This is a genomic window from Brevibacillus formosus (genome assembly GCF_003013405.1).
In the GTDB taxonomy this organism is placed as follows: Bacteria; Bacillota; Bacilli; order Brevibacillales; family Brevibacillaceae; genus Brevibacillus; species Brevibacillus formosus.
The window spans coordinates 56519-113345 of sequence record NZ_PXZL01000012.1 but is presented as its reverse complement, the minus strand read 5'-3'; the positions used below and the strand labels follow the sequence as shown (position 1 = coordinate 113345).

General features: G+C 46.7%; 63 protein-coding genes and 1 pseudogene (2 of these 64 cut by a window edge). 16 read left to right on the top strand and 48 right to left on the bottom strand.

The genetic code is table 11. From position 1 onward, the window contains the following. The 6 genes from C7R91_RS12105 to C7R91_RS12080 all read right to left on the bottom strand — a co-directional run. A protein-coding gene (locus C7R91_RS12105) for a response regulator (protein ID WP_047070487.1) crosses the window boundary here: on the bottom strand, nt 1-660 show its 5' portion. The gene continues 258 nt to the left of window position 1, outside the view; only the first 660 of its 918 coding nucleotides appear in the window; the start codon lies at nt 658-660; the stop codon falls past the left edge of the window. 3 nt (nt 661-663) lie between these two features. Beyond that, a complete protein-coding gene (locus C7R91_RS12100) occupies nt 664-1932 on the bottom strand; it encodes a sensor histidine kinase (RefSeq protein WP_047071245.1) in 1269 nt (422 codons plus the stop codon). A 76-nt stretch (nt 1933-2008) separates the two neighbouring features. Next, the gene (locus C7R91_RS12095) at nt 2009-2659 is read right to left on the bottom strand and encodes an amino acid ABC transporter permease (protein ID WP_047070486.1); all 651 of its coding nucleotides are present in this window, start codon (nt 2657-2659) and stop codon (nt 2009-2011) included. A gap of 15 nt (nt 2660-2674) precedes the next feature. Beyond that, on the bottom strand, nt 2675-3328 hold the full coding sequence (locus tag C7R91_RS12090) for an amino acid ABC transporter permease (protein ID WP_047070485.1): 654 nt from the start codon (nt 3326-3328) through the stop codon (nt 2675-2677). A 95-nt stretch (nt 3329-3423) separates the two neighbouring features. Next, entirely contained in the window at nt 3424-4275 is an 852-nt protein-coding gene (locus C7R91_RS12085; protein WP_047070484.1) for a transporter substrate-binding domain-containing protein, read from the bottom strand. A gap of 33 nt (nt 4276-4308) precedes the next feature. Beyond that, nucleotides 4309-5037: an amino acid ABC transporter ATP-binding protein gene (locus C7R91_RS12080; RefSeq protein ID WP_047070483.1), complete on the bottom strand. Its 729-nt coding sequence runs from the start codon at nt 5035-5037 to the stop codon at nt 4309-4311. Between the two features lie 188 nt (nt 5038-5225). Here C7R91_RS12080 and C7R91_RS12075 point away from each other — a divergent pair, with 188 nt between their 5' ends. Together C7R91_RS12075 and C7R91_RS12070 are read left to right on the top strand one after the other, a co-directional pair. Further along, nucleotides 5226-5804 carry a sigma-70 family RNA polymerase sigma factor gene (locus tag C7R91_RS12075; RefSeq protein WP_047070482.1) on the top strand — a complete coding sequence of 193 codons (579 nt, stop codon included), beginning with the start codon at nt 5226-5228 and terminating at the stop codon, nt 5802-5804. Beyond that, nucleotides 5794-6780, top strand: a complete 987-nt coding sequence (locus tag C7R91_RS12070) for a histone H3 family protein (RefSeq protein WP_047070481.1) — start codon at nt 5794-5796, stop codon at nt 6778-6780. Before C7R91_RS12075 ends, C7R91_RS12070 begins: the two co-directional genes overlap by 11 nt. A 72-nt stretch (nt 6781-6852) precedes the next feature. Here C7R91_RS12070 and C7R91_RS12065 read toward each other — a convergent pair whose 3' ends face one another. Further along, on the bottom strand, nt 6853-7707 hold the full coding sequence (locus C7R91_RS12065) for a manganese catalase family protein (protein WP_047070480.1): 855 nt from the start codon (nt 7705-7707) through the stop codon (nt 6853-6855). A gap of 178 nt (nt 7708-7885) precedes the next feature. Between C7R91_RS12065 and C7R91_RS12060 the strand changes: the two genes are divergently transcribed. The 3 genes from C7R91_RS12060 to C7R91_RS12050 all read left to right on the top strand — a co-directional run bounded on the left by C7R91_RS12060 (nt 7886) and on the right by C7R91_RS12050 (nt 9373). Then, nucleotides 7886-8242, top strand: a complete 357-nt coding sequence (locus tag C7R91_RS12060) for a DUF2512 family protein (RefSeq protein ID WP_047070479.1) — start codon at nt 7886-7888, stop codon at nt 8240-8242. Nucleotides 8243-8364: 122 nt separating this feature from the next. Next, nucleotides 8365-8883 carry a DUF3231 family protein gene (locus tag C7R91_RS12055; protein ID WP_047070478.1) on the top strand — a complete coding sequence of 173 codons (519 nt, stop codon included), beginning with the start codon at nt 8365-8367 and terminating at the stop codon, nt 8881-8883. A gap of 73 nt (nt 8884-8956) precedes the next feature. Further along, the gene (locus C7R91_RS12050) at nt 8957-9373 is read left to right on the top strand and encodes a DUF2243 domain-containing protein (protein ID WP_236697884.1); all 417 of its coding nucleotides are present in this window, start codon (nt 8957-8959) and stop codon (nt 9371-9373) included. A gap of 18 nt (nt 9374-9391) precedes the next feature. On the opposite strand, the gene C7R91_RS12045 is transcribed toward C7R91_RS12050, so the two are convergent. From C7R91_RS12045 to C7R91_RS11990, 12 genes are all read right to left on the bottom strand, one after another. After that, on the bottom strand, nt 9392-10318 hold the full coding sequence (locus C7R91_RS12045) for an ADP-ribosylglycohydrolase family protein (protein ID WP_047070476.1): 927 nt from the start codon (nt 10316-10318) through the stop codon (nt 9392-9394). Between the two features lie 37 nt (nt 10319-10355). Then, nucleotides 10356-10553, bottom strand: coding sequence for a hypothetical protein (locus C7R91_RS12040; RefSeq protein ID WP_236697883.1), 198 nt, complete (start codon nt 10551-10553; stop codon nt 10356-10358). Nucleotides 10554-10648: 95 nt separating this feature from the next. After that, nucleotides 10649-10939, bottom strand: a complete 291-nt coding sequence (locus C7R91_RS12035) for a DUF3817 domain-containing protein (protein ID WP_047070474.1) — start codon at nt 10937-10939, stop codon at nt 10649-10651. 96 nt (nt 10940-11035) lie between these two features. Beyond that, nucleotides 11036-11563 (bottom strand): PadR family transcriptional regulator, encoded by a 528-nt coding sequence (locus C7R91_RS12030; RefSeq protein ID WP_047070473.1) that lies wholly within the window; start codon nt 11561-11563, stop codon nt 11036-11038. 12 nt (nt 11564-11575) lie between these two features. Then, complete coding sequence (locus C7R91_RS12025) at nt 11576-13093, bottom strand: MDR family MFS transporter (protein ID WP_047070472.1); 1518 nt, start codon at nt 13091-13093, stop codon at nt 11576-11578. Nucleotides 13094-13204: 111 nt separating this feature from the next. Further along, nucleotides 13205-13867, bottom strand: a complete 663-nt coding sequence (locus C7R91_RS12020) for a hypothetical protein (protein ID WP_047070471.1) — start codon at nt 13865-13867, stop codon at nt 13205-13207. Nucleotides 13868-14032: 165 nt separating this feature from the next. Continuing rightward, entirely contained in the window at nt 14033-14851 is an 819-nt protein-coding gene (gene bla, locus C7R91_RS12015) for a subclass B1 metallo-beta-lactamase (RefSeq protein WP_047071243.1), read from the bottom strand. A gap of 43 nt (nt 14852-14894) precedes the next feature. Continuing rightward, entirely contained in the window at nt 14895-15578 is a 684-nt protein-coding gene (locus C7R91_RS12010; protein WP_047070470.1) for an FHA domain-containing protein, read from the bottom strand. Nucleotides 15579-15605: 27 nt separating this feature from the next. Then, nucleotides 15606-16520 (bottom strand): BBI family class A beta-lactamase, encoded by a 915-nt coding sequence (gene blaBBI / locus C7R91_RS12005; RefSeq protein WP_047070469.1) that lies wholly within the window; start codon nt 16518-16520, stop codon nt 15606-15608. Between the two features lie 233 nt (nt 16521-16753). Continuing rightward, nucleotides 16754-17152 carry a penicillinase repressor BlaI gene (gene blaI, locus C7R91_RS12000; protein ID WP_083995096.1) on the bottom strand — a complete coding sequence of 133 codons (399 nt, stop codon included), beginning with the start codon at nt 17150-17152 and terminating at the stop codon, nt 16754-16756. Nucleotides 17153-17195: 43 nt separating this feature from the next. Next, complete coding sequence (locus C7R91_RS11995) at nt 17196-18965, bottom strand: BlaR1 family beta-lactam sensor/signal transducer (protein WP_047070468.1); 1770 nt, start codon at nt 18963-18965, stop codon at nt 17196-17198. Between the two features lie 227 nt (nt 18966-19192). Next, entirely contained in the window at nt 19193-19762 is a 570-nt protein-coding gene (locus C7R91_RS11990; RefSeq protein WP_047070467.1) for an FAD-dependent oxidoreductase, read from the bottom strand. A 225-nt stretch (nt 19763-19987) separates the two neighbouring features. On the opposite strand from C7R91_RS11990, the gene C7R91_RS11985 reads away from it, so the two are divergent. Both C7R91_RS11985 and C7R91_RS11980 read left to right on the top strand, forming a co-directional pair. After that, complete coding sequence (locus C7R91_RS11985) at nt 19988-20866, top strand: YpjP family protein (protein WP_047070466.1); 879 nt, start codon at nt 19988-19990, stop codon at nt 20864-20866. 49 nt (nt 20867-20915) lie between these two features. Further along, nucleotides 20916-21449, top strand: coding sequence for a hypothetical protein (locus tag C7R91_RS11980; RefSeq protein WP_047070465.1), 534 nt, complete (start codon nt 20916-20918; stop codon nt 21447-21449). 57 nt (nt 21450-21506) lie between these two features. Here C7R91_RS11980 and C7R91_RS11975 read toward each other — a convergent pair whose 3' ends face one another. The 16 genes and pseudogenes from C7R91_RS11975 to brfA all read right to left on the bottom strand — a co-directional run bounded on the left by C7R91_RS11975 (nt 21507) and on the right by brfA (nt 33672). After that, nucleotides 21507-22037 (bottom strand): GNAT family N-acetyltransferase, encoded by a 531-nt coding sequence (locus C7R91_RS11975; protein WP_047070464.1) that lies wholly within the window; start codon nt 22035-22037, stop codon nt 21507-21509. A gap of 405 nt (nt 22038-22442) precedes the next feature. Then, nucleotides 22443-22760: a cytochrome o ubiquinol oxidase subunit IV gene (gene cyoD / locus C7R91_RS11970; RefSeq protein ID WP_047070463.1), complete on the bottom strand. Its 318-nt coding sequence runs from the start codon at nt 22758-22760 to the stop codon at nt 22443-22445. Nucleotide 22761: 1 nt separating this feature from the next. Then, the gene (cyoC, locus tag C7R91_RS11965) at nt 22762-23364 is read right to left on the bottom strand and encodes a cytochrome o ubiquinol oxidase subunit III (protein WP_047070462.1); all 603 of its coding nucleotides are present in this window, start codon (nt 23362-23364) and stop codon (nt 22762-22764) included. Between the two features lie 2 nt (nt 23365-23366). Continuing rightward, nucleotides 23367-25337: a cbb3-type cytochrome c oxidase subunit I gene (locus tag C7R91_RS11960; RefSeq protein ID WP_047070461.1), complete on the bottom strand. Its 1971-nt coding sequence runs from the start codon at nt 25335-25337 to the stop codon at nt 23367-23369. A 23-nt stretch (nt 25338-25360) separates the two neighbouring features. After that, nucleotides 25361-26347: a cytochrome aa3 quinol oxidase subunit II gene (qoxA, locus tag C7R91_RS11955; protein ID WP_047070460.1), complete on the bottom strand. Its 987-nt coding sequence runs from the start codon at nt 26345-26347 to the stop codon at nt 25361-25363. Between the two features lie 542 nt (nt 26348-26889). Beyond that, on the bottom strand, nt 26890-27102 hold the full coding sequence (locus tag C7R91_RS11950) for a hypothetical protein (RefSeq protein WP_047070459.1): 213 nt from the start codon (nt 27100-27102) through the stop codon (nt 26890-26892). A 477-nt stretch (nt 27103-27579) separates the two neighbouring features. Next, entirely contained in the window at nt 27580-28545 is a 966-nt protein-coding gene (locus C7R91_RS11940; RefSeq protein WP_047070457.1) for an EamA family transporter, read from the bottom strand. A 19-nt stretch (nt 28546-28564) separates the two neighbouring features. Beyond that, entirely contained in the window at nt 28565-29017 is a 453-nt protein-coding gene (locus C7R91_RS11935; RefSeq protein ID WP_047070456.1) for an Lrp/AsnC family transcriptional regulator, read from the bottom strand. Between the two features lie 146 nt (nt 29018-29163). Further along, complete coding sequence (locus C7R91_RS11930; protein ID WP_047070455.1) at nt 29164-29385, bottom strand: hypothetical protein; 222 nt, start codon at nt 29383-29385, stop codon at nt 29164-29166. A gap of 145 nt (nt 29386-29530) precedes the next feature. Beyond that, nucleotides 29531-29686 (bottom strand): annotated as a pseudogene (locus C7R91_RS29680) (tripartite tricarboxylate transporter substrate binding protein); the annotation flags it as partial. Between the two features lie 156 nt (nt 29687-29842). Next, nucleotides 29843-30910 (bottom strand): AbrB family transcriptional regulator, encoded by a 1068-nt coding sequence (locus C7R91_RS11920; RefSeq protein ID WP_047070454.1) that lies wholly within the window; start codon nt 30908-30910, stop codon nt 29843-29845. 182 nt (nt 30911-31092) lie between these two features. Next, entirely contained in the window at nt 31093-31965 is an 873-nt protein-coding gene (locus tag C7R91_RS11915) for a LysR family transcriptional regulator (protein ID WP_047070453.1), read from the bottom strand. 2 nt (nt 31966-31967) lie between these two features. Further along, the gene (locus tag C7R91_RS11910; RefSeq protein WP_047070452.1) at nt 31968-32669 is read right to left on the bottom strand and encodes a TerC family protein; all 702 of its coding nucleotides are present in this window, start codon (nt 32667-32669) and stop codon (nt 31968-31970) included. Nucleotides 32670-32771: 102 nt separating this feature from the next. After that, nucleotides 32772-33068: a hypothetical protein gene (locus tag C7R91_RS11905; protein ID WP_007722285.1), complete on the bottom strand. Its 297-nt coding sequence runs from the start codon at nt 33066-33068 to the stop codon at nt 32772-32774. 12 nt (nt 33069-33080) lie between these two features. Further along, nucleotides 33081-33410 (bottom strand): hypothetical protein, encoded by a 330-nt coding sequence (locus C7R91_RS11900; RefSeq protein ID WP_047070451.1) that lies wholly within the window; start codon nt 33408-33410, stop codon nt 33081-33083. A 40-nt stretch (nt 33411-33450) separates the two neighbouring features. Then, entirely contained in the window at nt 33451-33672 is a 222-nt protein-coding gene (gene brfA / locus C7R91_RS11895; RefSeq protein WP_047070450.1) for a ribosome rescue factor BrfA, read from the bottom strand. Between the two features lie 167 nt (nt 33673-33839). Here brfA and C7R91_RS11890 point away from each other — a divergent pair, with 167 nt between their 5' ends. Then, on the top strand, nt 33840-34109 hold the full coding sequence (locus tag C7R91_RS11890) for a hypothetical protein (protein ID WP_047070449.1): 270 nt from the start codon (nt 33840-33842) through the stop codon (nt 34107-34109). Nucleotides 34110-34171: 62 nt separating this feature from the next. Here C7R91_RS11890 and C7R91_RS11885 read toward each other — a convergent pair whose 3' ends face one another. From C7R91_RS11885 to C7R91_RS11870, 4 genes are all read right to left on the bottom strand, one after another. Then, the gene (locus tag C7R91_RS11885) at nt 34172-34513 is read right to left on the bottom strand and encodes a GRAM domain-containing protein (protein WP_047070448.1); all 342 of its coding nucleotides are present in this window, start codon (nt 34511-34513) and stop codon (nt 34172-34174) included. A gap of 139 nt (nt 34514-34652) precedes the next feature. Further along, the gene (locus C7R91_RS11880; RefSeq protein ID WP_047070447.1) at nt 34653-35189 is read right to left on the bottom strand and encodes a GNAT family N-acetyltransferase; all 537 of its coding nucleotides are present in this window, start codon (nt 35187-35189) and stop codon (nt 34653-34655) included. A gap of 116 nt (nt 35190-35305) precedes the next feature. Further along, entirely contained in the window at nt 35306-37285 is a 1980-nt protein-coding gene (locus C7R91_RS11875) for a methyl-accepting chemotaxis protein (RefSeq protein ID WP_047070446.1), read from the bottom strand. A gap of 242 nt (nt 37286-37527) precedes the next feature. Then, nucleotides 37528-38460 (bottom strand): 3-hydroxyacyl-CoA dehydrogenase family protein, encoded by a 933-nt coding sequence (locus tag C7R91_RS11870; protein WP_047070445.1) that lies wholly within the window; start codon nt 38458-38460, stop codon nt 37528-37530. Nucleotides 38461-38662: 202 nt separating this feature from the next. On the opposite strand from C7R91_RS11870, the gene C7R91_RS11865 reads away from it, so the two are divergent. After that, nucleotides 38663-39364 (top strand): SDR family oxidoreductase, encoded by a 702-nt coding sequence (locus C7R91_RS11865; RefSeq protein WP_047070444.1) that lies wholly within the window; start codon nt 38663-38665, stop codon nt 39362-39364. 28 nt (nt 39365-39392) lie between these two features. After that, nucleotides 39393-40160 (top strand): SDR family NAD(P)-dependent oxidoreductase, encoded by a 768-nt coding sequence (locus tag C7R91_RS11860; protein ID WP_047070443.1) that lies wholly within the window; start codon nt 39393-39395, stop codon nt 40158-40160. A 64-nt stretch (nt 40161-40224) separates the two neighbouring features. On the opposite strand, the gene C7R91_RS11855 is transcribed toward C7R91_RS11860, so the two are convergent. Beyond that, complete coding sequence (locus tag C7R91_RS11855; protein ID WP_047070442.1) at nt 40225-41646, bottom strand: SpoVR family protein; 1422 nt, start codon at nt 41644-41646, stop codon at nt 40225-40227. A gap of 136 nt (nt 41647-41782) precedes the next feature. Next, nucleotides 41783-41965, bottom strand: coding sequence for a hypothetical protein (locus C7R91_RS11850; protein WP_047070441.1), 183 nt, complete (start codon nt 41963-41965; stop codon nt 41783-41785). Nucleotides 41966-42240: 275 nt separating this feature from the next. Between C7R91_RS11850 and C7R91_RS11845 the strand changes: the two genes are divergently transcribed. The 6 genes from C7R91_RS11845 (at nt 42241) to helD (ending at nt 48425) form a co-directional block, all read left to right on the top strand. Next, the gene (locus C7R91_RS11845; RefSeq protein WP_047070440.1) at nt 42241-42615 is read left to right on the top strand and encodes a DUF423 domain-containing protein; all 375 of its coding nucleotides are present in this window, start codon (nt 42241-42243) and stop codon (nt 42613-42615) included. Between the two features lie 134 nt (nt 42616-42749). After that, nucleotides 42750-43319: an RNA polymerase sigma factor gene (locus tag C7R91_RS11840; RefSeq protein WP_047070439.1), complete on the top strand. Its 570-nt coding sequence runs from the start codon at nt 42750-42752 to the stop codon at nt 43317-43319. Beyond that, nucleotides 43288-44418 (top strand): DUF4179 domain-containing protein, encoded by a 1131-nt coding sequence (locus C7R91_RS11835; protein WP_047070438.1) that lies wholly within the window; start codon nt 43288-43290, stop codon nt 44416-44418. Before C7R91_RS11840 ends, C7R91_RS11835 begins: the two co-directional genes overlap by 32 nt. A gap of 12 nt (nt 44419-44430) precedes the next feature. Continuing rightward, a complete protein-coding gene (locus C7R91_RS11830) occupies nt 44431-45066 on the top strand; it encodes a hypothetical protein (RefSeq protein ID WP_047070437.1) in 636 nt (211 codons plus the stop codon). 121 nt (nt 45067-45187) lie between these two features. Further along, entirely contained in the window at nt 45188-45811 is a 624-nt protein-coding gene (locus tag C7R91_RS11825) for a DUF6143 family protein (RefSeq protein ID WP_047070436.1), read from the top strand. 253 nt (nt 45812-46064) lie between these two features. Continuing rightward, nucleotides 46065-48425: an RNA polymerase recycling motor HelD gene (gene helD, locus C7R91_RS11820; RefSeq protein WP_047070435.1), complete on the top strand. Its 2361-nt coding sequence runs from the start codon at nt 46065-46067 to the stop codon at nt 48423-48425. A 47-nt stretch (nt 48426-48472) separates the two neighbouring features. Here the strand turns inward: helD and C7R91_RS11815 are convergent, their stop codons facing one another. From C7R91_RS11815 to C7R91_RS11785, 7 genes are all read right to left on the bottom strand, one after another. Beyond that, on the bottom strand, nt 48473-48811 hold the full coding sequence (locus C7R91_RS11815; protein WP_047070434.1) for a DoxX family protein: 339 nt from the start codon (nt 48809-48811) through the stop codon (nt 48473-48475). A gap of 53 nt (nt 48812-48864) precedes the next feature. Continuing rightward, nucleotides 48865-50037, bottom strand: coding sequence for a bis-aminopropyl spermidine synthase family protein (locus tag C7R91_RS11810; protein WP_047070433.1), 1173 nt, complete (start codon nt 50035-50037; stop codon nt 48865-48867). Between the two features lie 371 nt (nt 50038-50408). Next, entirely contained in the window at nt 50409-51647 is a 1239-nt protein-coding gene (locus C7R91_RS11805; protein WP_047070432.1) for an MDR family MFS transporter, read from the bottom strand. 51 nt (nt 51648-51698) lie between these two features. Next, nucleotides 51699-52619 (bottom strand): ArsR/SmtB family transcription factor, encoded by a 921-nt coding sequence (locus C7R91_RS11800; protein ID WP_047070431.1) that lies wholly within the window; start codon nt 52617-52619, stop codon nt 51699-51701. 235 nt (nt 52620-52854) lie between these two features. Continuing rightward, nucleotides 52855-53817, bottom strand: coding sequence for a metal-dependent hydrolase (locus C7R91_RS11795; RefSeq protein ID WP_047070430.1), 963 nt, complete (start codon nt 53815-53817; stop codon nt 52855-52857). 181 nt (nt 53818-53998) lie between these two features. Then, a complete protein-coding gene (locus tag C7R91_RS11790; protein WP_047070429.1) occupies nt 53999-55789 on the bottom strand; it encodes a M3 family oligoendopeptidase in 1791 nt (596 codons plus the stop codon). 124 nt (nt 55790-55913) lie between these two features. Continuing rightward, nucleotides 55914-56827: the 3' portion of an MBL fold metallo-hydrolase gene (locus C7R91_RS11785; RefSeq protein WP_047070428.1), read on the bottom strand. The gene runs 28 nt beyond the window's last position; the window shows 914 of its 942 coding nt (coding positions 29-942); its start codon lies off the right edge, out of view — the gene reads right to left on this strand; the stop codon is at nt 55914-55916.

The following is a 56827-nucleotide window of genomic DNA, read 5'->3' as shown; positions in this document are numbered from 1 at the left end:
CTCATCCAAGCTGGCATGCACCTTCAGCAGAATTTGTGTGTACAGTTCCTTGAGCTGCAATTCGTGCAGCTTGTCTCCTTGTCGCTCATCCTGTACGAGCCATTCCATGATCAATAGCAGATCGGGAGCACCGGCTTCACTCGCGATCCCTAGCTGCAACAGCAGTTTTCTTGCTTTTTGTGCCAGGATATCCTGATCGGACGACTGACTTTTCAAGCCGCTGGTATTCGGTTCTTTTGCTTTGACATCCAGGATTTGCAATGATTTGCGGATGGTTTGCAGAGAGGCTTCCAGCGACAAGTAGTCCGAGACTCGCTTCAGCACAGCCATGACTTCCAAGCGGTTGATCGGCTTTTGAATAAAGGTATCAATTCCTTGCAAATAAGCCTCTCCGATCATTTCCTTGTTTTCCACCTGTGACACCATAATGAAGCGGCCCGCGAAGCCATCTGCCTGCAACTTTTTGATCGTTTGGATGCCATCGAGCCCCGGCATCAACAAGTCGATCAAAATGACATCGACCCCGTACAGTTGATCAATCGATACGTGACTGCCGTCGCTGGCTTGTCCTACAATTTCGCCCAACCCGCTGTCTTGGATAATCCGTTCAAGCATGCGACGCACTACTGCATCGTCTTCAATTAAAAAGAAACGTATCATCGCTTACACTCCCTCCTTTCCGAGCAATTGGTCGGTCGGAATTTGCACTTCTAAATGCGTCATTTGCTTCTGATCAGGCAAAATACGCAAGCTTCCTTGCAGGCTTTGGACAATTCCGCGGGCATGCGTCAGTCCAATTCCGGTAGATGCATTTCCCTGTTCATCGTATTTCGTCGTATACCCGGGCTGAAACACCCATTCCTGCTCTTCCAGCGGGATTCCCGGACCACTGTCAAGTACACTGAACACCAGATGGCGATCAATCAGCTTCACATTCAGCTCAATCCGTCCCGACGCGGGAATCGCCTCTACTGCATTGGCTACCAGATTGTTTAACACGGAGAGCAACGCATAAATTTGGCTTGTGGACAGGTTGACGTTACAGCTCCACTCGATTCGTATATCTTTTCCCAACATCTCTGCGTATTTCTGATTTGCCCGAGCAACCAACTCACACAGCTCTTTGATCGGAAGCTGTGGTGCTAGTCCCTCCTGATTGATCAGCTTGGAAATGCCCGCCAGCATCCGCTGCGAATCTTTTTTCACTTCATGCACATTCTCGGCAATTGTCAAGGCTGTCGGGGATTCCGCATGATCCGAGGTGAGCAGACGCCTGTAGAGCTGGTAGCTCTCTCGCGTGATTTCCTCCAGATGCGTCATCGATTTGCGCAAGTAGAAGGCTTCTTCATACAGCTCCGTATTGATCATCCGCAGACGCTCCAATTCCTGCTGACGCACCTCTCCCACTGCCCGCAACTGCCTGATCGAAAAGCTGTTGTACAAGCCGACAGCAAAAAAGCTGCGCAAGACCCCAAAGAAGAGAAGCATTAAAAAGCTTTGCCAGGTGATCGGCGGAAAATCAGTGAAATACTGCCGTACTTGGATCTCTACCACATTGGAGACGAAATCAATGGATGCACCTATCAGCCCTAACCATAGAGGGAACTCGCGATAGCTACGCGCACGGAGCAAATAAAACAGGACGGTAAAGCTGAAATAGTAAAAGGCGGAGGGAAGGTGCGCAGCCACACTCTCCATGTACGGACGGTACGCAAAAAAGACATCCATTCCGACGCGAAAACCGAAGATAAACGTCCCTGTAAAAAAACCCGTCAACAATACAGGTACAGACGAAAACCACAGCAACCCGAAAAAGAAAGCAGCGATGCCCAAGGAAAAACGAAAAGACCCTCCTACGGGGTTTACCTTCATTTCTCCAAAAAAAGCAGTTGCCAGCATGATAATAAACAGGATCAAAAGGCGTTCTCGCATAGCTGCTCCTTTCATACGGAAAAAGATCTCCTATTCTTATTTTACTAAGAATCGGAGATCTGCAAAGATAGAACGATTAAGCGTGCTTGTTTTCCAGTCGCTTGGAGACGACTGACAACGCGTAGTTGACAACAAAGTACATCACCGCAATCATCAAGAAGGTTGGGATAACGTAGTTGACATTGCGTCCGTTGATGATTTGCGCATGGTTCATCAGCTCTGGCAAAGCGATTACGACGGCCAGCGACGTATCCTTCAAGAGTGAAATGAATTGGCTCACAATCGGCGGAACCATTCTTCTGAGAGCCTGTGGCAGGACAACATGCCACAGTGTCTGGACATAATTCAGACCAGAAGAGCGTGCAGCTTCAATCTGTCCTTTTTCAACCGAGTTTAAACCGCTTCGTACGATTTCCGACAACATCGCTGCTTCGAAAATAACCAACGCCAGAACAGCGGCCCAAAACTTGTCCAGCTTGATTCCCACTTCCGGGAGAGCAAAATACGTAAAGAAAATAATCAACAAGAGCGGCAAATTACGAATCAGCTCTACGATTGTCCCGAGAACTTGCGAGACTCCGGGAATTTTTGCGTAACGCAAAACCCCTACGATAATCGCAATAGTAAAGCTAAAGACAATTGACAAGAAAGCGACCTGCAAGGTGACCCAAAAGCCTTCGAGCAGGAATGTCAAATGACTGGGCGCATAAGCTCCGATAAAGTCCATGATGTCCCGTCCTCCTTAGCGGCTTCCAGCCAAGCGTCGCTCCAAATAGCTAACGAACGCGCTCAACGGAAGGGTCAGAATCAGATAGAAAACAGCTACAAAAATGTACACATCAAAGGTAACAAACGTATCAGCGGAAATCAGGTCTCCAAAGTACATCAGGTCAAGACCTGCAATCACGCCTAAAACAGACGAGTTTTTCACAAGATTGATAAACTGGTTGCCCATCGGCGGGATTACGACCTTGATCGCTTGCGGCAAAATGATATAACGCATCGTTTGTCCGTACGTCAATCCCGAGGAACGAGCGGCTTCTGTCTGTCCTTTTGGAATCGCCAAAATACCTGCGCGGATCGTCTCTGCAATAAATGCTGCCGTATACACTGTCAAACCAAGCGTACCTGCAATAAAAGGCTCCAGCACGATACCAATGGCCGGCAGACCCACAAAAAAGAGGAACACGACGAGAATCAACGGGATATTACGCACAAACTCGACGTAAGCCGTAGCGATCCACTTGAGTGGTCGAATCGGAGAAATCCGAAAGATCGCAAAGAGCGTCCCTAATACAAAGCTCCCGACGAGAGCAAGCAGGCTCGCCTGCAAGGTGTTCCAAAAGCCTTCGAGATACATATCCATGTGATCAAACAAGATAGAAAAATCGATCATCTCTTATGCGATCCTCCTTGTGTGCAAACTTCTATTAGGAATATAAGGGAATGAGCGGCAGAGTAACCGCTCATTCTTTATGGAGTAGAACCGCATTATTTTTTAGGTTTTGTTCCGATCCATTTTTCATAAATCTTGTCGTATTCACCGTTTTCTTTCATTTCTTTCAGCAGATCGTTCACGGTTTTCACGAATTCAGCGTCACCCTTGCTGATTGCAATACCGTATGGCTCTTCAGTGAAGGTCTCTTCTGTTACACGGTAGTTCGGATCTTGCTTCGCCATGCCGTACAGGAGAGCGTTATCAGTTGTCAGCGCGTCACCTTGACCAGCTTTGAGTGCTGTGAAGGCTTCCGCGTAGTTTTCGAATTCAAGTACTTCTACATCAGGAGCACTCGCTCTGATGTTTTTCGCAGAAGTAGAACCTTTTGCGGTCACGATTTTCATGCCTTTTTGCATGTCTTTCAGACTGTTGATTGAGCTGTCCTTTTTCACCAAGAAAGATTGACCTGCCAAGAAGTACACGTCAGAGAAGTCTACTTCTTTTTTACGGTCTTCCGTAATAGTCATCGTTGCGATGATCGCGTCAATTTCTCCGTTTTTCAGCATCGGGATACGCGTTTTGGAGGTTACTTCCTTCAGTTCGATTTTGTTTTCATCCCCGAGTACTTTCTTTGCAATCGCTTTCGCAATATCGATATCGAAGCCTTCTACATTTCCGGTTGCCGGGTCTTTCAAACCGAACAAGTTCAGGTCGTACTTAACGCCGACTACGAATTTGTCTCTTTCTTTGATTTTTGCCAATGTGCCTGTACCTGCTGCAGCTGGTGTACCTTTTGCGCCGCCTTCTGTTGTACTACCACCACCACAGCCTGCCAACGCAGTTGCGCTCAGCATCAGAACGAGACCCATACCTGCTACTTTTTTCCACAGCTTGTTTGCTTTCATCTGAATACCCCTTTTCTCTCTCGTTTTCTTTTTTTAGTGATTCAAAATCCGACTTAAGAACAAACGCGCACGCTCTTCACGCGGACTTGCGAAAAACTCCTCTGGTGTAGAATCTTCGAGAATCGTGCCCTGATCCATAAACACGATGCGATCTGCCACTTCGCGGGCAAAGCCCATTTCGTGCGTTACGACCACCATCGTCATGCCTTCCTTCGCCAGCTTCTTCATGACATCGAGCACTTCGCCGATTGTCTCGGGGTCCAGTGCAGAGGTCGGTTCGTCAAACAGCATGATTTTTGGTCGCATGGCCAATCCGCGGGCGATCGCTACGCGTTGCTGTTGACCGCCAGATAATTGCGTTGGGAGCATTTCTGCCTTTTCCGGAATCCCTACCTTTTCCAAATAGTAGAGAGCGGTTTCTTCGGCTTCCTTCTGCGATACTCCCAGTACCTTGGTAGGTGCCAGCGTAATGTTTTGCAATACGGTCTTGTGCGGGTATAGATTGAAGTGCTGGAACACCATGCCGATGTCCCGACGCAGCTTGTTGATATCGGTGTTTTTATCGTTCACTTTCACCCCGTCTACCACCAGTTCTCCGCTTGTAACCGTTTCCAATCTGTTGATGCAACGAACCATCGTGCTTTTACCCGATCCTGACGGGCCAATGACCACGACGACTTCTCCCTGGTTGATATGCAGGTTGATGTTCTTGAGGACATGAAAGCTTCCATAATGTTTATTTACTTGATGAAAACTGATCAACCTTAAATCCCCCCTTGCTCTATGTCTTATTTTGTATACTAATGTCGAACTACTCAAAACTACTGAAAAAGACAAAGAAAAGTTTTTCTGTTTACAATTTTCTAATAACACGCAATAAAAAAACAAAGTGAACCTACCAGTCGAATGGGAGCCAATATATCATGTAAGACCTGAATGGAGGCCGGCCTATGAAAGAGGAAAACCTAAAGCCTTGGCTCATCCGGATGCGCCAAGGAGAGGAAGAAGCTTTTCAAGAAGTCTATCGAGCAACTCGCACGTACGCCTACAACCTGATCTATTTTCTGGCGCCGCACAAACAGGATGCAGACGACATGATGAGTGAAGTGTACGTAGAGTTGATTCGAAGCATCGACAGGTACGATTTGGACCAGCCCTTTATCCCATGGTTCAACGGATTGATTGTGCGGCAGGTTCGCAACTGGAATCGAAGCATTTGGCGAAGATTCCGCCTGCTGGAGCGGGTAAAGGAAAAAGGCTACGAAGCACCTGTTGCAGGTATGGAGGATAAGCTGGGGGCGATCAGTGATGAGCTGGAGGTCATTCCCGCCGTAGAGAAATTATCCTTCAAGCTCAAGGAAATCGTCGTACTGCGCTACTATCAGAACTGTTCCTTGGAGGAAATTGCCGCGATTCTTCAAATCCCGCTCGGAACGGTGAAATCGAGACATCACTTGGCGATGAAAAAGTTGAGAGAGCATTTTGAGCATCGAATCAATCGTGAGGAGGCATCTTTTCATGTTCATTGAAAAAAAGCTGAGAAATGAGTATGAGTGGGCAGCGCGAAGGGTCCACATTGATCCTGCACTGGACAGCAAAATCGAACGAATAGCCAAACAGGAGTTGGCTGGCAAGCGGCGTTTGCACAAAGGGATGCGCTTTCGTCCAAAGCTGGTACATGTTGCAGCAGCGTTCGCCCTCACCACTGGTTTTGGTTATGCTACGCACAGCTTGTTGTACAAAATTGATGAAGGCTCTGTCCGTATGGAAGTTCAAGCACGCAAGGATTTTACATTGACGCAAATAACCCCTAAAGAAATACGGCTGGAATTGGAAAACGTAGAAAACAAACTGGCAACAGGCGAAACGGCCCTCGTCTATTTCGCAGCGCTTGCAAAAGAGAAGCACCCTCTCTTTCAACAAAACCCTATGATCGGCATAGAAAAGCCGGATGTCGTGAAAGATTGGAAAGCATGGACTGCCGTCCTCAGTGAAGAAGCTTCTCTCTCACATGCTTTGCCACACCAGCTTCCTGATAGCTTTTCATTCCTTGAAGGCAAACAAGGCACCCCCTATGGTGTCATGATGGGTCAAGAAGGACAGCAGTGGCTGCATGAGCTTCAAGAAGAAAGCAAGGCAACAGGTAAAAATGTCGTGTGGAAAGTCGTTCCACAAGCGGCTTCTCCTATCGAAGCGTATACCAGTCTGTATGAGAACGAGCAAAAAGAGCGCATCTTTGTTACGGTAGAGAAATTCCCGAAAGAACAGCTAGATGTACAACTGAGCACACCAGAAACAACGAAATACGACGAAGTAACCGTCAGCGGAAAAAAAGCGCATTACACGAAAAACGACCAGTTCTTGTTTAGTGAATCCGGTCAGTATCAAGAGCTGTCTTGGTTGGATCAAGCTGGAGAGCAACCGATTATGTATCGTGTAGCTACCGATTCGCCAACGGTTTCCAAAGAAATGCTGCTCCAGGCTGCAAAAGCAAGCCAGCAGTAACAATAGGAAAAAAGATAAAAAAAACCAGTTCAACGCTCTTTACGCGATGACTGGTTTTTCCCATTTAACCTATTACGCATTCAGATCATACAGTCCTGGACTGTGCTCATTTGGCTGTTCCGGCATAATAGGAACCGGGAAGCCCTCAGGCGGCGGAACTACTTCCAGACTGCCGCCATTTCTACTCGGCGACTGTCCGTTGAAGATTTCTCCAATACGAGTGTTGTCCAATCGGAAATTGAACTGAGCGTTGTGGAAGCCCATTTCTACATACTTGCGGCACTCAGGATACTTGTTGATGTCGTAGTTGGGGATAGGGAACAGCTTGCCCCAGTTCACGCCTAATGTCTCCAGTGCCTTTGCGAAGGCGTTTTGATGGGCGTTATCCCGAACAATTAGGAAAGCAAGCGTTTCACGGAATGTTTTGTTCGAGCTCATTTCGTAAATTCGTGACTTTTGCAGAACACCCGTAGATTCCAGCACGAGGTTGTCGAGAAGATCACTTATCAAATTGCCATGATTATACACATAATTCCCCATCCATGGATTTCCTGCTGCATCGACAGGTAAGGAGCTTTGCGCACCCACGATGAAATGGTGAGGGTTTGCGTGCTTGACTGCCTCATCAAGCGGTGCTCCGTCAACCCCAGCATTTCCGGGAACCTCTTCACCACTCCCCGTCAGCAATTGATTGATCGTGTGCTGTACGAGCTCCACATGCGCTATTTCTTCCAAAAAAACACCCCGAAGCAAATCACGATACGGTATGGCATTCCCACGGAAATTGTTAGCCTGGAAAAAATATTGCATCATGGTGCGCATTTCTCCAAAACGACCACCCAAAATCTCCTGGATGACTTTAGCTGCCGCCGGGTCTGGTTTATCTGGAACAATCATATTAATCAAATCTTCCTTGTAAAAGTACAAAATGCATGACCTCCCACCAAAGTAGATGAATGCTACGTCTTAGTTTGGATGATGACAATCTACTTTAACCGGAAAAAGCAAGAAAACGGCACTTGAATAAACCCGACTACTTTGTAAAACAGTAAGAACCATATGATGAAGGACTATTTTTTCACACTGTCGCTAAAGGAGAATAAAAATGACTCGATTTTTAATTAAGATGGCTGTTAACGGGATTATTGTTGTCGCTTCTTTATGGTGGTTTGCAAATGCATCCTGGACATCCTCAATTTTAGCGGCACTCGGTTTGACCGTCATCGCATATCTGATTGGCGATCAATTGATATTACGAGCTACCAATAATGTTACGGCCACGATTGCAGATGCGGTGATCGCTGCTATTTACTTATGGGCAGTTGCCAGATGGCTGGATTGGCCATTAAGTTTTGGCGAGTTAATCATTACGGTAGCTCTTTTAGGTGTGGCAGAACTTGCGTACCATCGCTTTTTGGGTATATACGATCATAATCGTATCCAGAAAGAACCCGGAAAATAATTCTCCTCTTCCTTTGAGCGGATATATCCTGTCCCTCTTGTAAATCTTATCTTTGGGTTACATCACAAAGTTAGGAGACCCGAATGGATATCAAAACTCTACTGAGTACTGGGAGGACGTTAATGGGTATTTTATCAGGCAATCCGCAAAATGAACCCATGCATTATGGCGAGGTTTTTGGAGTGTGGATGTATTTGGCAACGACAAAGGGCTTGCTTGCTAGTTATCAAACAGCGCTCAACCATACTGGTGATCATGATCTGAAGAGCTTCCTCGAAGACATTACACGAAGCATGAAACAAGAAGTGGAACAGCTGGATGAATTACTCAAAGTGAATGGGATTGGATTGCCACCAGCCCCACCGGATCGCCCTGTAGCGAATCTGGAAAGCATTCCGGCTGGTGCTCGGATGAATGACCCAGAGATCGCTACCGGTGTTTCAAGAGACATTGCAGCCGGGTTGGTTTCCTGCAGTCAAATCATGGCTCAATCCATCCGGGAAGATATCGGAATGCTTTTTGGTCAGTACCATGTTGCAAAAGCCCAATTTGGCGTCAGATTGCTCCGCATTTTAAAAGAAAAAGGCTGGCTGGTTCCGCCGCCTCTTCATATGCAAGCGCCAGAACTTGTCCATGCCTAATCTTGGTGATAAGCACTGCCTGATGGGTGGTGCTTATCGTTTTTTAGCCTATTTTGGACTGGGGGATACGCGATTGAAAAAAACAATGATCGGTGCCTTTCTTTTTGGAGTAGGCATCATTGGCATGCTGGATGGCATTATTTTTCACCAAATATTGCAGTGGCATAGTGTAGATATGTATGGAGATCGACACCATCAAATCATGAGTGATGGTTTCTTCCATTTATTCGTGACGGTCATCATTTTCCTATCGGGCATTCTCCTGTGGAAAAGCAACCCTGTAGGGACTGCGTATTATTTCTGGAGTAGTTTTTTCCTTGGAGCTGGCATATTTAACTTGGTGGAAGGAATCGTTAACCACCATCTGCTGCAAATTCATCACGTCAAGCCGGGCCACTCTCAATTCTTATACGATATTTCTTATGATTTATTCGCACTTCTGCTGATTGGTATCGGATGGCTACTGTATAGGCGAACAAAATCCAAATAAGCCATTCCGTTCTGTCGGTTAACGGGTAGCGTGCTCGTACAATTTCTGCGCGAACTCCTCCATCAATTCTCGCTTCGCCAACAGCTTTAGCATCCGTTGAGGCAAGCCTTCTACTCCGTAATAAGCACCTGCCAATTGACCGTAGACAGCTCCCGTCGTATCCGCATCATCTCCGAGATTTACCGCCAGGAACAGTCCTTCTTCAAAAGAACTACTGGAATAAAAAGCCCAAAGCGCCGCTTCAAGCGAATCGACGACATACCCCGATCCTTTGATCTCTTTTCTAGTTTTCCCTTTATAGGAGCCATTCGCGACACGGGCGATATCAGGATCTAGCGGCTGCTTTTCCCATAGACCCGCTACTGGAGAAAACGAATCAGTGAGCAACTCCTCTTTGGAAATACCCTGTAGAGCCCCAAGGAGCAATGCCCCCAAAAAACGACAGCCGTCTACTGCCTTTGCTGTCGCGTGAGTAGTGCGAGAACTTTGCGCACAGTAATCGATGGCGAGCGACGGTTGATTAGCATAATAGAGTGCTACAGGTGCTAGCCTCATAATGGAGCCATTCCCTGCCGACATCGGATGATCCGGTCCGCTGAATGGATTTTTCGTCTGCTCAAAACGCCACAGCGCTTCTTTCGTGATATTCCCGATATCGAAGCAATGATCCTTGCAGCTCATATAACCCTCTCGAAACCAAGCTACATAGCGGTTCATCTGATCAACCGGGTCGAAGCCGTTCTGCGTAATCAAGCTCTCAGCCAGGCACAGTGCCATCGACGTATCATCCGTCCATTCTCCCGGCTTTAAATGGAATGGTCCACCCCCGACCATTTCTGTAAGCGGCTCGAAGGTACCCGGTTTGCGAAATTCTAAAGTAGTGCCGAGTGCATCTCCAACGGCCAAGCCTAGCAAGCTTCCAGCATAGCGGTCACGCAATTCCACACCTATCCACACCTTTTTTCAGAATTATCTGTTCATATCAAACAAAACATCTGGCAATGACATTTTGACCGACATATTGTTCGTTCAATTCATCTGTCGCTACCTTTTCTTCTGTGTTCGCAAGCGTGATAATCTGCGGCAGTACCAGCTTGTAACGGTCCTCCATCACGGTTTCAAGAACGTACTGTTCCTCTTCGTCCCACAAAAGAATTCCTGCTAAAATTCTGGTCTCCACACAGATCCCCTCCATTTTTTCTCTTTTGAATATGTACGAAAGACGGGTACAATGACCCGCCTTCTAGTGCCTTGCGTAATGTGTAATGTGTAACCTTACTGCTCTTTTTTCAGACGTGCATCCAGAACAAAGTTGCCGAAGGGCAGTAACGAAGCGATAAATGCCCCGATCACTTTTAAGAAGGACCATTTATTGGTCATTGTAACATGTGCTAACGCCAAAATATACAGGACAAAAAACAATCCATGAAGCGAGCCAGCAATTTTTACTGCGGCTGGATAATCCCAAAAATACTTGAGCGGCATAGCAATCCCGAGAAGGACCAAATACGAGACACCTTCGATTAGGCCGATGAGTCGGAAACGTCCGAGGGCAGAATTCATCATGTGCGGGTACCATCCTTGCCTTTGAAATTATCACCATTATAAACGAAAAACTATCATAATGTTGAAAATAGTCCAATGTTCATAATAAATTCAAAATCAACGGCCCCAGGCTTCTTTTCGGATGCGTTCCATCCACCGCATCTCTGCGTGCAAATGCTCAATGGCACCCATTAGAATCGCTCGTGCTCCCCAGCTAAGCCTCTCTCTTTTTTCCTCCTGGATCGATTCCAATAATTCAGCTAACCGCCTTACCTCTTGGATGTTAATTTCCAAGGCCTCATCCATTTTTTGCGGATCACCGTACGAAGCAAAAGTAAGAGCCGCGTAGATCGGATTGGTCAGCTGCATCGGTTTTTGCAGTTCTTCCAAGAGCAGCTGTTGGAATTGCTCTTCGCCTTTTGGCGTGATTCCGTACATCTTCTTATCTGGGCGGCCAGTCTCACGAATGACTTCTTTGACCTCAATCATCCCGCTCTTTTCCAGTTGGTCGAAGGCATAGTAGAGGGAGCCTTTGGCGTATTTCATGTAACAATCCATTCCTCTAGCCTTCACCTGCTGCTGAACCTCGTAGGGATGCTTCTCCCCTTCCATCAGCAATCCCAGAACAAGCAATTTTAGACTCATGACGATTCTCCTCTACCCGCGTTCCGGTTTCGGCACGGAAGGCGATTTCCCCAGCGCTCGATCATTTCCCATCAGTAAAATGCACACGAGAGCAAGAACAGCAGGAACAAGCGCCCACATAAACGTATTCGCAATCGAAGAAGCGAGAATATCGATCATTTGATCCAAAACAGAAGCCGGAATGGATTCGCGTGCTTCTGGTGTCAAAATCGCTCGCGGGTCTGTAATGGCATTCGTCATCCCTTGACCCCCGAAGGCAGAGAACAAGCCGCTTTCAAACGAGTTGCGTTGCAAGATCCCAAACACGGTAATCCCCAAGGTCATACCCAATGAACGGGAAAAAGAGTTCGTCGAACTGGCCGAGCCTCTTTGACGCATGTCAAAGCCATGAATGGCTGAAATTCCCAAGGTGGAGAAAGAGAAGCCCACGCCAAACCCTGCAATCACCATATAAAGCGTAACGATTGAACGAGGAATATCAGGCGTCAGTGTACTCAAAAGAAAAATACCTGGTATGAAAAAGACGGCCGACAAAAGCATAATATTGCGGAAGCTGGTCTTCGTCGTCAGAAATCCTCCTACTTGGCTGCCAACAACCGAACCAAGCATCATCGGTGTCAACAGCAATCCGGCATTCGTCGCTGACCCGCCATATACACCTTGAATAAAAATCGGCAGGTACACCGTAGCAATAATGAAAGCAGATCCATACAACAGTGCAATTGCATTTGTCGTGGCAAATAACCGTTTCTTGAACATGGAGAACGAAATAATCGGATCAGATGCCCGCTTCTCGACAAATAGAAAAATCACAAACAACAAGAAAAAGGAAGAGAACAATCCAATAATCTGCATCGAATCCCACGCGTATTGATTGCCTCCCAGCTCCAGTGCAAACATCAGACTCACTACAGCACCGACCAGCGTAATCGCTCCCCACCAATCAATGCTTTGCTTGCGGTATTCCAGCGATTCCTTGTAATACATCGCGATCAACCAGAGAGACACAGCGCCAATTGGTACATTGATGTAAAAGATCCAATGCCAGCTGACATACTCGGTAATATACGCCCCAAGCAAAGGTCCAAATACGCTGGACGTACCGAATACAGCTCCGAAAAGTCCCGTCATCTTTCCACGCTTCTCCGGCGGGAATACGTCAAAAATAATCGTGAAGGCAATCGGCATCAGCGCTCCGCCGCCAATCCCTTGAATCGCCCGATAAATGCTCAACTCAACGATGCTGTTTGCCGTCCCGCATAAAATGGACCCTAACAAAAATACAATGAGACCAAATACGTAAAAACGTTTTCTCCCATACATATCAGAGAGCTTACCAAATATCGGCATCCCCGCCATCGTAGCGACCATGTACGCTGATGTCACCCAAACAAACTTATCCATGCCGCCCATCTCACCGACAATCGTACCCATCGCTGTCGCGACAATGGTATTGTCCATGGAAGCCATCAGGAGACCTAGCAGCAGCCCCGCTAATACCATATTCACTTTACTTTCTCTTGCAATCATTGCTTCGCCCTCCTGAGTGGTCAAATCAAAGTACTATACGTTATTATATTCAAATTTGACTACATCTCGAAAAAAACTGCTCCTTTTTCTCGGAGCATTTTTCTCTGTTTATTACCGCCCGAATGGTGTCGGGCTGAATGGGGATGGCTGCTGGGCCTGATTGCCCTTCCACATTTTATACGCCGCTTCTGACATCGGCTCCACTGTAGGCTTAATCTCTCCAGTGAATGGATTCTTATTATAGGGCAGGTTAAACGTCCGTGTCCCGTCGCTCTTACGCAGCAAAGAACCATCCGACAGCTCTACCCAACTACTTCCTGGTACTCCCTCGTCTACGACATAGAGGCCGTTATCATCCCAGGCCGGATACGTTGGCGCGTTATTTACCGGAGGACGTGTAGTCTTCTGTTTCTGTTTCTTGACTGATTTGGTTGAGGTTTTCGTCTTTTGTGTTTTCTTCTTCGGTGTGCTCGTTTTAGCAGCTGCTACCGCTATTGTTTTTGGCTTCCCTTCGCTTTGTTTTTGCGCTGACGCTGGTACAGGTGCTGACGCAGCCACAGGCTTTTCAACCGGATAGGCGGAAACGTTTGCGGCGCGGGGACCTTGATTGGCCAAATCCATAGCAGGCTTTGCAGTAGCTGCTTTTTGCGAGACAGATGCTGTTTTCGTATCCGTCCGTCCATCTGTTTTTACCGCGTGAATCAATGTCGGCCACAAATAGGCGTTGAAGCCTAGTAAAGCGACCATCAAGGCAATACCTACGATTTTTTTCATAATAAGGACTCCTATGACTGAATGATTAGGAAATAGAGCAATGACTTCTGGCCTATATCAAAAGTTTAGACGATTGGAAGAAAAAAGAAAACACCTTACATAAACAAACTCCTTCTCATGTTGGTCTTGAGAAGGAGTTTGTTTTGCGGGAGTTTCTCGGGCGATTCATTTCAGAGCAGCTTCTTGGTTCTGGGAATGCTGTTTAATTAGCTCCATGGTGTGATCAAGCAAGTTTTTGCCTCCCGTTTTCCCATGCCCAGGTACAACGGTTTCGATATGTGGATATTTTTCGATTACCTTCTGAACGGAGTCATCCCACTGCTCTACATTGGCATCAGAAAGATTTCCAAGGTCCTTGGCACCCAGTGCTTTGACGAAGCATCCACCAAATAATATTTTGGATTGGGGAAGCCAAACGGTAATGTTATCTTTCGAATGCCCTTCCCCAGGATAATAGGCTTCTAAGATGGTGTCGCCTAGCTTTATTACTGGCTTTTCATCGAGTGTCGGATTGGGGGAAGGATATCCATATTCTTTCGCTAGTTTTGCCGTCAAACGTGTGCTGCGTACATCTATTTTTTGATTGAGTAATGCCCGGATACCTGAAATGCTGTCATCATGTGCATGTGTAATCAGCGCTAGCACAACGTCTTTCTTCCAATGCTTCTTGATCATCTGTAAGAGCTCTTCCGTTTTTTGGGTGTCCCCCCAGGCTGTATCAATCAGGACAACTCCTTTGGAAGTAGAAACAATTAAGCCATTGTGGTCAAAGATTGCGCCATTCCATTCTTGATAGGATGTATGTAACCATACTTTGTCATTTAATTTTGTTAACACAATGCTTTTCCCTGGATTGGTAATCTGGGTGGGAGTTGATGTTGTAGCCTGGGCAATCGTTTGATTAGAAAAAGATGTCAGAGCAACGGCCACTGTCAGGAACAAACTGCATATTGTTTTCCCTATCCATCCCTTATGAATCTTCAACCGAATCTCCACCTTTCTAACGCGGATTTTGCTTTTGTCTGTTTCAAACATCTAAGCGATATCCATATCGCGGAATCGTCGTGATTTGCTGCCCGTAGTGCCGAAGCTTTTTCCTTAATCGATACACGAGCGCATTGACTTCCACCCGTCCGACATCTGGCACATTCCCCTCATGCAGTATTCGCTCCGGCCAAACGGTCAGCATAATTTCTTCAAAACTAACGGCTTGGTTCGCCTTTTGGTGTAGAAGCTTCAGCAAGTCCATATCTTTTCCGGTTAAAGGCAGCCTAGTTCCGTCGATACGAACTTCTCGTCTCTCCAAATGAAACTCCAAACCTGGCAAAAGCGACGAGATCTTCGGCTGCGTGAAAGGGAGCTCTACCGTATCATCCAGTCTATTGACCTCTCGTAAAAAGACGAGCTCGGCTACCCCTTTTGACAAGCTTATTTGATCCCCGTGACGAAGAATGTGAGAGGAATAATGAAGCGGTGTCCCGTTTACCTCTGTGCCATGCTTGCTTTCCAGATCGATAATTTTGTAATCGTTCCCGATCCTTTGAAAGGCTGCATGCATTCTCGAAATGTACGGACTGGAAAATGTAATGTCCAGTTGAAAGCTTGTCCCCCTCCGCCCGATTGTACAACGATCCTTAGTGAGATATTTGCGAGTGGCAAATTGGCTGGGGTCCCCTTTTTTTACAAGTAAGTATGCACCATTATCTATCATCTGGTGATCACCTCACGTGTTGATCGATTACGGTTTTGCAGCCGTCAGCGCGTCAACAGCAATCTTGGTAGCTTCAGCAATGAGCGCATCATCATAAGCAGCGTCTTGCTTATCTCTCTTAGACAGCACTGCAATGACAATGGGCTTTTTATTCGGTGGCCATATGATACCTATATCGTTTCGCGTTCCATAGCTTGCCGCTCCCGTCTTATCTCCAACCTTCCAGTCCTTGGGAACGCCCGCTCGAATCAGTTTGGCTCCCGTTGTATTGCCTTGCAGCCACTCAATAAGAATCTTCTGCTTGTCAGACGGCAGCACATTCCCTACCGTATAGGCTCGGAGGCTCGTTGCAAGTGCTTTAGGTGTGCTTGTATCGCGAATATCTTCTGGTTTGGCCTCATTCAATTCCGTCTCATAGCGCTCGGATGTCGTAACACCATCTCCAATCTGTCTCAAAGCTGCTTCAAAGCCTTTAGGTCCACCCAATTCTTTGAACAACAGATTTCCCGCCGTGTTGTCGCTATAGCGCACCGCAGCGTCTGCTACCTCACGAAGAGTCATCCCGGTCGCGACGTGTTTTTCTGTGATAGGTGAATACGTGACGAGATCGTCCTTAGTGTAAGTGATGACTTTATCGAGCTCTTCTAAAGGTTTCTGATGCAAGACCGCACCTGCGGCTAAAGCCTTGTACGTAGAAGCAAAAGCGAACCGTTCATCTTCGCGGTAAGCAACTGCCAGATCTGTTTCGGTATCGATCGCATATACGCCGAGCCTCGCATCAAACTTGTTTTCTAGCGCAGCGAACTTTTGATCCATTGCAGATGCAGGCGTTTCCGTTTTTCCGACAGGCGTTTCAGCAGAAGAGCAACCCGCAAGCGTGAGAAGTGTGAGAAAAATCGTTTTCACTGTGAATCCGAACAGTTTAGAATGGTGAACTTTCATGGATGACAAACCTCTTTCTTAGAAGATAGCAATTATAGATTACACAAGTAATATCGTATTACGTTTGTAATCAACTGATTTCACGATAATATTACACGTGTAATCCACTATTGTCAATCTCCTTTTATGCAAGAAAAAGAGCTGCATCCAGCCTTTCTTGAAAAAAAGACGCCCTGTCAAGCAAACTGGATAACCGTAAATGGTTTTTCCAAATCAGCTTGAAAGGGCGTGCTTTATTTTTTAGGATGCTCAGTCGATGCTTGTTTCGCATCCAATATGGAACGCAACTCCTGAATCTCCTCGTCCGATAAAGATTCCTTCTGGATGAACTGAACCAACATCGATTTTAGAGCGCCGCTGTAAATCCGCTGCAAAAATGACTGTGCCTCGGCGTGCTGGCATTCATTTTGTGAGTACAACGGATAAAATGTATAGACTCTTTGGTTTTGATTGACGCCAACAGCATTTTTTTGAACCAAACGATTCAAAAGAGTACGTACTGTTTTTGGGTTCCAATCTGTTTGACCTTGCAAGGAGGAAATAATTTCGTTGGCCGTCTGCGGCGACTTTTCCCATAGCACGTTCATGACTCGCCATTCCGCTTCTGAAATACTTGGCATGGATGTAGACACTGAAGTCTCCCCCTTTCGAAAATAATGACTGTAGGAGCAAAGGCTAGTAGAGACCTTTCGCTTTCAAAATAGATAAGGTTATTTCTGCTGCTGCAGGTCCATTCGCGTCAGCTTCGCTTTGTATATTGGTAGCAAAGAAGTAGGTGCCTTCCTTGTTCTCTACATATCCGACAAACCAACCGTTCACATCTTTTTGATTGACGGTGCCCGTACCTGTTTTTCCGGAAAGAATCGAGTCCGCCTTTTTCGATAACCGAATGGAGTCTTTCACCGTCTGGATATTGTTTTCTTGAAAGCCAAACTGGTTTGTATAGAACGCTTTTAATAATTGTACCTGCTCCACCGGAGAAATCTTCAAGGAAGATTCTATCCAATATTCGCCGATTCCACCAGCTGTATTGGAATTCCCGTAGTTCAATTGTTCCAGAAAAGCTTGAATCATATCCGGAGAGATGCTCTTATCCATCTCTTTAAAATACCAGTTCGTGGAGTTTCGCATCGCTGTAAATAGATCTTGATCCCGGTTCCACTGCTCATATGGATAGTGGATTCCATCCCATTTTAACAGGGAATCTTCGCTCGAAATCACACCGGTCTCCAAACCAAACAAGGAGAGAAAAATCTTGTAGGTGGAGTTGGGTGAAACTCGTTGTGTACTTCCTGCCTCGTTGTAAATCCGATACTGGTCGGCTTTCAAATCATATAAGACAAAACTGCCTTCAAAACCACGGAAATAGTTGTCCAAATCCTCGTAAATGGTTCGATCATCTTGAAAATGATAGCGGCTGCGATCGTCGGCTAATGCGGAACCAACAAGAACCTGACTGACAACCAATACGACCACCACGGAAAAAATGACTGTACTTTTCAACTGCAACAGCTTTGACTCGGCCTTGTGAGATGCGATGTTCTCGATTCGTTTTTTCACAGCCTTCTTGGAACCGTTTAACTGATTGGCCAAAACGACATTTCCGGCTCGACTTTCTTTATCCAAAAACTTAATGATGGTATGACCATATTCCAAATAATTTCGCTTGTCTAAAAAATTTAATACAGCCACATCACAAGCAATTTCACGGTCCACTCTCATTTCCCGAAAAGCCAGCCAAACTAAAGGATGGAACCAATACAAAAGCTGATACACCACCGTCACATAGTTCATGACGATATCATGGTTTTTTTGGTGCATCAGTTCATGCAAAAAGATATATTTCATTTCATTGATCGACAGCCATTCATCAAAATGACTGGGAAGGACTACATACGTCTTAAAAACGCCAAACGTCATCGGAGACTTGACCTGATTGGATTGTGCCAACACGATATGCCGCGTTATTTTTACATCCTTCTTGCATTGTTCAAATAAATCGATGATTTCTTGATTGGTGATCACAGATGCAGTCCGCTTGATCTGCTGGATTTTTAACCAGGCTGATAACGTGATGGAAGCACAAACGATCATGCCGACTACCCATATGCTGACCAAAATCGCAGGAAAGGAGTCTGGTGTATAGCGACTTACCGACAACGTTAAATCCTGTACCCAATTCGCATTTTCAAACACAGGAGCTTGCGCAGCGAGCGTCGAGCTGCCAGCTACCATACGCTGATTCATGTCTGAAACAAAAAGATTTCCAAAATCAAAAAAGGAATTCGGGATAAAAGCTGGCGTCAAAGCGACCAACAAGAGAAACCACAAATGGTATTTCCATTTAGCCGACAGATGGGAGCGAAATACTTTTCGAATCAAGAAAATAAGCGCAATCGTGCAGGAAGAAACGATCAAGCTTATCACCACATGATTGACAGACATGCTACCTGCCTCCCTCCCTTCTTACATAGGGCAATCTAGATAAAAATAGAATCCGCATCAATTTTCCAAAGCAAGAGGAACACTCTTGAACCTGACAGGATTCTTCACGTTGATTAGCACAATTAGCTTCATTATGTCAAAAACGAGATCACGATACAAGTTATCGTCGATTGGAAGAAAAAAGGAAACACCTTCTTTACAAAGGTAAGAAGGTGTTTCTAAACTGATTAGTTTGTTTTCAAAACATCGTGATCGACGTAACGCTCGCCGTTCAATTCGCTGATGATGTTAATTGCCACCTTGGCGCCATCACCAGATGTAATAATCGTATGTACGCTCACGCCCGCGCACGTACCTGCTGCCCAAATTCCTTCGATGTTCGTCTTTCCTTGTGCATCGACATCGACAACGGTTTTGATCCGCGGCTCTGTACCTTCCTTGGTTTTCACCCCAATCGCTTCTGCCAAAGTCACGAGCGCTCCAGTTGCAAGAATCACATGCTTAGCCTCAAAGCTGCCTTTTTCCGCTGTCTCTACAAGTAAGCCTTGCTCTGTTTTGGTGATATTGCTGACTTGATCGGCTACCAGCTCCGCACCGAATTTCGCTGCTTGCTTTTTACCAATTTCAATGAGATCTGGACCGGAGATTTCCATGATGCCGTAGTGATTTTCCATCCACGCGCGCTTGGTCATGCTTTTGTCATTATCAATCAGCAACGTCTTCTTACCTGCTTTTGCAGCAAACAACGCTGCACTCCCTCCTGCCGGGCCTGCTCCAATAATTACGATATCAAACAAAGAAATCTCTCCCTTCCAAAATAACTTTCACAACATAATTATATACTAAGTATGATAAATGTGGCAATATCTATTAACTAGTTTATCCAGTGATTTTTATTTAGCTTCGAACGGAATACACCTTTATTTATTTTCAATGCAACACAATATTCAAAAAACAATTGATATAAGCACAAGTTTATATTACTCTATTAATTGGTAAATATTTGAAATAGGAGGATTAGAATGATTGATTTTATCAAAAAAGGAAAAAGATTATTTTTAACCTCTCTTGCCTCAATGATGCTATTCAGCACTGTTCTTACCTCTAGTTTTGCTGCTGAGACAGATGTATTAACCAAATCATCCGTGAATGAAATGCTTCAATACGAATTTTCAAATGAGGTCATGTCAGAAGACAAAGATGATCTTGAAAAATCACTTACCGATACTTTCGACAACCTAGACCTTGTTCTAAAAGGAATGAAATCCGATAGGGATCTTCAAGAAGCATTTTTAGAAAAGACTTCACTTGAAGATAATTTGAAAAGAGACTTGGAAGAGTATTTTTCCACCAGTCAAGATGATGAAAAAAAGCTGAACAAATTGGTTAATGACGTAAAAGAGCAAATAGCTGAAAAGCATTCGGTATTGCCTGAAATAACGGAAACTCTACTATTGCAAAGTGGCTCAAGTTTTAGAAGCGAAGAAAAAGTTCAACCTACCATATTACCCATTTTATTAAGATTTGCTCTTAAAGAAGCAGTCAAGAAAAAAATGGGGAAAAGGATACAAAGAATGGCTTATGATGAATTTGAAGAAAGAATAGAGTCTGAAATATGGGCAGAAGTTGAAGCCTTGCACGAACAATATGATGGGGATATTGATTATGACGGTCCGGAGTCCAAAAGCGCTAGAAATGGCATTATCCAAGGAGAAAAAGTTTTCGATATAATAAACAAGAGGACGGGAAAAGACTTATTGAGATTTCATATGAAAAGAGTAGATGAAGGTTTAAGCATAGACTTCCATTGGCATAAAAGAGATGATAATTTTAAGTGGCATCATGGTCAAACTAAAATTACGAGAAAAAATCAATTTCCAGAACATTGGGGAGAAGATTAATGTATCGATAATTGGGGTACTTCGATTTTCTCTTCTAAATAAGGAGTGAATGACAATCGAACTGCGAATCGGCTTTGTGATTGGCAAAAAAATTGATTGCAACAAAGTCCGGGAGATTTTATACACCCATGAAAACAAACAAGCTGCATCTTGCAAGGTAGTATTAGACTATATGGAGATGGACCCAGAGATTTTTTTTGATCGTTCCTACTCTTCCACATATCCAGTCCCTATTAAAGATCCCGGTCTCCTTGAAGCTGAACTTTCTCAGTTGTATGATTTTGTGTGGGTTGAAGTATTAGGCAATATTGAGCGACATGGCCACCCTTGCGTTACGATCTCCGATACAAAATATGAAGGTAAGCTCATCCATACATTAGACAAGCGAATGTTCATCTTTTTACGAGATATCATTAGTGACGATCAAGGGATACAACTTCTTGGGAAAATCCTCCATGTCCCAAAACCATTACAATGGCTCGTCCTCCCAAAAAAGGACGGAAAAACCCCACCCCCAGACTATATTCTTGACGAGATGGAGCAATGGGTACGCAAGTTGATTGCATACAAGGTAGACGAATAAACAGGGAAAGGGCTATCTGAAGCGTCTTGTAACGGACAATGAGATAGCCCTCTTCATTTACGAAGATCGCTTAATCCAGAAGCGACGAATGACCAATCCATCGTCGTCTGTACATTCTGACTCAAAAACACCCCCGTTCTTCCGAATCGTTTTTTCCGATCCAACATTATCATAATCACAAATCACCAATACTTCGTTAATACCTAACTCGCTCGTAATATTTAAGGCTTGCGCTAAAATTTCCGTCGCATATCCTTTGCGTCTCTCGGAAGGCCGAATTCCATATCCGATATGCCCGCTGTTTTTGCGTAGACGATCGTTGAGACGATGCCGAATATTCACCACCCCCACTATGCGCCGCTCCTCATTCATGAGCCAATACGTCGAATGAGGAACATAGCCATCCTGAAGATTTTCCTCGCTGCTCTCACTCTCCAGAAATTCCAGATACGCAGGAAAATCATAGGGCTCCCGATCCACCACCCACGGTACGATAGGTTCTCCGCTTTCTTTCCACTCTTCGTAAAAGGAAATATACTCTGCTTGAAGTTCTGCACAAGGCTTCATTAAATACAGTTGCCCAGCCATCGACTTCACTCCCCTTGCACATTTTGGCGTAAAATTCTTTCTATTATATCTGCAAGAAGAGACTGTTACCAGTTAAAGAATTTTTCACCTTCCTGAATGACTTTCATTGGATGATTGAAAAGCCGCGTAGGAAGAAGCGCATTTCCAGTCCAAGCTCCTCTGGAGCCCAACTCAGCTTCGGAAAAAATGGCGGGGAATTTCAGCTTTTATTACATACAAAAACGCATTCGCGTTTTCTGGTTTGAAGCGCTCCCGCCATTTTTTCCGAAGCGGACAGTCAATCCCCTTTGCGGGGCGTAGGCCGAAGCGTAGACTGGAAATGCGCTTCTTCCCTCCACGAAAGCTATAAATAAACAAAGAAACGCGGCACAAGCAACGAATCGCCTGTGCCACGCTCTTAACTGATTAATATTTGTTAAACAACATGATCCAGAGGGAACCTGCAACGATTGTAAATACAATCACCAGTCCAAGAATCAATGTCTGTACGTTGTAGCGTGGTTTTTCTCCTTCGCGGATGTGCATGAAGAAGACCAACTGAATTACGAACTGCAAGACCGCCATTACCAAGATCGAGATCACGGTCGCCGTTTTACTCAAAATCGGGTTCATGACCAGCACGAGTGGGATAATGGTGAGCACGATCGACAGGATAAAACCGATTACGTACTCTTTCATCGATCCGTGACTATGATGTCCGCCATGGTTTTGATGTTGTGCCACCTTACATCACCCCCATCAAGTAAACGACTGTGAAGAGGAAGATCCACACAACGTCAAGGAAGTGCCAGTACAAGCTAAAGTTGGTAATTTTGCGGCGAGTAACCGCAGAGATTCCACGACGCTTCAGCTGCATCATCAACGCAGTCATCCAGAACAGACCAAGCGTTACGTGCAATCCGTGTGTACCAACCAGTGTGTAGAAAGCGGACCAGTAGCCGCTAGTCGCCATGGTTGCGCCTTCGCTCATCAAGTGCATAAACTCAGTGACTTCCAACACTACGAAAGACAGTCCCAAAAGACCGGTTACAGCCAGCCAAGCAATCAGCTGCTTGACATTGCCTTTGTTCATCGCCAGAACAGCGAGACCGCTGGTAAAGCTACTTGTCAACAAGATGAAGGTTGAAGCAATAACGCCTGGCAGCTGGAACAATTCCTGTCCAGTTGGTCCACCAGCAAAACTATTCATCATTACCGCATATGTTGCAAACAACGTACCGAACAACACGCAGTCTGTTACAACGAAAATCCAAAAACCGAGAACCTTAAGTTGCTCATGCTCTTCATGATGGTCGTGGCCGTGACCATGGTCATGATTCGTAGCCATCGTTACACCACCCTCCCCAGTGAAGCCTCAGTGCGACGCACTTCCTCCACCGGTACGTAATAATCCGTGTCGTATTGGAAGGAGCGTGCCCACATACATGCGAATACTCCAATGAATCCAATAACGGCCATCCAAACCCATCCAAATGTGAAACCAAAACCTACCAAGAACCAGAAGTTCGACATGATAAACGGAATTCCCGAGTTCTTCGGCATATGAATCGGCTCCAGTTTGGCCGGTTGTTCTTTATAGGTGCCATTTGCTTTTGCTTCTTTTGTTTCCCACCAGTCATCGAGCTCTTTCACTTGTGGAACAACAGCAAAGTTGTAGAACGGTGCAGGTGACGGAATCGACCACTCCAGCGTACGACCATTCCATGGATCGCCTGTCGTGTCGCGCTCACCATGCTTGATGCTGTAAGCGATTTGCCATACTTGGAAGATGAAACCGATACCCATCATAAATGCCCCAACAGTGGATACCAGGTTCAGGTCTGCCCAACCGCGATCCCAACCGTATGTGTAGTAACGGCGAGTCATACCCATGAAGCCGAGCGCGTATTGCGGCATAAAGCACACGTAGAAACCAATATTCCAGAACCAGAAGCCCCATTTGCCCAGTTTCTCGTCGAGCTTGAAACCGAACAGTTTTGGCCACCAGTAGTAAATACCAGCCAGGTAACCGAACACTACCCCACCGATCAATACTTGGTGGAAGTGGGCAACCAAGAAGTAACTGTTGTGATACTGATAGTCTGCCGGAGCTACTGCCAGCATTACCCCTGTGGCTCCACCAATTACGAAGCACGGGATAAAGGCAATGGTCCACAGCATTGGTTGTTTAAAGGATATCCGACCACGATACATTGTAAACAGCCAGTTAAAGACCTTAACCCCGGTCGGGATCCCAACAATCATCGTTGATATCGCAAAGAAGGCGATAACACTTGCGCTCGTACCCATTGTGAAGAAGTGGTGAGCCCATGTAAAGAACGATACAACGGCAATGATCATCATCGCCCAAACCATTGATTTGTAGCCGAAAATCTTTTTACGTGAGAACGTAGCCACGATTTCGGAGAAAATACCGAAAGCTGGCACTACTACGATATATACCTCAGGGTGACCCCACATCCAGATGAGGTTGAGGTACATCATCGGATTACCGCCGCCGTCCATCGTGAAGAAGTGGGCACCTGCGAAACGGTCAAGGAACAACAGAGCCAATGTTACAGTCAAAATTGGGAAAGCGAAGATAATCATAATGCAGCTGGACAATACGGACCAGCTAAACAATGGCATTTTGGAAAGCTTCATGCCAGGTGCACGCATTTTGAGAATCGTTACGATAAAGTTAATCCCTGTCGCCAAACTACCGATACCGGAGATTTGAATACCCCAAATATAGAAGTTCTGACCTGGTCCAGGGCTGAATTCATTTTGTGACAATGGCGGGTAAGACAACCAACCAGCGTCTGGGGAGCCCCCGATTACGAACGAAAGATTGAACAGCATCGCGCCGAGCATAAACAGCCAGAAGCTAAGTGCGTTCAAGAATGGATACGCTACATCTCGAGCACCGAGTTGAAGCGGTACTACCATGTTAAACAAGGCAAACATCATCGGCATCGCCATGAACAAAATCATGATCGTACCGTGAGTCGTAAAGATGGCATTATAGTGATCCGAGTGCAGGAACTCTACGTTCGGGAATGCCAGTTGCACACGCATCAGCAGGGCGTCAACCCCACCGCGGAACAGCATCAGAAGCGATGCGATCAAATACATAATACCAATACGCTTATGGTCAACTGTAGTCAACCATTCACGCCATAGCCAACCCCATTTTTTATACTTAGTCAGAACGAATAAGATTGCAATGATGGTCAGTACAATCGATACGTCCGCACCGTAAATCAGTGGGTCACCTGTTACAAAGAACGTAGATGCAAAATCCTTAATGTTCTCCCACACGTGGTATTCCTCCTCCCTCTCGCCTAGTGGTTCATACTGGAATGATTCATTCCATGCATGTTGTGCGATTCAGTCTTTTGATGCATATTTAGCGAAGTCTCATTAGAAGACTTGTCACCTGCGGGCGCAGGAGTTTTCTCCATCACATAGTCCATATCGTGACCATGGCCATATTTCGCAACGATCTCTTCAAACATCCCTTCTGGGAATGCAGAGTACGTAAACTTATCTGTCACGCCAGGCTTGCGAAGTTCTTCATAATCTGCCTTCGTCATAGCTGGAGTTGTACCTTTTACTTCTTTAACCCACTTTTCGAACTCATCTTTTGGTTTTGCCACTACATCGAACTGCATTTTTGCGAAGCCTTCACCAGAGAAGTTGGAGCTAAATCCAGCGAATGTACCTGGTTCATCTGCTTGCAGATACAGTTCGGTAGCCATTCCCGCCATCGCATAAATCTGTCCACCCAATTCTGGAACCCAGAAAGAGTTCATCGGTGCATCAGCAGATACCTGGAAGCGAATCGGTACGCCTGCTGGAATCTCCAGATGGTTAACAGTTGCAATATTTTGTTCTGGATACGTAAACATCCATTTCCAGTCCAAAGCCGTAACCTGAATGGTCATAGGGGCAACTTCTTTATTCGGGTTCTCTTTTAACACATAAACATCACGGACAGTAAAGTAACCCAGCAATGCAACGATAACGATAGGAATAATCCACCAAATTACCTCTAGGGTTGTACTGTGTGCCCACTCCGGCTTGTAACTTGCTTTATTGCCCGGTGTATCCCGATAACGGTATACAATGAAAGCGGTAAGCGCAATAACCGGAACGATAATGATAGCGACCAATATCGTGGAAATAATAATGAGATTGTACTGCGTTTCTGCTACAGGTCCTTTTGGATTCAAGACGAGGTATTCGCTACCACAGCCTGTCAGCAGAACGGTGCCCAACACTGCCAAGATCCAAAACTGGATATGCCTCAGCATTTTTCCTCCGCTCATTCTCCTAATCCCTCCTAGTCACAAACAACGAGCATGTAATACTTTGAGAGCGCAGTTCTTTTCAGGTGAACTTTGCCTCACATATGTCGATAGTGCAGTCACTCTCTATGGAGAGGTCTCGAACGAGGTTTAGGAAAACCTTCTTTCTTTATCGTGCATTCACACTTTTCGAGAGTTCCTCACAATAGGGGTTTTTTAACACAAGTGAACTTCACTATTTGCCGCATATACATACTATCAGAGTCTGCGAGCTTTTGTACTTGTTTTTAACGACGTTCAATATTTCGTAGCTTTTCTGTTACAAAGTGTTCACATAGCAGTCACGAGTTGATCATATTCTTGTTAGGATTCTCCTTTAATGATTTCCGACACCCATTTTTGGTCATCTCACCCAATTTTGATTGTCAAGTTTTCTTTTCACTTTTAATAAAAAAATAAAAAAACCGCCAGCTCAGTTGGCTGACGGAAAATTTCCGTATAAATAAAAAACCTCTCATTATAATGAGGAAAATGAGAGGTACTATGAGACTATTTTTAAGTGATTAGGCGTCAGTTCTTTTTAGCGTCATCAAGCGAAACACCGTGCTCATAATGAAGATATTCATGCCAGCGATCAAAAATCCGATCGACACCATCAACGGCAAGTTCTCCGATCTGAAATCGCTTGCAGTGAAAGCCATAATAACAGCACCGGCGAATAATACCGTCCAAGCCATCCATCTTAATACATCTGCTGCTTTTCGATCGTTATTCATAACACAAAACCCCTATCATCATAGATTTTTTGCGTGACCGTTTTTGTTTTATGCTCTTATTGTAACATAATATTCACTTGTTGTTCATATTTTGTTCAATTTTTTATAAAAAATTTGTCAAAACTTTTTTCATAAACCTATTGGTTATCATGTTGTTATAAATTTACTTTGTGTCACAAATATGAAAACCCGCATCAGCCTCTTGACTCAAATGCTTCTGCTCATTTCTATCGTTGTCCTGATCAGGATGATTCAACCGATAGCCGAAACCATTCGGATGGAAACGGGCGCCAGCTGCAAATTCGAGACGTCAGCTTACAGCAACATACAACTATTGATCAAACAGCAGTGGACAAGCTATTTACGAAAGTCGACTTTCACGACGTTCTACGGAACCGTCGGGCTCCGAAAAAAAATACCACTGGGTTCCGCAAAAAACAACCAAATAATGCCTGATGGCAAAAAGAAGGGGAAGCTTCATTTATGAACCTGAAGCTTCCCTTTTTCTTTTCTTACTATCGTTTGTGTCGCACCTGGACGCTTTTTTTGAAACATCGTGATGATGGCAACGGCTGCGATGATCATGACAGCAGCAATCAAGGTTTGGCTTGTCAATTGTTCATCAGCGATCAGCCAGCCTAGAAATACTGCGACAATCGGGTTCACATAGGCGTACGTGGAGACCAGGGAAGGCTCTGCATTTTTCAAAAGCCAAATGTACGATGTGTAGGCGACAATGGAACCAAATCCAACTAAATAGCCAAAGGCAATCCAGGAACGCAGGGTGATCTCCGATATATGCAGCTTCGTCCAATCGTCAAGAAACAGCGACGCGATCCCCAGCAAACTTCCTCCGATGATCATTTGCAGGGCCGTCGCCATTACCGGTGATGAAGGGAGCTTTGCATGGCGCGAATACAGAGATCCCACTGCCCAACAGATCGAGGCAAACAGGAGCGCCAAGATTCCGATGGTATCAATCCCTTGATTGCCTGTGCGCTCAGGATGGACAACCAGCACAGCGATCCCCGCCAAGCCAAACAGGATTCCTCCCATGACTCCAGTTGTTGGCTTTTCCTTGCTGCCACCGATCCAGTTGAAAACGAGAATCCACAATGGAACCGTAGCGATCAGCAAGGACGCAATTGCTGACGGTACCTTGAGCTGTGCCCATGCGACGACACCGTTACCTCCGAGAAGCAGCAACGCCCCAACAATTCCCGCCCCTCTCCATTCTGCAGCACTGGGCAACGCAGCTCCTTTCCAACGCCCGATCAGGAACAGGATCGATCCCGCTAGAAAAAATCGCGCCCCCGCCATAATAAAGGGTGGCATCGATTCAATAGCGATCTTCATTCCGAGATAAGTGCCTCCCCAAAACAGGTAGACCGCTAGCAACGCAATCGTAACGACAAATAATTTCGAATCTTTTTTTCCTGTCATTGTGTTTCCACCTTGGTTTTCAAATTTCTTTCCGGCCATCCTCGTAGATCGTCGACAAGATGAAAGTCGTAGATGTTTCCAGTATTTCTTCATATTGGACCATTTCATCGATCAGATTGGTGATATCTTCCGGTGCCGTTGCACGTACTTTTAGCATCATGCACCATTCTCCCGCTAGTCGCTGGCATTCAATGATGGTCACGTTCGGTACCTGAACGTCCATAATCTTTGCTGTGATTTCTTTGAAGTCCTGACATCTTGCTTTGACGAAGATCAATACCTTCAGCCTTTGCTCTAATTTTCTCCAGTCAATGATGCCACGGTATCCCTTGATAACGCCATTTTTTTCAAGCTTGGCAACCCGTTGGTGGACAGCCGGTCGCGAGATGTGCAGCAGCTTGCTGATTTCCTCATGAGATATTCTTCCGTTTTCCTCGAGCAATTGAACAATTCTCAGGTCAACCTCATCCATCACATACCTCCTGTGGTTATAGTAGCATATTTTCCTTCATATAGACCATTCGTACTCTATATTGACCGAATTCAAACGAATAGTAAATACAGAAGCAAAATATTTAAAAAATAATGCCAAAAACCGTCTTGAAAGCCCCCTAATCATTACGAATCGTTACTTACGTACCCATACAAAAAAACAAGCCCCCGCTCGATTGTAAGCGGGGACAGCTTAGAAGCATCGTCCTTACCATTCTGGCTTCTCAAACAACGCCATCCACTCATCAACTTGGATGGAAACGACCTGCTCTTCTTCTTTTTCAACCGCAAAAATACTACGCCCAAGAGAAAAATCAGACTGGCGAAGCGGTCAAATGTTTTGCTCACGTATGTTTCCTCCTGTTCGTAGCAGAATCCAGAATGAAGGAGGAGAAGAATCACATCTTTTTATTTCGCCATTCCGAGCAAGCCCAGGATTTCCTTCAACATTTTTTAAGCAACAGCATCTGGCGTCATATCTTTTAGTCCAAATATCAGGGGAAGAAACACTCAGGATTCTTACTTTGCCGGGTTTCAAGTATTCACCCGAACCGGATACATCTGTTGCCCGTACGTCAGCATTGCCACCCAAGAGAGATGCGATCGCTTCTCCGCCGCCATCGTAAGAGATGTATTTCACTGATTTCGGACCATAGCATCCGATTAAAAACGCTTCCTAGTTTGTTCATATAATTTGGATAAACACCATATTTACGATTGTTTTCATTTTTTTCACGCCAAAAAGACCTGCCGTTCCAATCAGGGAACGTACAGGCCTTGCCATTGATTCGGCTGTAGTACCGCGTCAGGCACTGGTCTCCTTTGGCTGTTTGATCCTGCTGTGGCGGTTCGTCCATGCACGAGCGCCGAAGGAAAATAGCGTAAGGACAAGGACCAAACGAAACAGATGAAACGCCGTCACTAAGAGCGGATCGGCTCCTGTCGCCAAAGCAGTCAAGCTCATTTCGGCAAGCCCACCTGGTACCGTAGCCAAAATCGCCGTCACGATATCGGTTGCAGTCACGTAAGAAATGCCGATGGCAAGCACAATCACCATGACGAACAAGAACAGGGAATGCATGAGACCGAACAGAAAGAATCGACGGTTTTTGGCGATGTCCTCTCGTTTGAAGCCAAGACCGATGCTGACCCCGATGAATATTTGGGCCCCTTGGACCAAGATGCTTGGCAACGCAGGACTCTCTCCCACAAGCGATGTATTCATCGAAATCAAAGCGGTCACAAGCAAGGCACCTAGCAAGAACGGAGCAGGTATATAACAGCGCGATGCAATCAACGCTCCAATGAGACCAGCCACTAAAATCATGACTGTCTGCCCAATCCCCAGCATGTGTTCTGTAGTAGCCGTCTGAATAGCAGCATGCGTAGGTAGAAATGTCACGAGATAAGGGGTACAAAGCACGACGCTGATCGCACGGATCGAGTGGAAAATTGTGATGACTTGTTGATTTCCTCCTGCCATTTGCCCCACCGACACCATTTCCGATAATCCGCCGGGAATATTGCTGAAGATCGCCGTTATTCCGTCTACTCGGCAGACCTTGTAAAATATCCAAGCGTTCACCAAACTGAACAAGATGGTCAAAATCGTGGTGATGAGCATCAAACCGATGTGTCCCGTCATCGTCTCGACGATTTCGGATGTCATTCGCAGACCAAGGGTGATCCCGATCACTGTCAATCCTGCTTGACGAAACCAACGGGGAATCCAAAGATTTTTGACCCCAAGCATATTACAGATAACTGTCGTAACTAGCGCTCCGAGCAGCCAAGGAAGTGGGCTGTGAATGGTAGCAAACAGCCAGCCTCCCAGTGATCCGAGCAGCAATGTAAACAGCATGCGTTGCAACATAAGCGTTCCCTCTCCTATTATCCGACGTTGTATGAAGCTTCTAGGGTGGGAGTACACCTAGTGTAAAACAATTGTTCTCGCAGAAAAAATACAAAATGGTTATCGTTGGCGATTCCTTGTGTGAATAATAAAAAACCGCTGGCTCCCATTCAGGGAGTTCCCAGCAGTTCCTTTTTCCTTGCTTAATCGATGAATGCTATCTCTCCCTGCTCCATGAAGCGTACAAATGCCTTGACCATTTGCAAGTCCATTGAGTCGGCATGATAAAACATCCAGGTACTTCGCTTGATCGGCACCCCCTCCGCTGTGGTCAGCTCAATCATGTGCAGATCGTCTTTGCCATTCAGCACGCCTCGTGGAAGGATAGCGTACCCCAAACCGTTTGCTACCATTTCACTGCATGTATCTGCCTTGTCGACCTCCATGCCGATCAGCGGTGGTTGGGAAAATCGTTCGGTCCACCAGTCGTCCACTAACGCCCGCAGCATCGGATCGGTCTCATAGTCGATTCGCGGCAGGCTGGGCAGGTCGTCGAGATGAATGGGCTCTATGGAAACGACATAGACCGATTCCTCGAACAGCAAGTGCTTTTGGTCGGACCAGTTGTAGCTTCCCCGGACGAAGCCCACATGCACGTCCTGATTATACACGGACTTGTAGACGTCTTTGCTCCATCCGGTCATTACCTTGTACTCGACGTTTGGATAGGCTTCCTTGAACTTTTTCAAGATCATCGGGAGCTTGTACCGCGCAAAATAGTTGGAAACCCCCAGCCGGAGCGTACCATTGACCTCGTCACCCATGTTCAAGACATGCTCCTTGATATTGCGCAGTCTGAGGAGCATTTCATCCGCACATTTGGCCAAGTACTCGCCTTGAGGAGTGAAATGAACGCCTCTACTCCCCCGTTGCACGATCTGTACGCCAAATTCTTTTTCAATCTGCCGTAGTCTTTTCGTCAGCGCAGGCTGGGACAAATACAAGCTTTCGGCTGTCTTTGTAATGTTTTGTTCCTGGTACAAGGTTTGGAGAATGTACCAATCGCGATATTCCATAGCTATAGGGTCTCCGCATGATTATTTGTCACTTCTTTATTTAACACATTTTTCTCCTTCCTTTTCAAATAGTTTCCAATCACAATTACCAGAAGTGCCAATGCTACCGGCAAAATCATATGCAGCGAAGGCATTACCTCCTCCAAGAAGCTGCCAACTGCTTTGTCTCCTACAATCATTTCTCCTGCTGTATATCCAAGCAAAGCCGCCCCCAATAACACGATGACGGGAAAACGGTTCATCAGCTTCATCAACAACTGGCTGCCCCAAATAATGAGCGGAATGCTGATGGCAAGACCGATGATGACCAAAACCAGGTTCCCGTTCGCTGCTCCTGCTACGGCAATAACATTGTCCAGACTCATAATCAGATCGGCAAAAATAATGGTTTTGAGTGCCTCAATAAAGCTTGATCCGCCACCAATATGACTCTCCTCATCTTCACCTTTTAACAGCTTGACCGCAATCCAGATGAGCAAAAGCCCTCCAACGACTTGGACAAACGGAATTTTCAACAGCCAGATAGCAATGAAGGTCAGGATGATCCGCAATCCGATTGCACCGAAGCTCCCCCAAAAAGTGGCTTTTTTCTGCAGCTCTGGACTCAGGTTGCGACAGGCAAGAGCAATAACGACTGCATTGTCGCCGCTCAGGACCAGGTTGATCATAATGATTTGTAGTAAGCTAAGTAAGTATTCTGTCATGATGTCTCCCTCCAATATTGCTGATACTGACAATAATAGACCTATCTTTTCCTTCGTGCAGTATTATTTCTATTAGTTGCATATATTTTTTTGATAGACAGACTACTTCTTGTATCCATACACAGAATAATCCGCCCGCACTTTTCGAATCGCTAACCAAACCGGCAATCCTCTCGCTACCCAACGCAGGGCGGACATAATATTTTGTTCATTTTCAAACTGCTCGACAATGATGACGGTCTTTTCATTGATATACGTCTGTAGCTCTTCCCACCCCATTGCCGAATAGCGGTCATTTCCGTACGTTTTCAGCGCCAAAAAGTCTTCGCGTTTTGGGTCCTTCAGCTGGAGGAGATGTTGAATGGCTCTCGCGCATTCTGGGTGAATGGTGTTATTCATAGATGCCATGCCTCACTTTGGAACTGGATGACCTTTTTCCAGCACCTGATATTTTTTGCTTTCTTTCCTGACGATTTCGATTGCGATTTTGTTCTTATCTGGTACGCCTTTTATCGTGTAGTATGTACTGCCCGGTACGTAGAAGGGAGTATCGCCCTCTTTGATCTCCTTCCATTCGCCTACTCTGCTTACTATCCCAAGCTCGCTATCTAGATTGGTTTCAGTTAGCTCCTCTTCAATTGGAAGGTAATAATATCCATCATGAACGAGGCATTGAAAAGATCTGTCTTCCGATTTTTCGAGCCAACTCGCATCTGGCGAATCTAATGCTGTATTCTCCATCGTTCACCACCAAGCACAAAATACACTCTCTGCCTCAATCTTAAATGATCACAGCAAGCTTCGCACGCAAATAAAAAAGGCCATCATCACTTTGGTAGGATAACGACCTTTTGTGCTTCTGTTGATTCAGTTTTTCTGCTCTCGTCTTCGTCGTCCGTTGTCTCATGTCAGCGAATGCAAAGATGCTTCTGTTGAGCTCTGGGTTTCTTTTGCCTTCACGGGCCAGCTTTTCCCGTTGCTTGCGTGCTGCGCTTTTTGCCATTGTCTTTCACTCCTTTTTACGGCTCTTACAATGAATACCGTCCTTGATGTTATCATAGAACGCTTCCTGTGTGGTTGCAACGAAAATAGTGAAATTGCCTATAACTCTTGTCCACTCCTTTTTCTCTCCCATGAATAGGATAGATTGACAGGAGGTGTTGAGGCTCGATGAAAAAGAAAAGAATCACTGCGAGACGCGTGGAAAACCAAGTGTATTCCAATCGGGTTCTGCGCTCTGAATTCGACCGCAACTGGCGTACGGTAATCTCCAGAACTGGTTACGTTATTTATATTGCAACAGCGAATCGAGCAAAAATCACTGTGCTGCTCTCTGATGGATCTAGGAAATTGCTCATCTTCAGACAAGGTGGAAGAGTATTGGTTGGCGGTGGGGGTACCAGTCATTATAGCAAACCGCATGTTGCAAAGGACTTGTAAGATGTGGGAATCGCCCTGCTCAGTATTGCTTGTGGCAGGGCGATTTTCATGGAAGGGATAGCTCACCTCGTCTTAATGATCACCGTCATTTTTTGCTTCATTTTTGTATCCTGAATCATTCCGATGATCTCCGCTCGTTTCCACACAACAAATTTATGCTCTTGTCCGTTATGCATCTTGATTTTCATTCCGTTTGGGATCACGAACAACGTATTCCGCTTTTCAACTGCCGCAATATCTTTCAAGTTTAATTCGAGAGGTTGTGTTTGAATATTGAGACTGTGTGGTTGAAAATAGAGTCTTTCACTCGTAATCATTAACCTCCCACCTACTCCTTCCATTCCTCTGAATAGGTTTGCCGCTATATTCTCTTGCACGATCGATTCGTTTCCCCTGAGTTCCATTGCTTCCTTTTTCCCCTCCGACATACGATTCGTTTTTTCTCGAATTGGTAGGCACTTCATATTACCATAATTAGGAATGAAGAGACACAGTAGATGGCATCAACGATCTACTGCGCTTCTTTTCATGAACAATCCCTACCTATTCAAAAAAAGCACTAGAGTATTCAACAACTCCAGAAACATTGGCCAAGGCATTTTCTCGCAGCTCCAATGCCATAAATACCTCATCCGGTACTTCGAAAGGTGCTTTTATTCCCCATCGAGAAGCTTTTTGGAAGCTAAACTTCGGGTAATATTCGGGGTGCCCGAGGACAACAACGGAGTGGTATCCCAGTTCTTTGGCTTTTTGGAGGGCTTCGAGAATTAACTTCTTTCCTATGCCTTTGCTTTGGTGATCGGGCACTACGGAAACAGGGGCGAGCGCGAGTGACTCTATGCTCTGATTGTCGTTGCGAATGTTTATTTTCGACAAAAGAATATGTCCCACGATCTTTTGATTCTCTTCATCAATCGCGACTAGAGATAACGCAGGGATGAATGCATCCGATTTTCTGATGCGAGACACCAATTCATGTTCTTTGTGATCCGTGAACTCTGCATTCGCGAATGCATCTTTTACGACCTGTTCAGTAACGGAATAATCCTCTACCTGTTCGACTCTAATCCTCATGTCCATTGTTCACATCTCCTATTCGCTACCGATTGTGTTGCCCATATGTTATCACATCTATACGGCAAAGCGCCCTGCTCGTATGCCTTGAGCAGGGCGCTTCGTTTGTGTAAGGATACAGGTTAATAGGTAAACTTATTGATCAATACTTTCAGTTCTTCCGCCAATGACGATAAGGATTGAGCGGAGGATGAGATCTCTTGCATGGATGCGAGCTGCTCCTCAGTAGAGGCTGCTACTTCCTCGGCTGTTTCGGCATTGCTTTTCGCGATGGTGACGAGCACATTGGCTGTCGCGGTTACTTCCTGAACAGCAGCCAAGATTTGCTGTGCGATCAAGGAAACCTCTGCGATATGTGGATTGGTCAGTCTGGTGCTTTCCATAATGCCTTCAAACTTGTGAATCGTCTCCTCCGAAACGTTCAAGCCTGCTGCCACATCCAGTCTGACTTTTTCCATGTTGTCGACGGATTGCTTGGTTTCCCGTTGAATCTCTGTGATCAATTCAGAAATTTGCTTGGCCGACAATTGTGATTGCTCAGCCAACAGGCGCACCTCTGTAGCAACAACCGCAAAGCCTTTACCATGCTCACCAGCCCGCGCCGCTTCAATCGCTGCATTCAATGCCAGCAAATTTGTCTGCTGGGCAATTCCGCTGATGACATCCGAGATCGTGCCGATTTCTTTCGAACGATCATAAAGCGATTTGGTCATGCGATCCGACTGTTCCACCGATTCATGAATCGACTTCATTTGACTCATGACCTGAGCGACAAAGCTGCCACCCTCTTCCGCCTGAATCGTCGTTTGCTGAGCAGTATCCGACAACACATTGACACTCTCTACAATGCGTGTGACCCCTTCTGAAATGTCCTGCAATGAGCGAACATTTTGGTCGATTCCGCTCGTTTGTTGTTCCGCGCTGCCAGCTACCTCCTGGATAGCAGTCGTTACGTGCTCGTTTGCAATGCTAGTCTGCTGCGCACTCGCAGTCAATTGCTCCGAAGAAGCTGCTACTTGCTCCGCTCTAGTCTCGACATCTGAAATGAGCGCCCGCAAGTTATCCTGCATCGTATTAAACGCATGGCCGAGCTCACCGATTTCATCGGTTGACCGCACTTTAATCGGGTCAGTCAAAATACCTTGGCTCACTCTGACAGCATGTACCTTCACTTCCTGAATGGACTGAAGAAGGGAACGCAATACAGCTGCTACAATGAGTCCTCCCAACAGCAAGCAGATCGTGATCGTCCAAAGCGTTTGCGTGAAAATCGGCTGTGCCGCATCCTCAACCTCTGACAGGTGCATCGAACCGGCGATTTTCCAGCCAGTAGCCGGATTCGTCACATAGTAAATCTTTTTCGGGATACTTTGCTCCTCGTAATTGAATTGACCTGTTTCTCCTTGGTACATATTGTCGTAAAAACTCTCTTGTGCCGCTGTTCCTGCCTGATTTTCCGGGTGGACGACATACTTCTTATTGCTGTCCACTACGATGACATCTCCATTTGAACCGATGCTGACTGAGTTTGCCAGTTGTTTGATCTGTTCAATCCCAACTGTAATGCAGATAACCCCCGCACCATCCTCCGTCGCTTTCGCTACCGCTACTAAAACCTCACCTGATACCGCCGAAATATATGGCTCCGTAACGACGACAGTCCCCTTGTTTTCCATCGCTCTTTTGTACCAGTCTCTCGTCCGCGGATCAAACCCTGCCTGTACTTCTTGCTTGGGAGCGCGGAAGTACTGTCCGTCAGCCGTTCCCAAACTGATACTAGCCGCTTCTGGATGCATACCCATATACATATCCAAATGTTGCATGATTTCATTTTGAACATCAGCCGATTTCACGCCAGGTGTAATTTCTTTTGCCAAATAGTCAGCATCCTTCTTTTTGCCCTCAAACGTACTGCTGGCGATGGAGTTGACCAGATCGACGTTTTCGTTGGCGCTGTCCACGATCTGTTTTTCAATTTCTTTTTTCGCTTGATGGTAAGCCAGGCTTCCAACGACAAGGGAAGGGACTAACAGAATCAAGAGAAATGTGATGATGAGTTTGGTTCGATAGCTTCGAAACCAATTTCGCAAGTTAACTTTCACTTCATTTCATCTTCTTTCTAAGTTGTATTTGGAAAACGTTTCATGTTGGTGAAGTCCTAATTTTTTATATCGGTAACGAAGGAGGGTTAATTAAGCAAAAAATATATAGAACTGTAATAGGTATAAAAGAGCGGGAATTATACCGACCCAGAGGCCATAGAAAAACCGCCTTGCCTATGTATGATAGACAGGACGGTCGGTATTGGTTGACTGTTTAGCAGCGAAATTTATCTGTAAGTACTTCAACCGCGCTTCATTTTCCCCAAACGGATGAACTGTTCGTCACGTACACGAAGCTTTTCTGAGACAGACGTATCCGTGTACGAGTAAATACCTGCTCCGGTCTTGGTTCCGAGATTGCCTTCTGCTACTCTGTCTTCAATGATGGCGGGTGCTTTTGTCGAAGCATCCAGTTCTGGCGCCAGGTTATCCATCACGCGCTTCCACGTATCGAGTCCGCCAAAATCCGCCGTCTCAATAGGCCCGACAAAAGCCCAACGATAGCCAATTCCTTCCTTCATCACCGTATCAATCTGGGCTGCATCTGCCACACCTTCTGCGAGCAAATGAAAAGCTTCTCTCATCAAAGCTGTTTGCAGACGATTGGCGATAAAGCCCGGCACATCCTTTTTCAGCAAAACCGGAGACTTCCCGATCGCTTCCATCAGCTGTATCGTCTTGTGAATCACTTCCTGCGCGGTCTTCTCGTGCCTGACTACCTCGACTAGCGGAACCAATTGGGCCGGATTGAAAAAATGTGTAATGATAAAGCGTTGCGGCGTAGTTGCTTTTTCGATCAGTCGCGCAATCGAAAATGTAGACGTATTGGAAGCAATAATCGCATCTGGCTTTGCGTATTGCTCCAGCTTTTCAAACAGATCCCATTTTAGCTCGATGACTTCTGGTATTGCTTCTGTGATGATTTCAGCAGCAGATACTGCCGCTTGCAAATCCGTGGTCAGGATGATATGTTCGAGCGCCGCTACTTTAGACTGGTCTCCAATTATTCCTTCTGCAACCAGAAGGGAAAGGCTGTGCTCGATGCTAGCTCGCGCTTTTATCAAAAACTCTTCCTGCAAATCGTAAAGAGAAACACGAAATCCAGCCAATGCGAATAGCTGCGCGATTCCATGTCCCATAACACCTGATCCGATAACAGCCGCATGCTTTTCCATAGAAAGAGCCTCCCAGGGTGAATTAGGTTTACTAACAAAGCTTTCCACGATTAAATGCCTAGTTCCTGCCCAGCAAAATCCTACTGCTTTTACCGAAATTCATTCCTATGACGCTTGTTGGTAGGGATAAAGTTTTGTACCATTGAAAAATGTTTAATAAAACCAGTTATTGGAATGGACATTTGATTATACGGAGGTACACATGAAACTACTGAATAAAGTCGTGGTTATCACTGGAGCCAGTCGAGGATTGGGTCTTGAGATGGCAAAGGTTCTGGCAAAAGAAGGTGCGATCGTTTGGGCAACCTCTCGAACCGCGCCTCATCCAAACGAAATTGCACACGCTGAACCGGGAAGTGTAACGAATGTAAAGCTAGACGTGACTGACGAGCAAAGTGTCCTTACCCTATTTGCGCAAGTACAAAGGTTATACGGACGTCTAGATGTTCTCGTCAACAATGCGGGAGTCGGCGTGTTTAAGCCTGTTGAACAAACAAGCCTGGATGAATGGGAGAATGTTTTCCGCACCAATGTAACCGGACTCTTTCTTTGCAGCCGCGAAGGATACAAGGTCATGAAAGCTCACGGAGGCCGTATCATCAATATCTCTAGTGTCTCAGGGTATATTCCCATTGCGGAAAACGGCGTTTACGGTGCTTCAAAATTCGCTGTCCAAGGCTTTTCCCAAATTTGCAATGAAGAATGGAAAAACGACAATGTAAGAGTCTCCACCATTTTTCCGGGCGCCGTTCATACAAATATGACGGAGGACCGGCATTTTTTTGATCCGAGTGCGATGCTCGTACCAAAAGATGTGGCAGATACCGTATTAGATATCGCCTCCCGTCCCCTCCACGTTCGAATCGATGAAGTCAAAATCCTTCCGCCTAAAGGCGTTCTCTAAATCACAGATGAATAAGGAGAGTTTACAAATGCAGCAAGCAGCAATCATCACAGGAGCAGGCAATGGAATCGGGGCCGCAGCCGCAAAGCTTTTGGCTCAACATGGGGTACGTGTCGCTGTTCTTGATGTACAAGAAGAAAAAGCACAGTTAGTCGCCCAAGAAATCAATCACGCAGGCGGTCAAGCCTTGTCCATTCGCTGTAATGTCGGTCAACGAGCGCAGGTTGAAGAAGCCATCCAGCTAGTAGAATCGCATTTCGGGGATATTACCATATTGGTCAACAATGCCGGAGTTGGCGGTCCATTCCACCGAGTCGACGAAGTCTCCGATGAAGAGTGGGATTGGATCATGAATACCAATTTGAAGAGTGTATTCCTATTTTGCAGAAACCTGCTGCCCAAGATGAAAGAAAGGAACTACGGGCGAATCGTAAACATCGCATCCATTCAGGGCTTGCTAGGCTCTGCACATTCATCCACCTACGTCGCCTCCAAACACGGCATGATCGGCTATACGAAAACAATCGCTGCCGAATGGGGAGAGCACGGGATTACTTGTAATGCCATCTGTCCGGGATATGTGGATACCGCGATGGGCGTGCGTCCGGAGGATATTTCAGATTACATGAATCGGGTCATCGCCAAAAGCCCGGTGAAACGCGTTGCTCAACCGTTGGAAATCGCCCAGATGATTTATCATCTCGTCGGACCGCATAGCGGGTACATCAACGGATCGAGCATCACCATGGACGGCGGGATCAGCAGTCATATCGGAATTACGGATCAATTGTCCTAGTTCGGACGCATAGAAAAGGCCGCACGCTCGGTTAGCTTCCACCGGGCATGCAGCCTTTTTTCCCCTATAAAAAGCGGCGGTGCACCTTCTTGCCATCGTACGTAAACAACACTTGTCGATCCTCCACCATCGATTCCAAATGAACAGATTTTCCCCACAAGGTATAGATGTAAGGCAAAGTTTTTTCTACGTATTTGACATCCAGCTCCAGCCCCTCGAAATGATGCTTCAAGTACATCTCGCCGGAGCGTAAGTAATCCCCATCGTGCACGAGTACATAAGGGAATCCCCCATTAACCCGTGTGCCCGCAAGACCATCGCGTACCTTCTCCCACTGCTTTTCCGCAACAACCCAATCATTGCCCTGCTTGCCGAACATATACAAATCCAGATCACTGACGAGGTCCTTGGTCAGGAAGTTGCGAATGAAGCTAATGTCGGACTCCAGCTCGCGCACCTCGAAAATTTTCGCGCGTCCCTCTCCTGGCTTGCGTCCAAAGCGCTCCTGCTCTTCCTTCGTCGGATTATCCCAGCGTTTCTCAATGTCCTCCAAAATTTTCAGGCCCAGATGATACGGATTAATGCTCGTCGTCGAAGGCTGAATGACAGAGGAATGCAGCTTGGCAAACTCGATCGTCTCCGATTCTGTCAGCTCCATTTCCCGCAGGATGCGCATATGCCAGTAGGTGGCCCAGCCTTCGTTCATGATCTTCGTTTCCATCTGCGGCCAGAAATACAGCATCTCATCCCGGATGATCGTCAGCACATCCCGCTGCCAATCATCTAAGATATTGCTGTATTCCATAATGAACAGCAGCAGGTCTTTTTCCGGCTCTGGCGGGAATTTGCGTGGTGCTTTTACCGGCTCGGCTTCCTCTTTTGCTTTGCGGTCCAATCCCCAGAGATCGTCATAAGGGGAGTGCCGTTCGTTCTTCGTCTTCTTGTTCGGCTCCTCTGGCTCTCGTTTCCAACGCAGCTTCGGACGCAGCAAGCTCGGATCGATATGCTCCTGAATCGCCAAGCTCGCATCGAGCAAATTTTCCACAGCTTCCTTGCCGTACTCGATCTCGTATTGTCGAATCCGTTCTCCGCTGGCCGCCATGCTTTCGACCATATCCCGATTCGTGTTGGAGAAGCGCACATTATTTTTGAAAAAGTCGCAGTGAGCAAGGACGTGAGCCACAATAAGCTTGTTTTGGATCAAGGAATTGCCGTCCAAAAGAAACGCGTAACAAGGATTGGAATTGATGACGAGCTCGTAGATTTTGCTTAGATTCAGGTCATATTGCAGTTTCATGCGGTAGAAGGACTTCCCAAAACTCCAGTGCGAAAATCTGGTGGGCATTCCATACGCGCCAAATGTATAAATGATGTCAGACGGGCATATCTCGTATCGCATCGGGTAAAAATCGAGATTGAACCCTTTGGCGATCTCGGTAATTTCGTCAATGGATCGCTCCAGTTCTTTGCGCTCGTCGTTGGTCAAATCGTTTCGCCTCCCCCTTTTGCCGTCGGTCTACTTTATGTATATGGGGGACCGCGCTAAAAGACGCCAGCCTTCCGAAGAAAAAAAGGCATCTCCTACTGGAGACACCCTTGATTTGTTTTTTCGTCCTACCGTCTTAGCCTTGGAACCAGTCGCGCACACCAGAATAAATAAGAGCTCCCGCAAATACGACCACAGTGATCAGACCAACTCCATCCACCAACGGGTCCAACCCACTGAGGAAGGAACCTTCCAACGGCGCTTTCAACAATGCGTAGCCACCGAGGAGTCCTCCAACATTGGAAATCCATTTGTTCATATTACGTCACCTCCCGTCGCAGCGGCCTGTAAGCGTTGCCACTGCGATACTTTACTCTATGTCGGAGATTGACAAGCGGATTGTATGGCAGTCCAAGGCATGTTCACCAAATTACAATTGGGCTTTAGCGGTTGTTCAAAAAATCGACTTTTGATCACGAAGTAATTCTGCCACTTTCTCGGTGCTGAAAAGCCGACTTTTTGAACTTGGATTTTTACGTTAAAATAGAAAACAGACAAATGTACAGGTAATGTGCATAAAGGAGTGACGCACTCATGAAGATGTTTTTGATGCTTGGGAGTATCAGTGGATTTCTTTCGGTTGCGTTAGGAGCATTCGGAGCACATGCACTGAAGGAAAAACTGGACGACTATTCGCTGGGCATTTTCCATACGGGCGTGACCTATCAGACAACACATGCGCTGGCTCTGGTGCTGGTTGCCCTCTTGCTAAAATGGTACCCGGATTCTTCTGGCCTCGTCTGGGCAGGCTGGTGCTTTGTAGCCGGAACCTTGATCTTCTCCGGCAGTCTCTACACGCTGGCGATGACCGGTATTAAGGTTCTCGGAGCGATTACGCCGATTGGCGGTGTACTGTTCCTCGCTGGCTGGGCATTGCTTGCGATCCATGCCTGGAAAACCGTGTCGTAAACGAAAGAGTTCATATGCTTGCAAAAGGTTGGGATATTGCTCCCAGCCTTTTTTCTATGCAAAAAAATCGAAAGCCCGTTGTGTCGATTCTCTAATGCTTGGCGTCTAATTCTGTTGAAGAAGGGAGGGAGAAAATGGAATCCACATCTTTCGATGAGAAGTACTGGATTTCGCGTGCCAAAGAAAAGCGAGAGGACTTTGCTCCTATTTATGATCATTATGTAAAGCGAATTTACCGTTATTTTTCATTCAAAGTGGGGAAAACGCTAGCGGAGGATCTGACACAGCAAACCTTCTTAAAAGCAATGAGTCGGCTTGACAGCTTTCGGGAAGAGTCGCTTTTTTCCACCTGGCTGTTTCAGATTGCCAAGTACACGCTCATGGACGAACAACGCAAGCAAAAGCGGCGCCCGAGAGAATTGGAGCTTGATTCTCTATCTGCCAATTCGTCTGCCTGCTATGCAGAGCAAGCAGCCACCCAACTCGATTTAACCTCTGCCCTGCAGCAAGTCAATGAGATCGAACGGGAAATTATCATGCTTAAATTTTTCGGTGAATGTACCTTTGCCGAGATCGCGCAAATCATGGAAATGGGCGAGAGTGCGGTAAAAAATCGTCTGTATCGTGCCTTAGAAAAGGTAAAAGGAAATCTACGAGGATCGGAGGATTCTTATGAACCGCAATCCAGACGAGATTGTTTCTGAACAAATCGAGAGCTTTGCCAAGTGGCTGGAAGCGCCTCATTCGGAGTTGCGCAGCGGGGCTCTGGCCTATGAAGCTCCTGAACTTATTGGCATCGTCAAACAGCTAGAACGAGAAAACAGAATACACACCCCGGACGAAGAAACCGTAGCACGGATCAGAAGCCATTTATTCGCAACCATGCCACATGAGCAGTCATCAAGTCCCCGTCTCCGCATGAAAAGGATTTTCATTGCCTCTGCAGGCGCTGCGTCTTTCCTGCTTTTCACCCTGCTGGCGCTCGGATTTTCCTCACCCGCATGGGCAGAAAAACTGAAACATGTACCGCTCATCAGCTCTGTCTTTGAACTGTTTCAAGAAGATACTCTACAAATCGCCAACGAAAAAGGGCTAATTACCGCAGTCAACCAAAGCGCAGTCGTCAATGGCATTACAATTACGGTCAACGAAGTATTTTACGATGGGATACAATTGGGTATTGGCTATTTGATTCAGATGCCCGAAACGACCGAAAAAGCAGCCGCCAAGGAAATCGCAGAAAGAATCGTGCTAAAGGATTTTACCTTGGCTGAGCCCATCGATAACACCGGAGCTGGCTGGAGCAGTGAGGTCAAACAGATGGAGGATTATTTGTTCGCAGGTGTCAGTATCATTACTCTCAATGGCACTTGGCCCGATCAGTTTACGATGCAGGCGCAGTTATATGACTATCAAAATGCACAAAGCACATGGAACCTGCAACTTCCTGTTGTGAAGCCGTTTACGAAGATTGACAGCAAGACCCTGACGCCTCACATCAGCCAAACCTTGCGGAGTAATTTTGCATTTCAGGTCAAAGAGGTTACACTCACACCGGTATCTACAACGGTTGTACTAAAAGAAACTCCACCTGACGACAAGCTATATGAACCGTCGTATACTCTCCTCGATCCCAATGGAAAGGAAATTCGTATTGAGGAGGAAAGCACTAATTACGACGAGAATGGGATTTCGCGAAAACTTATCGTTTCCTTCAAAGAAAAACCCGCGTACATCCAATTAATCCCGCATATGAGCGGGAAAGCAGAACCGGATAAAGCAGTAAAAATTTCGTTACAGTAAAGGAGGTCGACCATGAAAATACAACCTTTTCAAGCAATCGGCAGTTTATTGTTGGCAGCTGTTATCGGTTTGACAGGAGTCGCGACTGTAAGTTCGGGGCATGCTCCCACCACGCAGCCAAGTGATGCAAGTAAGCAGGAATCGTTACCAGCTCTCGTAGAGGCTAGTTTTCAAAAGCTGCTTGAAGTGGAGCCCTCGCTGAAAACGTGGAAAATCATGGGGATGCGTAAGTCTCCCATATCAATATCAGGAGACATTCGGGGAGTATGGACATTTACCCTGCACGAGACAGGGAATGCAACGGATAGAGGGAAACGTTTTGCCGAAGTGCAATTCGACAGTACGACAGGAATTTTGCTGCACTATCACGGTGGTCCCTTTCCCGCAGCGAAAGTAACGTCCCGCCAAAAGGATTACTACCTGAAACGTGGTCAAGAGCTTATGAGCCAACTACTTGGCAGTGAAAATACGAAGCAGTTTAAAACCGTTAGCAACCAATCCATTGACACAGGAGATACGAACGGATTTACACGAGAGCTAAGCGATATTACTTTTAAAGCTGAGAAGGAGCAAATTACACTGTCCATCGACTCAGACGGCCGCCTGGAGCAATACCATCGCGTTCGTCTTCCTACCCAGAAAAAGTAATCCAAAATTCGTCCAGACACCAGCTACAATGGTGTCTGTTTTTTTCTTCCTGACACCCTCCATGAATGATTGCCATATGCTGTAGGGTTAGCAGTTACCCCACTCACAAGGAGAGGAAATCATGACAAAGCCCTCCTATACTCGCCCCTCGTACTTTTATAGCGCAATACCAGATGTCTACATGCAGATGGGGTACTATCCGTTTCCTACTCCGTCTGCTACGGAACAGCTGAATCGGAGTGTTCACATTCCGTATGCGATGTCGATGGCGGATCAATGCAAATACTTCATGGGGCAGTCGGAAAAAATAATCGTGGGCGATGGGGCTATCGGGATCGCCGCCTTGTCGAATCCTTTACGCTCCGGTGTTCATTTATTTGTCCATCACTGGATGATCACCAGTCCATCCCCGCACCCGATAGAAGCACATTTCTTGTTTGGCAAAGTCTCCTCAATCACAGGTACGACTCTCTCACGTCAAGTGACCTCTGGTTATGTTCAACTCCCCGCTTGTCCCGCCGCCCAAGGGCAACTTTTGCATGGCACTGGTATGACGGATACCTTTTCTGATCACATCCATACTGCCACGCGAATCATTCCGGCGTCCTCCACCGTTGAGGCGACCCCCGGCGGACAGTGGATTCTCGGACCAGGAATGGCACTCATTGTTCGCGTTCCAAACATTGGTGAGAAGATATCCTTTTACTTTTCGATAGACTGGTGGGAACAACCCGTATATGGGTAGCTCTCACTGGAAAGCTTGGCGGACAAGTTTAGCCGCAACAAAATAGGGAACCCCCTAAAGGAGTTCCCTATCATTTCACTCTGTATTTTTCTTCACCATGTTGAAAAGCCAATTTTCACGTGATAAAATGAGAATTGGTCTGTTGGTCAATCAACGATATGTAACTATTTTATCTCCAATATAATAGTACCACATTCACTTTCGATTGTCAAACCTTCAGGCCAAAAATGGGGAACGAAAAAGGAGCGGTACCATGAGCGTGACTGATCAAGATCGGCAAAACGAACAACAACGTGTTGAACGAGTCATCTCAGAGATAAAGAACCGAATAGATGAACTCAAAGAGCATGTGAATGTCGTGAGCGAGGATATCATCGGAATTCGCAAACATTTTTGGGACGACGTGACAGTCAACTTCGAGGATGCCATCGAAGCTGTCGAGACTTACGCCAGTATCAAGCAGCAAGCGGAAGTCCTGTCCGAGCGTGAACGCATCCATCGCCATGCCCAAAATCAGTTGCGTACGTTGCAGCGATTGTTGCACTCTCCCTATTTTGGCAGGATTGATTTTCAAGAAGAGCTGGAATCGAAGCCAGAAGCCATCTATCTCGGCATTGCTTCCTTGCTGGATAAAAACGACGAGGAATTTCTCGTCTACGACTGGCGCGCTCCGATCTCCAGTCTGTACTACGACTACCCGCCGGGGCCGGCAGCGTACAATACCCCAAGCGGAAGCATAAATGGAGAGATTACGTGCAAAAGACAATACATCATTCGCAACGGCAAATTGCTGCACCTGTTTGATACGGGCGTGACGATCGGCGACGAACTGCTTCAGGAGGTGCTCGGCAAACAGGCTGACTCCCAGATGAAAAGCATCGTGGCCACGATCCAACGGGATCAAAACCGCATCATCCGCAACGAACGCAGCCGACTCGTCATCGTCTCTGGAGCTGCGGGTAGCGGAAAAACGTCTGCGGCTTTGCAACGAATCGCTTATTTGTTATACCGTTACCGCAAGACGTTGACCGCAGAGCAAATCGTCTTATTTTCGCCCAATTCTTTGTTTAACAGCTATGTCTCGACCGTTCTTCCTGAGCTCGGCGAGGAAAATATGCAGCAAACGACCTTTCAGGAATACGCGGAGCATCGTCTAGGTGACGACTTCCGCCTGGAAAACCCGCTTGAACAGATGGAGTATGCACTGACAGCAAGTGATCAGTCTGGATACGAGGCGAGGCTTTTAGGAATCCGTTTCAAATCAAGCTCCTTGTTTTTGCAGGCTATGGATGAATACGCGAATAGCTTGAAACAATCTGGAATCATGTTTCGCCCCATTACATTTAGAAACCAGACACTAATCAGTGCGGCTCACATCCATGAGCTGTTTTATTCTCTCGATACAAGTCTGCCGATCCCCAATCGGATGGTACTCGTTGCGAAATCACTGCTGACAGAGCTGAAAAAACTGGAACAGCATGAACGATCAAAACCATGGGTAGAAGATGAAATGGAGCTGCTTGACCGAGACGCTTACGTAGCTGCCTATCAATCCCTTCGCCGCAAAAAGCAGTTTCGGGAGGATACCTTCGATGACTTCGAACGCGAGCAGGAGCTCTTGGCCACATGGATCGTCAAAAAGCAGCTTCAGCCTCTGCGCGATTTTATCCGGGAACTTCAATTTATTGATACTTGCGCTATTTACCGCCAGCTCTTCTTGTCACCTGACTTGCTCGGGAAGCTTGCGCCAAATACTCTCCAACATGATGGATTGGACAAATGGCCCGCAGTGTGCGAGCAGACAACAGCGCATTTAGAGCAACAGTATTTGGCATGTGAAGACATCCCTCCTTATTTGTATTTGCAGGAACGATTGGAGGGCAAACAGACGAACAACCTCGTCCGTCATGTATTTCTCGATGAAGCCCAAGATTACTCCGCCTTTCAGTTCGCTCTCATTAAGAGCTTGTTTCCCCGTGCCAAAATGACCGTGCTGGGAGACTGGAATCAGGCGATTTACGCTCATGCGTATCACCAGAATAGCTTTGAGGCTGTCACATCCCTATTTGAGCCTGAAGAGACGGAGACCTTCGTCCTGACCAAAAGCTACCGCTCCACCTATCCTATCGTTTTGTTTACACGACAACTTTTACGAGATGGGCATACGATTGAGCCTTTTATGCGCGACGGCCGCTTGCCAACACTAACCAAAGTGACATCACCTCAAGCTCATGCCGATCAAATCGAAGCACGTATACATGAACTCACCGATCGAGGTCATCAGACGATCGCTGTTATCACAAAAACGCTAGAGGAAGCCCAAATCGTTCATGACGCTTTGCAGGAGAGATTGCCGATTCGTTTGATCAAGCCCGCCACTCTTTCCTTTGAGAAAGGAATCTTGATCATTCCCTCTTACTTGGCAAAAGGAGTCGAGTTTGATGCGGTCATTCTTTATGATGCTTCCGCCACATGCTATGGCGAAGAAAGTGAACGCAAGCTTTTTTACACGGCATGTACACGTGCCATGCACGAGCTTCACCTTTACTATTCGGGTGAAAAAAGTCCATTTTTAGATAACGTTTCTCCTGAGTATTACGAGCTGTCTGTTTAAAAAAAGAGATCCAGCTGACCGCTTACAGGTTCAGCCGGATCTCTTTTTCACCTTTTTAGACCCACACAAATCGTGACAAGCAACAGGATCAAATCCATCTCATAACCGCCGACAAAGCCTTTCTCCCATTTCACCGTCACAATCGCTCCTGCCATGATTGCAGCTAATCCCCAGGCAGCATATCTCGCCCCGACTCCGATGATCAGCGCGAGACCGCCGATCAATTCTACGATCAAAACCAGATACGCCAGCCACCCCGGCAAGCCGAGATCGCCAAACGTCGTCACAACAGCAGCCATCCCTTTTTGCAGTTTGGCTATGCCATGGATGAAAAACAAGATTCCCGTCGCGATCCGTAATAAAGAAAACGCCTTTTCGTAAGCCATCTTATCTTATTCTCCCTCCCCTCCACCACTACCATATGCCCACTTGCGTACAATCAGTCTTGTGCTCTCCGACGGGACAACAGCTCAAAGCTCTGGTGCTTGCAACGAGGGCAGCCGCGTTTTTTCAATTGTTCGATTGTCACTATTTTTGCCTGTGCCCCTACCTGGATCGATCTTTTGCAACGCTTGCATTGATACTCGCGCTTGGAAGGAGTTTCTTCGCCTGTGTACAGCGACTCCAGAAATGGATGCTTGATCGTCGGAGCCGTCAGCTCTGTAGTGGTAAGCACGATCATCTGTCCCTTATTTCCAATCATTTGGGCCGCTTCGTATTCATTGAAATGACTGAGCACCTCTCGTACGGTCAAGCCTGCCAGTACGAACTCCCGTTGCATATTCAGCGTGAAATCAGGCGATTTATGCGCAAAGGACAGGAAGATGGACAGTCCTTTGCGCTTTTGCAGCCCACTGATTCCGCGGGATAAAAACAAAGCCATTCCTTGCAGCGTGTAAGGTGGATCGGTGAAAAAGCAATCGTACCCACCCTGCAGCTTCTTCGGCAGCGGCTGCCGCAAATCAGCCTGATGGCAGGCTACCGCCAATTCTTTTTGCTTGGACACATCCGTAATGTATTGGAGAAAGCGCTCATCGATATCGACTACGTCAATTTGCTCTGGACGTTGCTGCTTCCCTGGAAACAAGCGCTTAAGCAAAAGCCCCAGTGAGATGCTGACCAAATCATCATCCCCGACGCATAATATTTTTTTGCCCACCAGGCTCTGATGCCGCAAGCATAGGATGGCCCTGCGCAAGCTCGTCTCGACTGTGCATTTGGACTGATCGAGCTGTACATCGACTTGCGGACGCCCAGCAAAAATCGTCTCCATCTCCGCTTGTAAGTCAGCCAGCTCGGTTTTCCAAGCTTCGTCGTCTCCCATTAGCTTCTCGTACAGCTCTCGATCCAGCCCACCATACCCTAGCTTTTGCTCAATGTACGCCTCCCCTTCTGCGGTGCATCTCACCCCGCTCCCCTGCTGTATGGCACCTGCCTTAATCAGCTCTTTTTTGATCGCAGTTGCCACAGGTACAGGCAAGAGTACTTTTCTTGCCAGCTCTTTCGTAGGCAAACCCGGATGAAAATAACACGCGAGTAGAAACTGTTCGATCACTCGTTGACCTTCTTGTAAACGCACTTGTTTATAGGTGTCTTCGATATAATTTTTCATGTAGAAAACCTCTTTTCAAAAGGGATGGACCCATCGATGCATGCAAAAAAGGCAGAGCATGAACATTCGTTCATCTCCGCCTTGAGGGCATACGTTCGCTACGTGCGCGTGGATAGTCACGCAAAAAAACCGTGCGTAAGAGCACGGTTCCCGTAGTCGAGCAAATGGGTAGATGGATGACCGTAAGTTCTTAACTAATCAAGGCCTCCCTTTTTCCACAGCAAATAAGCCTACATGAAATGTAGTTTTTGCTAAAATACTGGGAGTACCCTATCCAATTGCTTAGTTAAGAACACACACCGACATCAAAACGTCCCCTTTTGAAAAAGATACTTCCCATTATACGGCAATCACAATCAATAGGCAAGAAGCTACATGGCAGTCTCTGCAATCGCATTTGTAAGCTGCTTTCGCTTTTCATGCAATCTACGTCCCAACCAATAAAAGATCAAGCTGACCAGAGCTAATACAGCCATAACCAAGAACATCACGGGGCCACCATATGCGGTGAGCACCATGCCACCTGCCCATGGTCCAAGGAAGCTGCCCAGCATCGTTGCGCTTTGTGCCCCATAGTAAGTCCCTCTCATGTTTGCGGGACTGATCACGTCGATTTGTGCATATTCAGCCGGTACGATCAAGATTTCCCCGAGCGTAAATACGATCATTGCTGTAATAAACCAAGCCCAATCTGGCGAAAAAGCAAAGCCGACTTCCCCTATGGCCATCAATACAGCACCACCTGCTATACGCGCAAACAAGGAATACCGCTCAACCAGCCTCGTTAAAGGAATTTGCAAAAGCAAGACGGTAAATCCGTTGACGCTCATCAATGTTCCAAACAAGGCGACTCCCTCCGAGAAGTTTTCCCGCAAGTATTGGGAGAGCGTAACAGACATCTGACCGTAAACCGTCACTAACAGGATTCCGCCTGTGACAAATGTAAGAAGGACGACATCCCTTCTGAGCACCTGCCAGATCTCAGCCAAACTGGCTCGCTCTACCTCTCCATTCCTCCCACCATCATCGGTTACGCCACATCTCCGACAGGCCACTAATAAAATGACGGCAAAGCTCACTACTGATACCGCAGTCAGAATAAATGCCAGATTGCTCCCGGAAATCCCCAAAAAAGCACCAAGCATAGGACCAATCGCGAAACCTAGGTTGTTCGCAAGATAGCGATTCGAGAACACACGAAAACGTTTATGCTCGGGAGTCAAGTCACCCATCAGCGCTTTTGAAACCGTCCCAAAAATCGATGCCGCCAATCCCATAACCAAGCTGATTAACAGCAAACCGATCGGATGAGGCACTGTAATGAAGCCGATAATCGAGCACGCCATAGCAAGCAAGGAAAAAAACATCAGCTTTTGTCTGCCAAACAAATCCGAGAGAATCCCGCCAACAAATCCCCCGACTGTTCCAGCTAAAGGACCTGCACCGATAATCAGTCCAATATAGGCGTGAGAGAGCTTCGTCGTTTCACCGAGATAGATGGCCAGAAAAGGGATACTCATCGATTGGGTGAGCTGAACGAACACCGTTCCTGCCATCAAGAGATGAACAATCGGGTGATACGCCTCCCACACTTGCCTTATTTTGCTCATACTGATTCAACCTACCCTCTCAACAAAATCATGCCATTTACGTAAGCAAAATCACTCTGATGTATGGAAGAAGGAACGAAGCAAATCCGGGAGACGCTCGACGAAGGCTTCTCGCAGACTGTAGTAGGAAATCGTCGTACTTCCTGTGTAATGAGCACGAATCAGCCCCGCTCTGCGCAACGCCGTTACATGATGATGGACGGTGCTTTTTGCTAAGGATACTTGCTTCTGCAATTCACCGAGAGTGCACGTCTTTTTTGCCAGGCAGCGCAAGATTTGCAGGCGCTTTTCATCCGCGAGGCACTGTGTGATAGGCAACAGCTCCAGGAGCGGCTGTGGTTTGGTCGTTGCCGCATCTTTGACAGGGTACATGCAAGTGGCAAGCCCCCGATAAAAGTCGAGAACAGAAGAATGGGCACAATGATATTGCGGGATCAGTACAACCTCTCGCAAATCTGGCATCGGCTCAATCCAGATGCCGTTCGTTACATGATCAACCAAATCGATTGGAGGCGTTTCTTTGACGCGGACCATCAGCTCATCGGCGCTCCGTTGCAGACTCTCCAAAATGTGTGGGTCCACCTTCGAAAAATAATGTTCATTCCACCGGGTAAGCAACGATAGGCTGTGATCACGAATTTCCCCCAAGTTCAGCGGGATCGTCTCCACCCATGGCGCGAGACGCTCATAAATTTCACCGGGAGGGATGTTCTCCAGCCACCCAAGAAATTCTTCGACGGATTTGGTCTGCGGCGATTGTGCTACCAGCAGCACCAAACGGTGGAGTACTTCCCAGCGTTCATCTGCGAGTTCATCTGCAAAAGACGCCGGGAGCTTTTGTTTTGTCTCCTCTTTCCAAGCAGTACCAAGCAAATAATGCTTGCGCTCCTTCTCGTAAATGTAAGTGTAGAGGCTAATGATACATTCATACGCAGGAGACCATTCTACTCTGATCGAATACAACTCATTCATTCTATCACCATCGAACGTTTAGTTTTTTTCAGTGTATCATTCTTGTTAGATTTTGCATAGCGCCATTTCGTTGGAATAGCCTGTAAAGGTCCTTATGAATGGGGTCTTCATAGTGGAGGAGAAGAAAGCTTTACTGAAACAATGCAAGAAGCAGACGCTGAGGCACCTTGGTCACGCAAAAAAAGTAAGCCCCCAGCTTCAACAAACTGACGGGGCTTACCTATACTAGCTTCCCTTATACAAACGGCGGGTCCCACGCTTTTTTTCGCCAGCCCAACCGATGATTAACGACGTTCAAATCTCGATCCAAGACAACATCTACGCCAAATGGCAGCTTGCGGTTGTACCAAAAGCGCACATCGCTCCACGTGACTTCATAACCGTCATGAATCTCCTTCCACGTGACGTGGATTCGTTGAGCAAATCCAAGAAAAGCACGAACGCCGTCCACACCGACGGTAGCCTGAATGATTGCATCACGCTGCTGCTTCGGATACACATCCTCGAGTATCACACGTGCATACTCGATTCTCCCTGTGTAAAACAGTTCCTCCGTCTCTACGACGAATCGCCAGTGAAAAGGATGCATGCTCGGGAAAACATGGGATATGCCGCTCGTTTCTAATGCCCTTACTACCCGTCTGACGTTACGGTGATGCTGCCAAGCCCGCACGCCAATATACACGAGCGTCATTCCATATGCTATCGGAAACAGCACGCTGGGATCTCCGTTAAAAGCTATCCACCATATCGCCGCTGCCAGATGAACCGCGAACACCAGTGGTTCAAAAATCGCAAGTACATCCAAATGAACCCAGCGCTTGCTAATGGGGCGAATACATTGAACTCCATAGGCGTTTAGCATATCGAGAAAAACATGCAGCATAACAGCCAACAGCGTCCATCCGTACAAAATCCCGAACTGCCCCATGAGACCAAACCCCCAGGCAAGAGGAAGACTGATAAGCAGTGGCCACAGAAACAAAGCGGGAATCGAATGAGTAATTCCTCGATGAAAGCGAATGTAAAAAGAAATACCGCGAAGTCTGGCCACAGTGTCGAAATCCGGGGCATGAGATCCCACTACCGTTGCGACCATCAGCGCTTGAGCAAGCGCCGGATCATGTGCCACTGCCGGCGTGATATGAGCTAAGCCCGCCAGTGTGACACCCAACAAAAGATGACTGCCAGTGTCCATTACGATGCCTCCCTTTACAAGTACTCTCTTCCCTTTTACTGTACGAAAAAATAGCGAGGATTCTATAAACCGCAGGTAAAAGTTATCCGAAGATTTCGTCTGCAATATTAACAATCTCTCAACGAAAAAAGCAGCCTGTCAGAGTAGCGACAGACTGCTTGGCGCTTATTTATTCGTGAATTTATGCTTCTTCTGTCAGACGCAGGAATTCGTCGATGTCTGCCACAGCCAAATCAACAGCTTTTTGCCAGAACTCAACTGTCGTCATATCCTCGCCGAGATGCTTCTTCGCCAAGTCTTCTACCATCAGGCGGCCCGTATCTTGCAGTAGTGCATCGTATTTCGGCGCAAAGCTCTCGCCTTCTTCAAGCGCACGCGCATAGACACTCATGCTGAACAAGTACCCGAATGTGTACGGGAAGTTGTAGAACGGATACGATGTGATATAGAAATGCAGCTTGGATGCCCAGAAGTGCGGCTCATAATCTGCCAAAGCGCCGTTGTACGCTTGCTTTTGCGCCTCTTCCATGATTCGGTCGAGATCAGCCGCGCTAACGAGACCTTCTTTGCGCTTCTCGTAGAAGTTTTTCTCGAAAATAAAGCGAGCGTGGATGTTCATGAAAAACGCGACGATGGATTGCAGCTTATCTTCCAAGAGCACCAGCTTTTCATCTTCATTCGCTGCATTTTTCACAGCGGCGTCAGCGAGGATCATCTCTGCGAAGGTCGATGCTGTTTCCGCTACGTTCATCGCATAGTTTTGGTTAAGGGCTGGCAAATCCCACATGACTTGCTGGTGATACGCATGCCCCAGCTCATGTGCCAGTGTGGAAACATTGCTTGCGCTTCCCGCATACGTCATGAACACGCGAGACTGCTTACTGACTGGGAAGCTCGTGCAGAATCCGCCTGGGCGCTTGCCAGGACGATCCTCTGCTTCGATCCAGCCCTCATCGAATGCCTTTTGCGCAAACTCAGCCATGCTCGGATTGAAGCGGTTGAAGTGCTCCACGATCAGAGCAGCTGCTTCATCGTAAGACACTTCTTTATGTACCTTACCGACTGGAGCTCCTACATCGTACCAGCTCAGCTTGTCTACACCGATCAGCTTTGCCTTGCGCTCCAGGTAGGCAACCAGACGATCCTTGCGAATGTCGATGGCCTGCCACATCGCGTCGAGTGTTTTTTCCTGCATGCGTCCAATATCTAGCGGCTCACGCAGGACGGAATCCCAGCCGCGATGACGGTAGAGAGCGAGACGGAAACCACCCAAGTGATTCAGCGCCTGCGCGCACAGCTCCGTTTCCTTGCCCCAAGCTTCTTTCCACTTTTCAAAAACCTGGGCACGAACAGCACGGTCAGGACTGCTCATCAGGTTAGAAGCTTGCCCTACAGACATCTGCTTCGTCTCTCCATTGACCTCAACCTCAATGGTCATACGTCCCACGACCGCATTGTACAAATCTTGCCAAGCATGATACCCGTCTACGGCTAAATCGTTTGCCAACACTTCTTGTTCAGGCGACAACTTTTCCTGTGCACGGCGGCGACGCTCATTCAGCACAAAAGCAAGCGGTTGCAATTCTTCGTCTGCCAGCAGATTCTCCCATGCAGCCTCGTCGATAGCCAGCAATTGTTCTTCCCAGCGCGTCAATACTGCACCAAACGCAGCCGAGATGCTCTTTACACGCCCACCCAGCAGCTTGGCTGGCTCATCCTTTACATTTTGAGCAGTCAGGCAGGAAATGAATGCACCTGCTTGTCTCACGCGTACGGCAATGCTTTGAACATGAGTGACGACTTCCTTGAAAGCCGCTGTTTCATGCAAACCTGCGCCAGATTGCTCAAAACGTGCTTTCAGGTTCGCAATATCCCCTTCCACAGTCCCTAAAAACGCTCGAAAATCCTCCGATTCACTGCCACCAGGAAAAATCACATCCATATCCCAGCGTTGTGGCAATGCTTTTGTCATATGTACCCCTCCTCAAAAACTCCTTCGATAAAAATATTTCTATAATAAGGTAGCTATTCCCTCCCCATTTATTCATATCATTAGAAAAGCGACTGCATTGTAAGCAGTCGCCAGCTTTTCACACCTATTGAACAGGGATCGAAAACGTCTCCCCTTGTTTTTCAACAACGATCCTGTCCCTCTCGTCCCCCGCTGCTGCCAACAGACGCTCGAACGGCTCATCAACTGGCTCACGCGAGAGCACAAACGTATTCCAATGAATAGGCACCAGCCACTTGGCTTTGGTCTCCTTGAACATTTGCCATGCCTGCTCTGGCGTACAATGCGCGGCTTGATACGAGTCCGGCTTGTAGGCGCCGATCGGCATGAACACCAGATCAATAGGTCCGAATTGCTTTGGCAAATTTTCCATGGAGATATAAGCAGTATCACCTGGGTAGAGGATGCGCACGCCATTTTTCTCAATCATATAGCCGTTGTAGCCATACTCATGATTCCATGGAAAGCGATTGCCCCAATGACGAACAGGAATCGCCGTAATCTTCAGTCCTTCTTTGGTTGTAACGGCTTCCCCCGGCTGCATTTCCTCATATGAACCAAATGGCATATGCTTGAACAGCTTGCTCGTCTGGTGTGCCGTAATGACATGAGTGGAACGATTCGCTATTTTCTGCAAGGTAGGCAGATCGACGTGGTCCATATGGGCATGCGATAGCAAAATGATATCTACCTCGCCGATTTCAGCAAAGTCGAGGGCAGGAGGCGTAAAGCGCTTGGGACCAAAATGGACACCTGCAAGCTTAATCCCCAGCTTCTCGCCCAAAACCGGATCCGTCAGTATTTTCGTACCAAACATATTCAACAGAATCGTCGAGTGGCCGATCCATGTAAATGTAACCTCATCATGACTCCAGTCGGCAGGCATTGGCTTTTTCGTGTCCAGATGACGAAACTCCGGCTTCGGAAGCTGACCCATATGGTACCAGTAGCGGTAAGCCACATAGCCAATCAATCCGAGTGTGAGTACCCCCACTATGG

Bases quoted from the DNA above. Each gene is read 5' to 3' on its own strand.
- C7R91_RS12035 (WP_047070474.1), bottom strand. From the start codon at position 10,939: ATGATGAATTCTGCCCTCGGACGTTTCCGACTCATCGGCCTAATCGAA.
- qoxA (WP_047070460.1), bottom strand. From the start codon at position 26,347: ATGAGCGGAGGAAAAATGCTGAGGCATATCCAGTTTTGGATCTTGGCA.
- C7R91_RS12020 (WP_047070471.1), bottom strand. From the start codon at position 13,867: ATGAAAAAAATCGTAGGTATTGCCTTGATGGTCGCTTTACTAGGCTTC.
- C7R91_RS11900 (WP_047070451.1), bottom strand. From the start codon at position 33,410: ATGGAGAATACAGCATTAGATTCGCCAGATGCGAGTTGGCTCGAAAAA.
- cyoC (WP_047070462.1), bottom strand. From the start codon at position 23,364: ATGGCTACGAATCATGACCATGGTCACGGCCACGACCATCATGAAGAG.
- C7R91_RS12025 (WP_047070472.1), bottom strand. From the start codon at position 13,093: ATGATTGCAAGAGAAAGTAAAGTGAATATGGTATTAGCGGGGCTGCTG.
- C7R91_RS12085 (WP_047070484.1), bottom strand. From the start codon at position 4,275: ATGAAAGCAAACAAGCTGTGGAAAAAAGTAGCAGGTATGGGTCTCGTT.
- C7R91_RS11805 (WP_047070432.1), bottom strand. From the start codon at position 51,647: ATGAGCAAAATAAGGCAAGTGTGGGAGGCGTATCACCCGATTGTTCAT.
- C7R91_RS11810 (WP_047070433.1), bottom strand. From the start codon at position 50,037: ATGAAAAATTATATCGAAGACACCTATAAACAAGTGCGTTTACAAGAA.
- C7R91_RS11845 (WP_047070440.1), top strand. From the start codon at position 42,241: ATGAAGATGTTTTTGATGCTTGGGAGTATCAGTGGATTTCTTTCGGTT.
- C7R91_RS11850 (WP_047070441.1), bottom strand. From the start codon at position 41,965: ATGAACAAATGGATTTCCAATGTTGGAGGACTCCTCGGTGGCTACGCA.
- C7R91_RS11860 (WP_047070443.1), top strand. From the start codon at position 39,393: ATGCAGCAAGCAGCAATCATCACAGGAGCAGGCAATGGAATCGGGGCC.
- C7R91_RS12060 (WP_047070479.1), top strand. From the start codon at position 7,886: ATGACTCGATTTTTAATTAAGATGGCTGTTAACGGGATTATTGTTGTC.
- C7R91_RS11870 (WP_047070445.1), bottom strand. From the start codon at position 38,460: ATGGAAAAGCATGCGGCTGTTATCGGATCAGGTGTTATGGGACATGGA.
- C7R91_RS11910 (WP_047070452.1), bottom strand. From the start codon at position 32,669: ATGACAGAATACTTACTTAGCTTACTACAAATCATTATGATCAACCTG.
- brfA (WP_047070450.1), bottom strand. From the start codon at position 33,672: ATGGCAAAAAGCGCAGCACGCAAGCAACGGGAAAAGCTGGCCCGTGAA.
- C7R91_RS11905 (WP_007722285.1), bottom strand. From the start codon at position 33,068: ATGAATAACACCATTCACCCAGAATGCGCGAGAGCCATTCAACATCTC.
- C7R91_RS11800 (WP_047070431.1), bottom strand. From the start codon at position 52,619: ATGAATGAGTTGTATTCGATCAGAGTAGAATGGTCTCCTGCGTATGAA.
- C7R91_RS11950 (WP_047070459.1), bottom strand. From the start codon at position 27,102: ATGAATAACGATCGAAAAGCAGCAGATGTATTAAGATGGATGGCTTGG.
- C7R91_RS12030 (WP_047070473.1), bottom strand. From the start codon at position 11,563: ATGAGTCTAAAATTGCTTGTTCTGGGATTGCTGATGGAAGGGGAGAAG.
- C7R91_RS12070 (WP_047070481.1), top strand. From the start codon at position 5,794: ATGTTCATTGAAAAAAAGCTGAGAAATGAGTATGAGTGGGCAGCGCGA.
- C7R91_RS11880 (WP_047070447.1), bottom strand. From the start codon at position 35,189: ATGGACATGAGGATTAGAGTCGAACAGGTAGAGGATTATTCCGTTACT.
- C7R91_RS12075 (WP_047070482.1), top strand. From the start codon at position 5,226: ATGAAAGAGGAAAACCTAAAGCCTTGGCTCATCCGGATGCGCCAAGGA.
- C7R91_RS11825 (WP_047070436.1), top strand. From the start codon at position 45,188: ATGACAAAGCCCTCCTATACTCGCCCCTCGTACTTTTATAGCGCAATA.
- C7R91_RS11830 (WP_047070437.1), top strand. From the start codon at position 44,431: ATGAAAATACAACCTTTTCAAGCAATCGGCAGTTTATTGTTGGCAGCT.
- C7R91_RS11920 (WP_047070454.1), bottom strand. From the start codon at position 30,910: ATGTTGCAACGCATGCTGTTTACATTGCTGCTCGGATCACTGGGAGGC.
- C7R91_RS11840 (WP_047070439.1), top strand. From the start codon at position 42,750: ATGGAATCCACATCTTTCGATGAGAAGTACTGGATTTCGCGTGCCAAA.
- C7R91_RS11815 (WP_047070434.1), bottom strand. From the start codon at position 48,811: ATGGCTTACGAAAAGGCGTTTTCTTTATTACGGATCGCGACGGGAATC.
- C7R91_RS11890 (WP_047070449.1), top strand. From the start codon at position 33,840: ATGAAAAAGAAAAGAATCACTGCGAGACGCGTGGAAAACCAAGTGTAT.
- C7R91_RS12090 (WP_047070485.1), bottom strand. From the start codon at position 3,328: ATGATCGATTTTTCTATCTTGTTTGATCACATGGATATGTATCTCGAA.
- C7R91_RS11790 (WP_047070429.1), bottom strand. From the start codon at position 55,789: ATGACAAAAGCATTGCCACAACGCTGGGATATGGATGTGATTTTTCCT.
- C7R91_RS12095 (WP_047070486.1), bottom strand. From the start codon at position 2,659: ATGGACTTTATCGGAGCTTATGCGCCCAGTCATTTGACATTCCTGCTC.
- C7R91_RS11915 (WP_047070453.1), bottom strand. From the start codon at position 31,965: ATGGAATATCGCGATTGGTACATTCTCCAAACCTTGTACCAGGAACAA.
- blaBBI (WP_047070469.1), bottom strand. From the start codon at position 16,520: ATGAAAGTTCACCATTCTAAACTGTTCGGATTCACAGTGAAAACGATT.
- C7R91_RS12010 (WP_047070470.1), bottom strand. From the start codon at position 15,578: ATGATAGATAATGGTGCATACTTACTTGTAAAAAAAGGGGACCCCAGC.
- C7R91_RS11975 (WP_047070464.1), bottom strand. From the start codon at position 22,037: ATGGCTGGGCAACTGTATTTAATGAAGCCTTGTGCAGAACTTCAAGCA.
- C7R91_RS11935 (WP_047070456.1), bottom strand. From the start codon at position 29,017: ATGGATGAGGTTGACCTGAGAATTGTTCAATTGCTCGAGGAAAACGGA.
- C7R91_RS11795 (WP_047070430.1), bottom strand. From the start codon at position 53,817: ATGGACACTGGCAGTCATCTTTTGTTGGGTGTCACACTGGCGGGCTTA.
- C7R91_RS11985 (WP_047070466.1), top strand. From the start codon at position 19,988: ATGATTGATTTTATCAAAAAAGGAAAAAGATTATTTTTAACCTCTCTT.
- C7R91_RS11940 (WP_047070457.1), bottom strand. From the start codon at position 28,545: ATGACAGGAAAAAAAGATTCGAAATTATTTGTCGTTACGATTGCGTTG.
- C7R91_RS11865 (WP_047070444.1), top strand. From the start codon at position 38,663: ATGAAACTACTGAATAAAGTCGTGGTTATCACTGGAGCCAGTCGAGGA.
- C7R91_RS12055 (WP_047070478.1), top strand. From the start codon at position 8,365: ATGGGTATTTTATCAGGCAATCCGCAAAATGAACCCATGCATTATGGC.
- C7R91_RS11995 (WP_047070468.1), bottom strand. From the start codon at position 18,965: ATGTCTGTCAATCATGTGGTGATAAGCTTGATCGTTTCTTCCTGCACG.
- C7R91_RS12100 (WP_047071245.1), bottom strand. From the start codon at position 1,932: ATGCGAGAACGCCTTTTGATCCTGTTTATTATCATGCTGGCAACTGCT.
- C7R91_RS11835 (WP_047070438.1), top strand. From the start codon at position 43,288: ATGAACCGCAATCCAGACGAGATTGTTTCTGAACAAATCGAGAGCTTT.
- C7R91_RS11980 (WP_047070465.1), top strand. From the start codon at position 20,916: ATGACAATCGAACTGCGAATCGGCTTTGTGATTGGCAAAAAAATTGAT.
- helD (WP_047070435.1), top strand. From the start codon at position 46,065: ATGAGCGTGACTGATCAAGATCGGCAAAACGAACAACAACGTGTTGAA.
- C7R91_RS11885 (WP_047070448.1), bottom strand. From the start codon at position 34,513: ATGGAACTCAGGGGAAACGAATCGATCGTGCAAGAGAATATAGCGGCA.